This window comes from Paenibacillus sp. FSL R10-2782 (assembly GCF_038592985.1).
GTDB lineage: Bacteria > Bacillota > Bacilli > Paenibacillales > Paenibacillaceae > Paenibacillus > Paenibacillus terrae_C.
On sequence record NZ_CP151951.1, the window covers coordinates 3,171,092 to 3,228,762 of the forward strand.

Sequence of the window (57,671 nt, forward strand, 5' to 3'; positions counted from 1 at the left end):
TTGCCGGGAAAGTAGCATTCAGATCATGGGTCACCGTAATCCATACGTTGCTAATATCCTCCGGCTGAATTCCATTGTAGGACACAATTTCCTCTAATAGCAGGCATGTGGCTTCCAAAATTTCGTTTTCTTCATTGTTCGCTACGGTTGTCGCCCCACGAATTCCACGATTGTACATCGTTACGCCTCCTCTTTTAGCTGTTCAATTACTTGTCGGATGTAAGAGACGGAAATATCCTTCACTACCTCCACACGCCCGATGCTGCGTGGGACGACAAAAGTAATACTGCCTTCCTTAAACTTTTTGTCATGCATCATCGCATCCAGCAGACGATCTGTTTCAAGATGAGCGGGAAGAGAAGTCGGTAAACGAAGCGAAGCCAGCATATCCCTCGTTTCTGTAACCAAAGAAGGATCTGCCCCCAGCTTCACACCCAGAAGTGCAGAGCCGACCATACCAATAGAAATCGCTTCCCCGTGTAAAAACTCGCCATACCCCGCAATCGCCTCTATCGCATGACCAATGGTGTGACCGAGGTTTAGAATAGCGCGTAAATCGTTTTCACGTTCATCGCGCGACACCACTTCGGCTTTCACAGAACAGCCCTTCTCCAGCCCATACTCCAGGGCTACCGCGTCCAAAGCCAGCAAATCAGCCGCATGATCGCGGCACCACTGGGCAAAATCAGCATCCCAGATCAAACCATGCTTGATCATTTCAGCCAGCCCGGCAGATACCTCACGCGGAGGCAATGTAGACAACGTATCCACGTCATACAATACCAATTCCGGCTGATGGAAGGCCCCAATCATATTTTTTGCCAAAGGATGATTGATGCCGACCTTGCCTCCCACGCTACTGTCATGCGCAAGGATTGTAGTTGGAATCTGTACGAACTTGACACCTCTCATAAAAGAAGCTGCTACAAATCCTGCCAAATCGCCCACTACACCACCACCAAGTGCGATAACGGCTGAATTGCGGTCCAAACCGCCCTCGATAGCTGCTGTAATCACCTGCTCATACACAGCAAGCGATTTGGACTTTTCACCCGGCTTGACGACAAAGGATACCGTCTTGTAGCCCGATTCCTGAAGATTACTCTCCAGTGTCGCCAAGTAAAATGTCGCTGTATGTTCGTCAGAAACAATCAACAATGGACTTTTTTGCGCAATTTCTCGTTCCTTCAAAAGCTCTCCGGCCCGATGCAGCAGTCCACGCCCGATATGAATGGGATAGGAACGTTCTCCAAGTTGTACCGTCAGCGTACTCATCTTAGTACCGTTCCAGTTGCTCTTCGTAGGATTCAATGTTCGCACGGATCTCTTCAATCGAATCCCCGCCGAATTTTTCAAGCAAAGCCTTGGCAATCTCCCAAGCTACGACATGCTCCATAACTACGCTTGCCGCTGGTACCGCACACGCATCCGAACGCTCAACCTGAGCGGTGAACGCTTCCTTCGTATCAATATCCACGCTTTGCAGCGGCTTGTACAGTGTCGGGATCGGCTTCATCACGCCACGAACCACGACAGGCATTCCATTTGTCATACCACCCTCGAAACCGCCCAAACGATTGGTACGGCGGTGATATCCACGTTCGTCATCATGCAGGATCTCATCATGCACCTGCGAACCGCGCAGCTCTCCAGCTTCAAAGCCGATACCGATTTCCACGCCTTTGAACGCATTAATGGACATGACTCCTTGGGCAATGCGTGCATCCAGCTTCCGATCATACTGAACATGACTGCCCAGACCGATTGGAACACCTTCCACGATACATTCCACTACGCCACCAACCGAATCGCCTTCTTGCTTGATTTGATCAATGTAGGCTTCCATTTTCTTTTCGGTTTCCGAATCGGTTACTCTCACTGAAGAAGCTTCTGTCACGGCAATCAGCTCGTCAATCGGCAACTCACGGTAAGGTGCCTCGATTTCTCCAATGCGGATAACCTGCCCAGCCACCTTGATTCCGAACTCTGCCAGCAATTGACGGGCCAAACCGCCGCATGCGACACGAATCGCCGTTTCACGGGCACTGGAACGTTCCAGCACATTGCGTAGATCCTTTAGATTGTATTTCAGTCCGCCGTTCAGATCTGCATGACCCGGACGCGGACGGTGAACCCGGCGCTTTTCCTCGTCACTGCCTTCGATGGGCTCAATATTCATAATGTTCTGCCAATGCTTCCAATCGTTGTTTTCCACAATCAGGGCAATCGGCGCACCTGTAGTATACCCGTGACGAACGCCTCCGGCAATGTTAGCCGTATCCTTTTCAATCTGCATACGCCGCCCCCGTCCATACCCTTTCTGACGACGGTGTAGCTGAAAATTCAATTCTTCAAAATCCAATTTTAAATTGCTCGGCATGCCCTCTACAATCGCAGTAAGCTGGGGACCATGCGTTTCCCCCGCGGTTAAGTAACGTAAACTCATGACGCGTTCCCCCTTTAAACTGTTAAACTGTGCATCGCTAAAATCTCTAACTGTGCTTCATTATAGTATACGCACCTTTCTTTGACAAGAAAAGCCACGGTGTTCAGATAAAGAAAAAACACGTCCTTTGGTCAAAGCCAAGGGACGTGTTTTTCTGATAAGCCAACAGCCAACGTACTCGTTGTTAGGCACAACTGGCTACAAAACAATGGACTATATGTCCAGGCTTATGCTTTTTTACGATAAAAAAAGGTTTCCGTTGATTCCAGACCATATTGGTTTGGAGAAAAAATTTGCTCTGTACTGCCAACAAACAGCACACCGCCAGCACGAAGGCTGGCTGCAAACTTCTGGTACAGCTTATGCTTGGCCTCTTCCGTAAAATAAATCATGACATTACGGCAAATAATGAGATCATAGCCGTCCTCAAACCGATCCAGAAGCAAATTTTGCTTTTGAAATTTCACAGCCTGCTTCAAACGGTCATCAATTCGATACATCGCACCATCCGGCTTGAAATACTTACTGGCTACCTGTTCAGGCACATCCTTGAGCGAGCGCTCCAAATATCTGCCTTCCTTGGCTTTAGCCAGTGCGCCGTCATCAATGTCAGAAGCTGTAATGGAGCAATTACCCAAAATCCCCTTGCCATCCAGCACCATAGCCAAGCTGTACGGCTCCTCGCCAGTCGAGCAAGCCGCACTCCACAGCTTGAGCTTCTGCTTACCTGCAAGTAGCTGTGGCAAAATCGTATCCCGCAACACTTCCCACCGATTGGGATTACGCCAAAACTCTGAAACATTGATCGTCATCCGATCCAGAAATTCATAGAACAAAGGCTTTTCTTTCATCATGGCATCATAAAAAGAAACAAAACTGGGAAACCCGTTTTTGTTGCGAAGCGTTGTTAACCGCCTTTTCATCTGTGCTTCCTTGTATTGTGCAAGATCAATACCTGTGCTGTCCTTGATTTTGCGGATAAACGCTGTGTAATCGGGGTCCGTCTGACCCAGTTCCATATCCGTCATGCTACCATCCTTCTTCATTCGAAATTAAACTTACACCCAGGTCGCCACACTTTTTTCATACCGAACGCTTTCCTCCGGCGTGAAAAAATTCGCAATCTCGCGCTCCGCGCTCTCCGGTGAATCTGAACCGTGAATGAGGTTAAACGGTGTATGTGCAGCAAAGTCCCCCCGAATCGTGCCAGGAAGAGCCTCTGTCACTTGTGTTTTACCAATTAGCAGGCGGGACAGGGTAACGATGTTATCCCCTTCCCACACCATGGCGAATACAGGTCCAGAAGTGATAAAGCCTACAAGCTCTTCAAAAAAGGGCTTGCCCACATGCTCCGCATAATGCCGTTCCGCCTGTTCTCTAGATACCTGCACAAGCTTACCAGCCGTCATTTTGAAGCCCTTGTCTTCCAGACGACTAATAATACGTCCAATTAGTCCACGTTGTACTCCATCCGGTTTAACCATCAAAAACGTACGATCCATCGGCTCACTCCCAATCCAATCTAATGTATTTATACAGTACTAAACTGTATTGTAACAGAAAGCTTGGAAACGGTTAAAGTATTTTGTCACAACAAACCCAAAACACAACTTTAGTAGGAGCGACGGGTCACAAAATGAGCAATATCGAGCAGCGTCTTTTTCGTTTTGACATCTGGCAGTAAGTCCAGCGCGTGTAGCGCTTTTTTAATATATCGGTCGGCGAGAATTTCCGCTTTAGCGATTCCTTCACTTTTTTTAATCATATCCACCGCTTTGCGAGCATCTCCCTGCCCGTCCCCAGCCTGAATACGACCGATTTCAGCCAATAGATCGTCACGCAGCTCAGGCTGTCCAAGCGCATAAATAACCGGAAGCGTAATATTCCCCTGCCTCATATCACTGCCCGGCGGCTTGCCAATCTTTTTTTCCGTGCCACACAGATCTAGCAAATCATCCTGAATTTGAAAAGCCATACCCACATTGTAGCCGTAGGAATACAAGAGAGAATTTACTCTTTCCCCCGCATCCGCAGCCATAGCTCCCAATTGGCAGCTGACCGCAATCAACAATGCCGTTTTACGTCGTATGCGAAGCAAATAATTACGCACACTCTGATCCACATTAAAAAAGTCTCGGATTTGTTCCATTTCACCGATGGACATTTGCACCAGCGCCTTGGACAGCACCCGATGAATGTCCGGATTCGGCAGTCCTGCGACTATCGAAAGTGCACGCGCATATATGTAATCTCCGGTGTACATGGCCACCCGATTGTCCCATTTGGACTTCACGGTTGGCTGACCGCGCCTCATCTCCGCATCGTCAATCACATCATCATGAACGAGGGAAGCAGAATGAATCAGTTCCAGCGGTACCGCTATGCGTTTGAGCTTGTCCAGATCGTATTCCCCAAATTTGCCTCCCAGCAGTACAAATACCGGCCGCAAACGCTTGCCTCCCGCTTTGAGCAGATGAAGCGACGTATCATTAATCAACGGCTCCGTGCTGTCTATGCTTCGGTACAGCTCTTCTTCTATAAAGTTCATATCCTTTTTCAACAAACCGAACAAATCCAATCGTTTCATTCTTTCACCCGTGTCAGCGTATTGTCACTCCAGAGAAGCGGCTTCACTCGTCGGTCAAGCAGCCCCAGTTCATGCGCATACTGAAAATATAGCTCTAAACCCTTTTGTTCCTTCTCTCCAAAATCATAACACAGATTAGTAAAGTAGCGCTCCCAATAATCCCGCAGGCCTCCAATTTCCTTGCAGGCTTCAGAAATAACAGACGTCAGATCAGACAGGCTGCACTGCTTGCTTGCACGAAATGCATTCGCTACTTCAGTTACCGCATCAGGATTCTGTGCAGCAAAAGCACGGCGTACTGCCCATACGGCAAAAGTCATACTGTAACCCGTCCAACATTTCCACTCTTCTCCGAGGTCCGTAACGTACAGACCATCACGCCGCCAGGATGCCTTGATCGCATGATCTCCAATCAACAGCCCCGCATCCGCCTGCTCTAGCATCAGGTCCAAATCCGGCTCGCAGTCGAAATAGGAAGGTTGTCCTTCCCACGCCTTCTGCATCAAAATTTTCAACAAATTCACGGATGTTGCAGACGTATTCGTCAACGCAATCGTTCCGTTTTTAATTTCATCCAACGGCTTGCGTGAGAACAGCAAAATGGATTGCACTGGACCGTCTGCGCTGACAGACAGATCCGGCAACAGCAGCATATCCTCGGCACCGGATGCATAAGCAAAGGAGGACATCGCGCTGATGTCCAAATCTCCTTTCAGCATGCTTCGGTTCAATTCAGCCGGGACTCTAGAAACCAGCTCCGCCGGATGGAGAAGCTGTGAAGGATTAAAATAATGAAAAATGGGCCAAGCATTTGTATATTTAATTTTTCCGATTGTGATTGTCTTGGTGTCCGGTGTCGGCATCGGAGTCCCCCCATCTCGTAAACAGTTGATGTTCAATACGCAAGCTGTCCAATACTTTGCCTACGAGGAACAACACCATATCATCCAGCGTCTTCGGATGAAAGTAAAAAGCCGGCATAGCAGGAATCATTTTGACCCCAAGCCTTGCAAGCTTAAGCATATTTTCCAAATGAATGGCATGCAGCGGCGTCTCACGAGGCACCAGAATGAGCGGTCGGCCTTCCTTCATCATCACGTCTGCTGCACGCGCCATGAGATTATCGGACGAGCCGTGCGCCACTGCGGACAACGTACCCATTGAGCAAGGCATGATAACCATCGCATCCACCAGATAGGAGCCGCTCGCAATTGAGGCGCCAATATCCGTGAATGGATGGTATACAAGAGAACCGGGACGGCTTCCGAATTTGTCATTCAGCGCCCTCTCCCGGTCAGTCACGTTCCAGCCTAATTCCTCTTTCAGTACCCGCCAGCCGGCGTTGGAAACAATCAGGTGAACTGTATATTGCAAATCAAGTAGTGTCTCTACCAGTCGTACCCCATAAATGCTTCCGCTCGCGCCTGTAATGCCAATAACGATTCGTTTGCCTTGATGGTTGCTCACCTGATTATGATTCATAAGTATTGACGCACCACCAAATCAACCAGTGTAAAAGCAAATACGACCATGCTTAGTACACCGTTCATCGTAAAGAACGCCGTCTGCACACGACTCAGGTCCTTCGGAGATACGATATAGTGCTCATAGAATAAGATAATGTACGAAATAATCATGCCCGCCAGATACCACCAGCTTAAATCTGTAATAAAGAATAGAACAATAAATCCAATCGCCGTAATGACATGGAATGCTCGGGCGATGTTGAGCGCACCTGCTACACCAAAACGGGCAGGAATGGAATAAACGCCCTCATTCTGGTCAAAATCAATATCCTGACAAGCATAAATAATATCAAATCCAGCCGTCCAAAATGCAATCGTGAGATATAACACGATTGCAGTTAAATCTATTTGCCCCGTCACTGCAACCCACGCGCCCAGCGGCGCCAATCCAATGGTCAGACCCAGTACGAAGTGGCAAAGCCAGGTAAAACGCTTGGTGTAAGAGTAAAAAACGAGCATAAAAAAGGCCAGCGGGAACAGCTTGAACGCCAGCGGACTTAGCTTGAATGATGCCCAGAACAACAGCACCAGACTGACGATGATGAAAATGACCACTTCGCTCGACTTGAGCAGCCCCGCCGGGATGGCACGTCCTGCCGTACGTGGATTTTTCGCATCTATAACACGGTCGATCATGCGATTGAAGCCGAAAGCCGCGCTACGTGCGCCAACCATAGCCAGCAAGATCCATCCGATCTGCGACCACGAAGGAAGCGTGTCCATCACAACAACTGACCCCAATACAGCCCCCATAAATGCAAATGGGAGCGCAAATAACGTATGTTCAATTTTAATCATTTCCAAAAAAATAGCAATTTTCTTAAACATGCTGACTCTCCTTGATTCCAATATGCAATGCCGCAATGCCTCCAGTAAGTGAATGAGCCTGTACATCCTTTAATCCGACTTCGCGGAAGATGCCTGACAGCTCATCCCTTCCCGGAAAAAGCGCCAACGAATCAGGGAGCCATTTGTATTGCTCATAACGTTTGGCGAACAATTTGCCGAGCATGGGCAAGATGTGTTGAAAATATGCGTAGTAAATTCCCTTGAACGGCTGCCATGTAGGCTTGGACAGCTCCAGACATACAACCTGCCCGCCCGGTTTGACGACCCGCTGCATTTCCTGCAACACGCGGCGCAGATCAGGCACATTGCGCAGACCAAAGCCAATTGTTGCGTAGTCAAAAGAATTGGCTTCAAAAGGCAGCTCCATCGCGTTGCCCCGAACAAGCTTGATCTGGTTTTCACGAGCTTCCGACGCAATCTTGCGCTCGCCTACATTTAGCATGTTCTGGCTAAAATCCAGCCCTACGATGTGACCACTTTCACTTGCACGCGCCATCGCGAGCGTCCAGTCACACGTACCACAGCAAAGGTCGATTGCCGTATCCCCGTGGTCCATGTTCATTTTTTTCATCGTAAATTTACGCCAAGCCTTATGTCTGCGAAAGCTCAGTATATCGTTCATCAAGTCGTATTTACCTGCAATGCTTTCAAACACGCCATGAACGAATTGCTCTTTCGGCTTGGTGTCACTTGATCCCATGACGTTCACCTAACCTTCCCTCACAACCGGGTGTGGACTATTCAGCAGCTTCAGGAAAGGCTCCAGCATGCGTTCGAATCCCTCAATCCCCGTATTTCGATCATCTGACAGGATCTGCCGGATGTGTGTAACAGCTATGCGGAGCTTGTCCAGTATTGTGGCCTCGGCTTTGTACTTCAGAATAAGCTCTCGCCATGCATCAGCGTCTGGACTGTTCTCTGACAATAGTTCCCGTTCATTTGGGTCACCATTACCATAAACATGCCAGAACATATATCCGAATCGGGACTTATCCGGTACTGCACGCTTGTCCCATTCCTCTGCCAGTGTATCACAGAGCGCAAATTCGTTGAGAAGCTGTTCCCAAACTTCCCGATCCTGTTCTGCCACAAGTGAAGTAAAGGATAAAAAAAGCTCCTTTTTAAAACGAACCATCTGAGTTAAATACTGTGCCGCGTTCAGACGAAAATGCTTCATTTCCCAGTACAGACTCATTTTCCCCGCATTTACTTCACATACAGCATCACTCAGCTTCGAAATGGCCGTAATGCTGCCTGCCAATGCAAGCAACTGATAAAAGCGGCTGCTAAAATAGTCCCCGGCTAACACTTTCAGCTGTCTGGAACGCATTTCCTCCGAGCTCCGTGTTCCCGACAGAGTATCAATCATATCATGCGTATCCAGCCCCATCTGCACGAGTGAGGTAACCAGTGCGTACAGTTCATCCTCGCTTGCATGCAGCTCCTGCGCATTCCGGTTCAAAAACATAAACAACAGACGGGTACGGCTGTCAGGAAAAGCTGGCATTTCCGTATGTTGTTGAATCATGTCATATTCCACATATTTCCTTGCTAATTGGGGTACGCGATACAGTTTCATCCTAAGCCTCCGAGCCATGACTTTCTGGTGTACTCAAATAATTGCAATGCCTTATATTATATCACAATTTAAAATGATTAGCGACTAAAGTACTGTAGGTCCAACAACAGAAATACCTAATCTGTGTATACACCGTTAAACCTGCTTTGCCACATTGGAGTTACCGTAATACGGAAGCGGGTTTTCAGTTCCTCCGGCAAGTCCGCGCCTTCCCTGCTTCTCAGCTGATCCAGCGTTTCACTCGTCCACTCGTTCCGGCGTATATCGGATGCCAGCAACAAGTGACGTTCTCCTGACCATTCATCCTGGGTCACTACCCGAAGCAGTAATTGCCGTACATTCGTCGTTCCATAAAAACTAAAGGCGGCAATCTCCGCCATATTTTGATAGATTTCAAGCGGAGCGGTTTCTTCCTTGGACAGCTTTACATCCAGGGTCAGGACTGAATTTTCCCAGCTTACGCGGGCAATCGGTGTCGTCAAAGGAAGCTCATTCAGCGTATCCACCAGATTGTCATCGGTCAGCAGCACCCGCTGCTGCGAAGACACCGTCGCCTGTGTCTCACGAACAGCAGCGGTTCCAGAATCCAGCGCCTGTAAGGATGGCAGCAGTATAGCAGCCGCAGTGGTTATGAGAATCGAGCCGCTTAGCACAATCCAAGGTTTCATTCAGAGCCTCCCCTGACCCCTACCCTGTTATGGGTTTGCTACGGTAAAGGTCCTCACTCTCATTGTACAACAAAAAAAAGCAGGCTATGCCTGCATTTTAGTCCTCCGTATCCATGACTCCGTGTTTGGTCATCACAACAGCCTTGCCACGAATTTTAATCGCAGAGGTATGATCGGTAAATTGGACGATCAGCACCTCACCCTTGTCCAATTTTTCTGAATGATGCAGGCGTGTATCCTGACCTCTTGTCAAACCAAAAACCTGACATCCGTTGCTTTTTGCTTTAATCACAACGTACTCACTACTACCCGTCACGTTATCTTCCATATCCATTTCCCTCCTGAGAGCCGAAGCTATACTTTTTATGATGGAGATTCAAGCTTGTTTTGTCAACCACATGCTTTCGGTGCTAACTGCAACAGTTACCGCGTTCCGAGCCATACTATCCGTGCAGCCCATCTGCTAACGAAAGGAGCGAATCGGATGAAAAACTATCGTCCCGCTAATCTGAGTCCTGCCCAAGTAGAGCGGCTTCAACAGCTTGAGCATGAATTTACCGAGCTGGCGGGTGAACCGCTGGTGCTGATCGCCTATGCTTCATGCAACGACAGAATCGCTTCCTCTGCTTCATCCCGCATTACATCTGCTACGGAATAACATAACAAAAAGAAAAGGCCGTGAATCAAATTCACGGTCTTTTCAGCGCAATGGGAATATGTAAGAAATCTTATTTAATTCCGTCCTTGAGCGCTTTCCCCGGTTTAAATGCCGGAATTTTGCTCGCAGGGATTTCGATTTCTTCTCCTGTTTGCGGGTTACGTCCTTTACGTGCAGAACGTTCACGAACCTCAAAGTTCCCGAAGCCTACCAGTTGCACCTTGTCTCCGCTTTGCAGCGCTCCGGAGATCGCTTCGAATACAGCGTCAACGGCTTTAGTCACGTCTTTTTTGGACAATTCAGTGCTTTCGGAAACCTGATTGATCAAATCGGTTTTATTCATAATATTCACCTCCCAGTTCAAGTGTAGTCCAGCATTAAGGTTATCGGTGTTGTACAACCGATATGAAGTCGCCTGTATAAAATAACCCGGGCGGCATATGCCTTCCATAATGTTATCATCTGTTTCCGTTTCGCCGTTAAATATACATAGAATATACCTAACCTCCGCAATATAGAGACAATATCGCCGAAACTGGCGTTTTATGGCACCCTTCTTGCGTGGAACAAGGTTTATAGTAATACAGTCCACAGACAATTTCAAGTACGGCGACGGTTTAGCACATAAAAAGTGACAGCCAGCGCGAGCACCAGTACAATTCCTTTGACAATATCATGAGCAAAATACTGCACATTCATCATCGTCAGACCGTTCACTAATACCCCGATCAAAACGGCACCAATAAACGTACCAATGACATTCGGCTTACCCGCTCCAAAGACCGAAAATCCTACAAAAACGGCGGCTACCGCCTCCATTAGCAAGGGAGATCCTGCATCAATTTGGCCTGATCCTACTCGCGAGGCATACAAAATACCAGCAATGGCCGCAAATACGCCTGAAGCGACGTAAGCCAGTGTGCGAACTTTTTTTATCCGTATGCCTGACAGACGAGCTGCTTCCTCATTTCCTCCGGTCACATACATTTGACGCCCATGCTTTGTGTAGGTTAAGAAAATATGCACTGCCGCTACCGCTAGCAGCAGCAAAATAACCGAAATCGGGATGCCTAGCCATTTGCCTTGTCCCAAAATAAGAAAAGCAGGAGATATTTCCCCTGGCGCCTTGCTGCCATCAGGAAACTGCATATGATTATAGATGGTGTAGCCTTGAGCGTACGTTTTATGAATCCCGCTTACAATATACATCATCGCAAGGGTTGCCAGCAAATCGGGAATACGAAGCTTAACGATCAACAATGAGTTGAATAGTCCCACCACCGCACCAACAACCAAAGATACAATAATGACCACCGCAACAGGCTGTTCATACCAGACCATCAACGAAGCTGAAACAATAGTGGTCAGAGACACCGTAGCTCCCACCGAAAGATCAAAACCGTCCACGATGAGAGACAACGTCACACCAATTGCGACGAAAGTCACAATCGCAATTGAGCCAAGAATGTCCATCAAATTATCATACGTCCAGAAATAGGGCAATGTGGCTGAAAAAAACGCCAGCACTCCCATAATTACGACTACAGCCCCATAACGAAAGGAGATGTTTAACCATTTTTCCTTCATGAATGCACCTCTTCACCGCCGCTGGCATACAACAGAAGCTGTTCCTGCTCCACTTCGCCCCGCGTAAATTCCTTTATTATTTTTCCGTCATACATCACCGCAATCCGATCACCAATACCGATGCCCTCAGCAAATTCACAAGTTAGATAGATGACCGCTTTTCCCTGGGCCGCCAGTTCACCAATGATACGGAAAATATCACTTTTCGCCCCGATATCCACACCCTTGGTCGGCTCGTCAAAAACAAACACATCTGCCCCGGAATGCAGCCATTTTCCTATCGCAACCTTTTGCTGATTCCCGCCACTCAAATATTTAACATTCTGGCGCAGAGATGGCGTCTTAATGCCAAGGGAAGCAACGACTTCGTTACCGTTCGTACGTTCTTTGCGCCGACTGATAAAACCAAGAACACTTAACTTGCCCAACAGCGGAAGACTAAGGTTTCGTTCTACCGTCTCTTCGATCAATACACCCTGCTTACGCCGTTCCTCAGGTATGGACACAATCCCCTGAGCTATCGCATCCGCAGGCTCTCTCAGACGAATGGAGCGGCCTTTGAAGACCAGTTCCCCCTTATCGGGCTTATCCGCGCCTGTAAGAAGCCGGGACAGCTCCGTTTTGCCCGCACCGACCAAACCTACGATCGACAAGATTTCCCCGCGTCTGACCTGCAAATCGACACCGTGAACCCGTAATCCCTTGTGAAGCCCTTTGGCTACGAGCACCGTTTCACCGATAGGAGCATCCGTTTTTGGGAATTCCTCCTCAAATGTTTTACCAAGCATATGCGTAACGATGTCGCCCACACTCAGATCAACAGATGGACCTGTGAACACTCGCTCCCCATCACGCATCACTGTAACACGGTCGCTGTGTGCGATGACCTCCGGCAATCGGTGGGTAATAAGAATACATGCAACGCCCTCTGACTTAAGCGTATGGATCGTGCGGAACAAGCGCCGCGTTTCTTCTTCACTGAGTGGCGCTGTAGGCTCATCGAAGATGATCGTATTCGCTTGCTGTGTCAAAATACGTGCAATAAGCACAAGCTGCTTTTCTGCCAACGTCAACTCAGATACGTATTGTCTTACGTCAATATCGGCCTCCAGCCGTTCCAACGCCTCGCGCGCACGTTTGCGCATGGAACCCGGCGCAGCCCACCAGCGTCCTTCAGGTGCAGACAAATCATCCAGGACAATGTTCTCCGCAACGCTGAGCTGCGGCACAAGCGCTGAATCGACCTCCTGATAGACACAGTGAATCCCGGCTCTCTTCGCCTCCCATGGCGAACCAATGCTCAGTTCCTTGCCTCCTGCAACAATGCTCCCCTGATCGGAACGATACGCGCCGGATAAAATTTTCATCAGTGTACTTTTACCTGCTCCGTTTGCGCCCAGCAGAGCGTGAATTTCGCCGCCATGCACCGTAAAATCCACGGACCGTAGCGCATCCACACCAGCAAACTGTTTGCTGATTTTCTTCATTTCCAGTGTATACACTTGTGAACTCATGGTACCTCCCTCACGCCTGCTTATGATAAAGGCGCGCCGAAGCGCGCCTTGTGCTTTATCTTAAAGTTTATTTGGCCGTTTCATATTCTTTCATCCAATCCTTGTAGCCTTGCTCGCTTTGGCCCCATCCCTTTACATATTGAGACAGCTCGGAGGTGGAGATTTGCTTATCTGGCAATGCTTCACGCTGCACGTATACCGCCTTCAGTACCACTTGCTCCTCCGGTTTATCTCCGTGCAGCTTCTGGTATGCATAGCGCACTTGTACGCGTCCGATATCTGTCGGATCTACAGCCGCTGAAGCCACCCAAGAATTTTTCGGGTCCTGAATCATTTGCAAATCCTCGTCGCTCATATCAATGCCGTAGACTTTAATTTCCGTGCGTCCAGCCTGTTGGATGGCGCGTGCTGCACCTTTGGCAAATTCATCCCAGGCAGCCCAGACCGCTGTAATTTGACCCTTAGGATATTGTTTCAACACAGCTTCCATTTTGGCTTGTGTGTCCAAAGCCGGATTCTGAGCTGAGCCAAAAGTTGCAATTTCTTTAATATCCGGATTGGCTTTTAAGAACTTATCGTAAGCAACCTGACGACGCTCCATCGGTGCAAACCCAGCAACCCACACTTTTACAATGTTACCTTTGCCGCCGATATCCTTTTTCATTTGCTCCAGCGTCAGCTCGGCCATGCTTTGGTCATCCTGTGAAAGCACGACAGCCCCTGGAACGTTGACCGCAGCATCGAAGACGATAACCGGGATATTGCGGGAAACCGCTTTTTTCAATCCTGTTTCCAGTAACGCATCACCATGGTCTGTCAAAATGACATCAAACTGCTGGTTAATCGCGCTATCAAGCAAGGAGGCCATTTTTGCCTTGTCGTTGTCTGCTACAAACTTGGTCAGCGTGCCTCCAAATTTCTTAACTTCCTCTTCCACGCCCTGAACATACTGCTGAGAGAACGTGCCTGTGTTAAACTCCATAATTAACGCAACTCGTTTGCCTTTTAAATTTAAGCTGTCTGTTTTGGTATCCGTCGTGTTCGATCCCGTACTGCTTGTCCCTTGACCGCCGCTCTCTGTTTTCGGCGCACCACATGCAGTGACCAGCAAAACCAGCACCAGCAGCATCATAGCTCCTAGTCCTAGCTTCTTGTTTTTTTGGATATTCATGTTTCGTTTCCCCCTCGTTCATTCAACAAAATGATTCAAATTTGATACTTAATATATCGCGTTAAACCAAGTATGTAAATAGGTTTTATAAATATAAAAATATTTTCTGAGCTTTTATGACAAATTGCGACAAGTCCACATTAAAAAAATAACACAAAGAGCGGATAGCTCTCTGCGTTATTTTTCTTACACGATTTTCATTTACTTTCACTTAAAGAATGATGGCAATCAGACCGCCTGAGCCTTCGTTAATAATGCGGCCCAGCGTTTCCTGAAGCTTGTAGCGTGCATTGTCTGGCATCATGGCGATCTTGCCCTGAATGCCTTCACGCACAATGGAATGCAACGAGCGTCCGAAAATGTCCGATTCCCAAATTTTGATCGGGTCATTTTCAAAATCCTGCATCAGATAGCGCACAAGCTCCTCGCTTTGCTTCTCTGTTCCGATAATCGGAGCAAATTCCGATTCCACATCGACACGAATCATGTGAATGGAAGGCGCTGTGGCCTTGAGCCGCACACCAAATCTCGTGCCCTGACGAATTAGCTGCGGTTCATCCAGCGCCATCTCAGCCAGCGACGGAGCAGCAATACCGTATCCGGTCGTCTTGACCATTTCCAATGCCTCGGCGAAGCGGTCATATTCCCGTTTGGCATGGGCAAAATCCTGCATCATTTGCAGCAGATGATCCTTGCCACGAATCTCTACCCCGACCACCTCGACCAAAATCTGATCGTACAGCTCATCCGGTGCGAACAGATCAATCTCCGCCACACCCTGCCCCATATTCATCCCGCTTAGACCGGCCCTGTCAATGAATTCATACTCCATAAACTGGCCGACCACTCGGTCTACATCACGCAGGCGTCGAATGTCTTTTACCGTATCGCGGACGGAATTCTCATAATTGCTGCGCAGCCAGTGATCTTCATTCAGTACCATAACCCAGCTCGGCAGGTTCACATTCACCTCATGCACTGGGAATTCATATAATACTTCACGAAGCACGCCTGTAACATCATCTTCTGTCATCGTTGCTGCACTGAGTGTCATGACAGGAATATCATACTTGGCTGCCAACTCACTGCGAAGTTGAAGTGTTTCATCGCTGCGCGGATGCGTGGAATTGATGACCAGCACAAACGGCTTGCCTACCTCTTTCAACTCCTCAATGACTCGCTCCTCCGACTCTACATAAGAGCTACGCGGAATTTCCGCAATCGTGCCGTCTGTCGTGACGACAACACCGAGCGTCGAATGCTCCTGAATGACCTTGCGCGTGCCAATCTCCGCCGCTTCCTGAAACGGAATCGGTTCTTCAAACCATGGCGTGGAGATCATCCGTGGACCATTTTCATCCTCGTAGCCCTTCGCACCCTCTACTGCGTATCCTACACAGTCGACCAGACGGACATTCACATCCAGTCCTTCCGTTACTTTGATCTGGACAGCATTATTCGGTACGAATTTAGGCTCCGTCGTCATGATCGTTTTCCCAGCCGCACTTTGTGGCAGCTCATCTACGGCGCGGGCACGGTCCGCCTCACTTGTAATGTTCGGCAGAACAATCGTCTCCATAAACCGCTTGATAAAAGTTGATTTACCTGTTCGGACTGCGCCGACGACCCCAAGATAAATATCTCCTCCGGTGCGTTCGGCAATGTCTTTAAAAATGTCCACTTTCTCCAATGAAATCCCCTCCTCAAAAGTCTCCGAAGGAAAAATGCTTAATGAGCATCCGCTTCGTGTTCAACCAACTGCTTGATCCCAGATGCGGCAGAACAGCCTTTAAAATGCCCGGAAGTCGTCCGCCGCCGAGGTTCAGGAGACTGATGGAATCGGCGAAACGGCGTAAACTCGTACATGCATTTGGACTGATACCATCATATGTATCCCCTCCGTAAAATATGTTCAGTTTTTTAAAAAAATAGAGTACGTCACAGAGATCACTGCAAAACGATATTTTACGTTTGGGTCCACTCACCTAATATATGCGTGGTGGGGTTCCCCCATGACTTCGATGCTAGATTTATAATAAAAAAAGGATGTCTCTCTGACTTTCTAAGCCAACTCGCCCCCATATTAAGAACACTTTTTTGAGCGTTCACTTTAGGGGTATAAGTTTCATAGTCGTCGGATAACATCCTTTGTTTCTTATTCATTTGAGCTTAAGTTTTACCACAGTTCGTCTTCCTGTGCCTGACGCTCAAGCTGTCGCCGCACAGCCGCCTTAAGCTTATCCTCAGGTATCATCACCTCAACATTACTCTGGGCGCGAGCCTGACATGACAAGCGGATGCCTTCATCCAGCAGAGGTCCCAGCTTGCGGCGCTCTGCATCACTTGGCTGGCCTGCGTGTACAGCCCATTCCTGTGAAATATGCACCTTGCACATGAGACAGGCCGCTTTTCCATCACAACGGGTTGGAATATACACGTTCGCTTTACGTGCAGCCTGGAGCAATGTCGTGCCTTGACCGACCTGTACGCGCCTGCCTGACGGCTTAAACGTAATATGCACATCCATGAACGGCCCTCCATTCTTTTAGCGACTACGAACCTGCCAATTACAGCCTCATTCAGCTTCTGGAATGCAACCCGGGCCAAGGCAAAAGCTCTTGCAGCTTAGCCAGTTGGTCATCTGTCCAAATGTTGCTGATCAGCAGTTGATTCAGTACCGCGATATGTCGCTGCGGATCACGCTTCATGGCGTCTGCTATCGCCTCATATCGGTCAGGTCGATTTCGTAATAGATTAAATAGCAACTCATGACTGAGTGGCATCAGACGCAGTGAAGAACGCCCCAGGTCAAGCCGGATTCCAGCCACCCATAGCAGCCGCTCGACCTCCAAACGATATAAAGCTCCATCGCACAGCACCTCGAAACCACCCACAAGCTCAACTGGAAATCCCTCCAGCTCATAGTGGCTCAGTAATGAAACGTACGAACCACTACGATCCACCTGCTGTTGGTCGATCATTATACCCGGTGCATTCGCATGAAGCTGCTTCGCCGCGTGAATATCTGCATAAATATCAATATCTCGGGGCAGTCGTTCCAGCTCAACCTCCTGCACAAGCAACGAACAGCTTCCTCCCAGCATCCACGGAACAGCATTAGATGCCCAGCCGTCCGCCAAGCTGCTCAGCGCAGCCGTTAGCTCCTGAGGCAGCTTGTTCAATCGCACCGAAGGTATAGCCTCCATCACATGGTTTCCTCCCTTTCCATCCATCATCCCGTTTCCAGTTGGGCACCATTATAACATGTTATGGTTGGTAGTTCGACATTTTATGCATAAGAGAGCAGATGAAAATCTGCTGGAATATATAAAAAAACCGTGAACCTGTCCGGTTCACGGAGAATAGAACCAGCCGGTAAACGGCCGGAATTTTTATTTTTTCATCATCATTTTCATCAACGATTCCATATTGGAAGGACTCATTCCGCTCTTTTTGACGGCACCGACAATATCCCTTACTGTATCTTCCGACACCGGAATGTTGGCCATCGCAGATACCTGCTTTATCAACTGACGCAACTGTGCTTCACTTTGAAGCGTGTCCGCTTTAACGGTGCTTGCCAGCTTTTTCACCGCATTTTCAGATATGTTTTTTCCGCCTTTTTTGTTAATGGCCTTCAACGCATCTTTCGGAAAGTTTCTACTCACATTCTCCCCTCCTCCGCCATTGCTCAACTCAGTGTATGAACGGTGAAAGCCAAAGGTGATTAAGCTTACAAAAGACATGCCATACGCCTAACTGAAAAAGGCTGTCTCAACCTGTAGATAAAATCTACTTGCGAGACAGCCTTTTGTATGTTTTTATGTGTAGCTAAACCTTTATGAATGCCATTGTTCCCATGTTTGCAGAGGCATGACTTCCATTTCGGTTTTCGGGTCGCGCCCCATGAGCGCCTCGACGGCCTTGCGGACGTCACGTCCTTCAAATAGTACCCCGTACAGCACTTCCGTAATAGGCATCTGAACACCCAGCTTTTGCGAGATCGCATAGGCTGCTTTTGTCGTCCGAATGCCTTCTACCACCATACCCATGGATTCTAGCACATCATCAAGCTTTTGCCCCTGCCCAAGCATTGAGCCTGCACGCCAATTACGGCTGTGACGGCTCGTTGCGGTAACGACCAGATCGCCAATGCCTGCAAGCCCGGCAAAGGTCAACGGATTGGCTCCCATTTCTACTCCGGCACGAGTAATCTCTGCCAACCCACGGGTTAGCAAAGCCGCTTTTGCATTATCCCCGAAGCCTAATCCGTCCGACATACCCGCACCCAGAGCGATAATGTTCTTCAATGCTCCCGACAACTCCACACCTAACAAATCCCGGTTCGTATACACACGGAAATAGGAGTTCATAAACAGCTCCTGTGCAGCCTGTGCTGCCTTCTCATTAGACGAGGCTACGACAACCGTCGTAGGACATTTTCGCACCACTTCTTCCGCATGGCTCGGACCGGACAGCACGGCAATATCACCCTCCGCAACTTCCAGCTCTTCTGAAATCACCGTGGACATACGTTTGAGTGTTTCCGTTTCAAAGCCTTTAATGGCATGGACAATCAGCATATCCTTGCTAAAGAATGCTTTCAAACTACGCGCCACCTGACGCGCAGCAGCGGAAGGAGCTACGATTACGACTGCTTTAGAACCGGACACCGCAACTTCCATATCGGTTGTAGCCATAATCCGTTCAGACAGGATGGAGCCAGGTAAATAGCGTTCATTCGTATGCTTCTTATTGATTTCAGCAGCTTGCTGTTCGTTTCTCGTCCAGACAGAGACATTGTTGTTATTGGCCGCAAGGACGGAAGCCAGAGCCGTTCCCCAACTGCCCGCGACCAGCACAGCTATTTTCTCAGACAAGACGATCTCCTCCTTTGGAGCCAAGCTTGTTTTCTTTCCCCCGTACCAGTTTGGCAATGTTGGTACGATGTCTCCACACAGCAAACACACAAATAACCAGAGCCGTCCAGAAGAACTGCCATTCATAACCAAGTACCAGCAATATCCAAGGGGTCAAAATGACAAAAATCAGCGATCCAAGGGATACATAGCGCGTAATTACGATTGCGAGAATCGCAATAATTCCAGCATACAATGCCGGAAGTAAGGCAATCGAGACCAATACACCAATGGCGGTAGCAATACCTTTTCCACCGCGAAAGTGAAAATATACCGGCCAGTTATGGCCTGCAATGGCCGCAATGCCACACAAACCCGGTAACCAGAGTGAATTTCCGCCAAGCCAGTGCCCAATCAGCACCGCAATAATCCCTTTAAGTACGTCCAGCAGCAGTACCAGTATGGCAGGGCCTTTACCAAGCACACGCAGCGTATTCGTCGCGCCGGCATTGCCGCTTCCATGCTGGCGAATGTCGATTCCTTTTAATTTTCCATACAGCAGACTGAAGCTGACAGAGCCAAGCAAGTAACTGAGTACGATGGCAACGATCTGTAAAATCAACCTATTCGCTCCTAACCTTCGTCAGACTTGCGCCGTGTAAAGATACGAATTGGAGTTCCCTCAAAGTTGAAGGCGGCGCGAATTTTGTTCTCCAGATAACGCTCGTAAGAGAAGTGCATCATTTCCGGATCATTTACAAATACAACCATCGTAGGCGGCTTAACAGCAACCTGAGTTACGTAGTTAATACGCATACGGCGTCCTTTGTCAGTTGGCGGAGGATTAATCGCAACCGCATCGGAAATAACATCGTTCAGCAAATGCGTCTGAATACGCAAGACATGCTGCTGCGCCACATGCTGAACAACAGGGAGCAGCTTTTGCAAGCGCTGCTTTGTTTTAGCAGACAAGAACACAATCGGAGCATAGGTCATGAACAGAAAGTGATCGCGAATTTTAGTTTCAAACTGGCGCATCGTTTTATCGTCCTTATCCACGACATCCCATTTGTTCACAACAAACAGCGAGGCTTTACCCGCTTCATATGCGTATCCAGCAATGTGCTTATCCTGCTCAATAATACCTTCCTCGCCGTTAATAACGACCAGTACGACATCTGCACGCTCAATAGCACGCATTGCACGCATCACACTATATTTTTCTGTCGTCTCATATACTTTACCACGTTTACGCATACCCGCCGTATCAATCAGTACATACTTCTGACCGTCTTTTTCAAAAGGCGTATCAATTGCATCACGCGTTGTACCTGCAATGTCACTAACAATAACCCGTTCCTCTCCCAGAATGGCGTTAACGAGCGAGGATTTACCTACGTTCGGGCGGCCGATCAAGGCAACACGGATCACATCTTCATCATAAATGTCCTCTTCCAGCTCAGGCAAATTGGACGTAATCGCATCCAATAGGTCACCAAGACCTATACCGTGGCTACCGGAAATGGCAATAGGGTCGCCGAATCCATAGGAATAAAACTCATAAATCAGATCCGCACGTTCCAGATTGTCCACCTTGTTTACAGCCACAATAACAGGCTTGCCTGAACGATACAGCATTTGGGCTACCTCTTCATCAGATTGCGTAATCCCAGCCTTCGCATCACTCATGAATACAATAACATCTGCTTCTTCTATAGCTAGTTCGGCTTGCATTCGGATGGATTTCAAGATTTCATCTTCTCCATCTATCTCAATGCCGCCAGTATCAATAATACTGAAGGATTTACCGTTCCACTCCGATATACCGTAAATCCGGTCACGGGTGATTCCAGGCTTATCTTCCACTATGGATAAACGATCCCCGATAATCCGATTAAAAATAGTGGATTTACCCACATTCGGACGACCGACAATAGCCACAACGGGTCTTGCCATAAATTCACTCCTCCTGTCAATTCTTCCGCTATCATCATAGCAAAAAACATGCCTGTTAGCGATATTGTCACGTAACAACAATCGGCGAACCCTCTGGGTCCGCCGATGGTGTACGTTATGCTTATAAAGTGTATTGATTCAAACTCATTTAAATTTGTTCAGTTTATCGCCAAAACGTTCGCCAAGCGTAATGCTCAGACCGGAATTATTCAAAGAAACGTTCGGATTGTTCAGTTCCTCACGAGGTGCGCGGGATGCACGTGGCGCTCTTTCTGCTCTTGGAGCAGCTTCTGGAGCTTCCTCAGTTTCTTTAATGCTCAGGCTAACACGTTTTTCAGTAGGACTCATTTCAAGAATTTTAACCTTTACTTCTTGTCCTTCTTCCAAAACTTCTTGTGGAGTTCCGATGTGTTTGTGGGAAATTTGGGAGATATGAACCAAACCTTCCACGCCAGGAGCGATTTCAACGAATGCACCGAAGTTAACCAGACGTTTAACAACGCCTGTTACAACGTCACCGTTGTTAAATTGTCCAGCAGCAGATTCCCAAGGTCCAGGCTGTGCAGCTTTCATGCTCAAGCTGATTTTTCCTTTTTCAGGGTCCACTTTCAGGACTTTCACTTTTACTTGTTCGCCTTCAGAAACCGCATCGGAAGGCTTGTCAACATGAGTCCAGGCAATTTCAGATACATGAACCAAACCATCCACGCCGCCTACGTCAACGAAAGCACCGAATTGAGTGAGACGTTGAACCGTACCCACGATTTCTTGTCCTTCTTTCAGCTCAGCCATTACTTTAAGCTTGTTGGCTTCGAATTCTGCTTCCAGAACGTCTTTTTGAGAAAGGATTACTTTGTTGTTTTCATGATCCAGCTCTTTCACGACAACACGCAATGTGCGGCCTTTGTAATCGCTGAAATCTTCAACGAAATGGCGTTCTACCATGGATGCAGGGATAAATCCGCGCAGACCCACGTCTACAACGATGCCGCCTTTAACGACATCATTAACAACCACTTCAAATACTTCTTTGCTTTCAAACAGCTGCTCCAGCTTTTCCCAAGCATTTTCGCTGTCGATTGCACGTTTGGACAGAACAAGTTTTTCTTTGCCGTCGTCGATGCTGATAATTCTAGCTTCAACCTCTTGACCTACTTGTACTGCTTCTTCTGCGTTGTCCAAACCAGAAGACAACTCGCGAATTGGAATAATTCCATCGTATTTATATCCAATGCTCACTACCGCTTGGTTATCTTCCAATTTCACGATTGTACCTTTAACGGTGTCACCTTTTTTCAGGGAGACGATTTGATCGAGCTCGTCTTGGTTTGCCGCTTCAGCAGCTTCTTGATTTTTAATTTCTTCCGACATGTCAATACCCTCCTCAATTCAAAAAAACCATTTATTTAAACCTGCGCATGGCAGAGTTCAAAACACTGTTAAACTTCTGTTCTAGTTTTCCGAGATTAGACACAATTCATGCAGGCCTTTCAATTAATCGTAGGCTCGCCGGTTTCTCGCATTGTACGAATACGAGTCATAATCTCTTCTGTTGCCAGTTCAAGCGGATCTCCTTCGATAACGGCGCCTTTTTGGTAAGCATCCAAATTAACAGGTTTACCGTATATCACTTTCGTTTTACGGAAAAGCTTGTAATCACCAACAATGGCGACCGGAACGGCAGCCGCTCCACTACGCAGCGCAAAGCTGGCAGCACCCTTTTTACCGATTCCCCCGGCTCCCCTGGAACCTTCGGGAAAGATCCCCATAACCTTACCTTCACGCAAAATGGTCAAGGCCAGCTTAATGGATTCCTTGCTCACACCACCGCGTTTGACTGGAAAAGCTCCCAGCTTGTCAATTAACGGACCAAGTACAGGCGTATTAAATAGCTCGGCTTTCGCCATAAAGTGAACCTTTCGATCCAGCAAAATGCCAACTGTCGGAGGGTCCAGATTACTAATATGGTTAGAACACAACAGTACTCCGCCCACAGCAGGAACATTTTCCCTGCCTACTGCCTCAAGTCTGAACAGAAAGCGGTATATGAGACGCAAAATACGGACGCATACAGCATATATCATTGGCTGATCTCTCCATCCTTCGCCGTGTTGCAGTAAGATACAATGGTACCGACGACATCCTGAATGCCCATATGGGTTGTATCCAACATGATAGCGTCGTCACTGCAACGAAGCGGGGATACCTCCCTCTCCTCATCAAGCTTGTCACGTGCCGCAATGTCACGTTCGAGCTGCTCCAGAGTAATATCATCAGTTCCGCTTAGTTCTTTAAACCGGCGAGAGGCACGTTCCTGAACACTTGCGGTCATAAACACCTTGACTTCCGCATCAGGAAGCACAGTGGTTCCAATATCACGACCATCCATAACGACACCTTTACGAGCTGCCATTTCACGCTGGTTTTCAGTCAAACGCGAACGTAACCCCGCAATACTCGAATACTGTGACACCTTGCCTGTCACTTCCATCGAACGAATCACTGTCGTTACATCTTCCCCGTTACAATAAACCTTTTGGCCTGTAGGGTCCGGTACTAATTCAATCACCAGCTCGGGCACATGTTGAAGCACTTTTTGTACATTTTCCGCCGGAATTTCCTTGCGAATCATATACCACGTTGCTGCCCGGTACATCGCTCCGGTATCTACATAAACATAAGAAAGTGCTTTCGCTACCAAGCGGGCCACCGTACTTTTCCCTGCACCAGCAGGTCCATCAATGGCTACATTTATTTTATTACTTGAAGATACATGTTGCCTTGCCAACGGGTAATTCCTCCTAACCTAACCTCAAGAAAAAAGCAGGCATTGCCTGCGACGTGAAAATTATACCACACATTCAGAGTTGATGCAAAATGAACGGCAGGTTAACAATAAAAGAATAAACCGAGATGATGGCTATCTCCCCCGGAATTCCAACTGACGCTCAAAGCAATATTTGATAAGCTTTTGACGCTCCTGATCAGCAATTTTCTCATATTTTAGCATGATCAGACTGCGACCGTTTTCCATTTGCTGAATACGTACAATTTCGGATTGGAACGGGACATGCTCCTGAGTTCCATTTTTATAAGGGATCAGAATCCAGCAGGACAATGATTCACCTTCTTCCAGGTGATGTGATCCTTGAGTCTGAAAAGAAACCCCTCCACCTCCCACATCATGTGTCTCAGCTACAAACCTTGATTCGTTTGATCCATACTTTACGGCAATTTCCAGGTTGGCCTGAACCCTTAGAAAATTTCGACGCTGAATTTTGCTGATGCTGTCTGGGATAGGCTTGTGAATGCGGACCATCCGAAGCACATCCTCTTTAAAGCCGGTAACGTGGGTATTGAAGTAGTTTTTTATTCCACCCTCGCTCATAAAAAATATCGACAGTTCTTCTCCTAAAAACAGTTTTTTCAGTTGCCCGCTCGTTTGAGACATGGGTATTTCTATTAGAAAGTTCTGGGACTCCTCTTCCGCAATACGCGACTTAAATTCAAAATGTTCGTCCGCATGATCGGTACCAGCCACTTGTATGTATAGCACATCATTAATTTTAGGAAACAAACCGCCCACCATCCTTATCTATTTAAAAGCTTTAATAAGGTATATAATACCACGACTTTATGCCTATTTTAAGCATTATATTTGCTATAACCATGTCAAAAGCACAAAAAACCTCCTTATTGAAGGAGGTCTAGCGTGACTAATGGTTCATTTTTACGTATTTACCCTATTTACACTTAAACATGACTTCCAGAAGTCGGTTCGTCCGAGTCTTTAACTTGCTCAATCGTTTCTTCCATCCCCGTATCAGCGTTAATGTAGATCCGGTAAATGGAGCCGTTGATTTTCCCGCCAAATTCATAACACAGTACCTCTTTGGACAGTTCATTTTCAATCAGTGCTTTCCGGTGATACGTTTCACGAAACTCAGGGTTCAGCTTTGCACGTGCTGCCTTCACATCCAGCTTAGCCTTCGGAATACGGCGGAGATGGCTGTGCTCGTACACGTAGTCACTCGACTGAAAACCGATCACTTGCCCGTTATCGAGGCCCGATCTAACTGTGATTTTTTCTGGATATATGATCACATCCCCTTTTTGGGTGGCGAATGTGATGCTGGCTAAATTTCCATTTTCATCATAAGAAACAGGCTTCATCCCCGGATATCCCTTACGTTGGAGGTATTCACTCGCATAGCGGATCGCCTCATTGCGAGTTGATTTTTTCGGGCCAACCGTTCTCATATCATGGTAAGAAATAAGCTTGCCGCCTTTTTTGGTATAATCCATGGTGGCTACAGGCTTCTGTTTGTTATACAAAGTAGCTGTATAGGATGCCCATTCCGTTCCTTTACCATTTTCATGGACACGGATTTGGCTTTCCGGTTTCCCTGTAAATTCTGCCGCATTCCGCTTAATTTGCTCCGCGCTCACAGCAGGAAGACTCAGCTTCTTCACAGAGCGCTTATCATAGATGCTAGCCACGGATGGTCCCCAATCCAGCTCCTTGTAGCTCTCCACCTTTTTGTCCACAGTTTGGAAGCCATCAATAATGGTGTTATCCTTTGGACCCGTTTGTGAGCCTGGCGCCATGTCTACATCCGTCCAGCGCAAGTTTTTGCTAATAACTTTTTGACGAACTTCGTGCATATTTTTCGAAATTTCTTTGGAATTGTTATATAACGCTTTTAGATTTGATATTTCTTTCTCATTCAAAGGCTCGTGGTCCAGATCACGTACGGCAGTCTGGTACGAAAATGCAGATACATGCGACAGCAAATCCTTCGCATGATTAAACGGCATTACATTGAGAGGCAACTGATTAACATCATTTTGGGCCTCACTTGTAATCCTCCACACGTTCATCAAACATTTGCGATGCATCGCGTGTGAAGTATTATGGACAGCAACCGCGTTACCAAGTTGGGAGTGCAGCTGGTCCATACGAAACGACAAATCATGAAACGCACGCTGATATTGATTTTCCGCTTTAATCGACATGCTTTTTGCCTGAAGAGATACCTCTTTTCTCATCTGGCTTTCCCGATAACCCCACACAAATGCTCCTATCAGAATCAGGGTAACAATCGGAAACATTACGGCACTAAGTCGTCTATACATATTGGGAGTCTCCTTTCTTCAAGTACACTACCGATAGTGTGACAAGAAGAATGCTCTCTTATGCATGGTTTTCCATAAGTTCGATAATAAACTCACAGTTATCGCAGATACAGCGCTTAAATCCGGTCTGAACACTCCCTTGCTCCATCCGTCCTCTCAGTACGAAACGTTCACCACACCTTTTACAATATATCCTCACTTTAATACGCAAAAAAAGACACCTCTTTCTCTGACAGGTTTGTCAGATTAGTGTGCCCTAATTTGTTACATATTAACCTTTTCTTCCCGTTTGAACAGTCGAAATGGAGATCGGTTGTTGGCCCTATTGATTTTTGCCATCCCTCCATACCAGAGGAATGCCATCAGAGGGATGATAAACCAGATCCAGTCATGTGAAATTGTCGTCAGAATCAGGTCATATATGCCATGCCAGAACCACGGAAGTACCAGTGACAGAAGCAACATATATTTGCTTTTCCAGTCCTCTGAAAACCTGGCCTTCCCCATGTAATAGCCCATCATGACTCCAAACATCGCATGACCGGAGACCGGAAGCAATGATCTCATCAGCATCATACTAACAGAAGCGTGGCCTGCCCATGCGTACAACAGATTTTCAACGGTTGCAAATCCAAGGGAGATTGCGGTGGCATACAAAATACCGTCATAAGGTTCATCGAACTCGGTGTGACTATATATAAAGTGGTACAGCAAAAACCATTTAAAAAACTCTTCCACTCCGGCCGAAATGCCGAACACCTGAAATAACGTATTATCCCCCAGCCAAAGCAGCAACCCGCGTTGAAAAATCATGACAGGCAGTACCACCAAAAAACCGAGCAAAAACACTTTGATAACCATGTGCAGCGGCTCGGATTCATATCTGTCCTTCAAGTAAAAATACATTAATAAGGCGAGACCCGGCGCAGTTGCTGCCGCTAAAACAGAAAACAGAAGCACCGATCATCCCTCCGTAAAAATGAGTCGGCCCTGCATTCAGCGCAGAGCCGACAAAGTCACTTCGATATTACTTTTCCTTTGTCTCATTAAGAGCGGCTGTCAAAATGAGTGCAGATGACATCAATCGCCTGTTCAGGAATGACCAGCTTGCCATACTCCTCCAGCATTGCCGGTGTTACGGATGAGCCTTCCCCAAATTCAGCAAGAACCGCGATCAAGGCCGCAAGCTTGGGCTCTTCCACTTCTTCAGGTTCCAAATGCAGAATCCATTTTCCTCTATAATGATACAGCTTGCCTGCATCCGTGGTGTTACTACGGAGCATGTGAGCCGCTTCTATGAGTACTTCGAAATCGCTAAACGCGTAGACGATGGAATCGCTGTGCTCCAGCGTAACTTCCATTTCATATACTTCCTCCGGAAGATCATCATCGGGACCCGAGCCATATTGCTGGTGGTCGTATTTCCCCCGAGTGACGATAACTACCATGCCCTGAGCAGGAAGCGCAAATACTTCGACAGCTAACGGTCCCGTGGCGTCGAAGCCCAGCTCACTATATGCCTGATCCATCATTTCGGTGAACAGCTCATGGACTCTTGGAATCTCTTGCCACATATCGTCTTTTTGAATACCGCGTTCGCTCAAATCGTCAAAGGTAAGGAAAATCCGTATCTTGTCTTGGCTTAATCTTTCTATTTTCATACTGGACCCTCCTCCTGGCAGCCGAGTGTTATTAACAGATTATGATGCATTTATGGTGCTTGTGAAGAAAATGGTTCTATGTAATCATGTTATCATTTTATAATCGTAAATGCACGCAATAAAAATGATAAAAAAAAGAATCATTTGAACGGCTTTTACAAAAAAGCCGCAAAATGATTCGGGATAGAGGTTCCGGGTTACAAACCCGGTACGGCTGTATGAGTTTCTTTCAGGATTTGCTCGACCTCACGCTTAACATCGGGACTGGTGCTGATAAAATCTTTAATCAGCTTCATATTTTCTTCTTTTGTTTGGGCTGTATGGGCGCTATGAGCTGTTTTATCTGTTGTGGAACGGTGATCGTGATCCTTATGGGTGTCTTGCTTGTTAAGCGTAATATCACCCATCCCGGGGAACGCCGCATCCATCATTTTGGTACGGGCTTTTTGAACCAGATTACCGCCCTTTTTTCCATCCATGTTCATAGATAAGCCTAACATACTGCGGTTACGGGAGATCATAGTGCTCGCCACTGCACCCAAAACGATTCCCAGGAAAAATGAAGATGTTTTCACATTTAGAACCTCCCTTTGTGGTAGAATCAAGCATAGTGTTCGTCAGCAGAGACAAACTCATACGGTATAAATACAGGAAGGTGAGATGAATTAATGGGTACAAAAACAGCAGCCGCCTTGTTGACCGCATGTCTGCTGCTAAGTGCTTGTACTGCGGCCAAGCCGGAATCGGCAGCCACAAGCAATAACCAGACCCCGGCAACGTCTGAAACCAGTGACAACACAGACAAAGGACAGGGCACAGCTTCTTCCCCAACCAACAGCAGTGAGCATGCAGGCAGTAATCATGTTAACAACTCAGCAGTCCAAATAACACCGCAAACTGGCAACACCGTGGCCGACAGCAACGAGGCTATAAATTCAACGGCTAATGCTAACAAAACGTATCATTTGGACAAGGCTTACAACGTGGTCCCTAACCAGCAAGGAGCGGAGAAAAAGGTTGTTTTGCTGACCTTTGACGACGGACCCAAGGAAGCGGTCATGATCAACAAAATCATTGACATACTGGACAAGCACAAGGCTAAAGCCATTTTCTTCGTAAACGGTTACCGCGTAAAGGAGCACCCTGAGCTGCTCAAGCTCATACATGACCGTGGGCAGCCCATTGGCAACCATAGCTGGGATCACATCGTACTAAAGAACAAATCCGAGGCCGAAGTGGAGAAGCAAATTGAATCGGTGCAAAAAATTGTTAAGGACACAACGGGTCAAACGCCGCTGTTCTTCCGCCCTCCTCATGGTGCAGGTGGGGATGTCGGCCGCAAGGTCGCCAAGGAAAACGGGCTGTTATATATGACATGGTCCGTTGGTTCGCTCGATTGGACAATGAAAAAGAGCCAGCCGAATAAAACCGATTCAATTCTCAAAAATGTGACGGAGCAATTGCATCCAGGCAGTAATATTTTAATGCATGAGCTGCCATGGACCGTAGAAGCATTGGATAACCTGTTGACCCGTCTGGAGCAAAAGGGTTACCAATTTGTCGATCCACAAAGTATTGAGGTGCCTGTCAGTTAACAGCCCTTATACTTCTATATACCGTTCCTAAATAATGGCAAAAGAGCCTCTTTACCCGCAAGTCTTATAAGCGGGTAAAGAGGCTCTTTTAGTATACCATTCGCAATGCTTGATCCTATAAATAACTCTACACACAAGCGATCACACAGGTTTGTAATTACCAAAGCATTTTACTAATGGGCGGTGCCCCTTTGATGCCCCACCACAGCAATGCTGCTGTAATCAGCACAAAAAGTGTGCTCAAAAAATTTAAAAACCACTTGCTCACCCGGATACGGCGGGACGGAAACATTTCTGCCCGTGTCCGGTACTCACTGACAGGAGCATCATCTTCCATCGTCACAGCAACTTCCGGTGCAGCAGCAACGTGAGCCAATTCCGGTGCGGGCCGTGAAGCACGGGAGCGAACCGGTTTTGGACTGTTATCTTCCTTGCCTTTGCGTCCATTTCGGCGGGTGCCGTAAGTCTGCACTCTGCTAAGTTCCTGATTCATGCTTCATACCTCCGAAAACGTAGCGCCAAACCGGATATGAGGTCAATCACAAAATGACAAATAATCGGCGCCCACAGGCTACCAGTCTGCACGTATATGTAGCCCAAACCGTAACTACTCAGAAAAACCCAGCCTGTTGGAATCCAATGCCGCAAATAACGGATGTGGATGACCGCAAACAAGATACTTGTCCAGTAAGGCCCAAAGCTGTACTGAATCGCTCCTCTGAACAATAGTTCCTCACAGATCGAAACGATGGCTGCTATACATACAATATGCCAGATGGGGCGGTTTTGAAACAGCATCTGGTTAATGCCCCCGTCATCCATAGCATCCTCGGGCATAATCCGAGACAGGAGCAGATCCACCAGCAGCATAGCCGCAGCCAGTCCCAAACCCCACCACAAAACATGCAAACTGCTCGGCCAGGCAAACAGCTCCAGCACATTTCTTTTCTGAAAAATAATCCAGATTGCGCCGACCAACAGGGTCAGTCCCTGGGTTAGATACAAATTGTAAAGCAGCAAGCGGTCATTCAATTCATGAATTTGCGCTCTTTTCCATTTCATTTTAAGCTTTTTCATAGTTAGTTAGTCCTCTGCATAGTCTTCTTAAGCATCATAGCCAAAAAGTCGAACGGATTCAAGAAGTCTTAAAACTTATTATTCTGCATTCTATCGCTATTTATCTAACCCGGTGTCTACGCACATCACATGTCCTATTGACATGTCCATGTAAGCCATGATACATTATGAAAAAATTATTATCGACAACAACATTGATGGAGAAAAAGTATTGATTTCGTTTTCAGAGAGCCGGTGCTTGGGTGAAAGCCGGTGACGGAGTAATTACTTTCAGCGCTCCTGAGTTATTGCACCGAAGCCTTGGGGTAATTTCCCGGCATTAGATGCAATCGGCAGAAAACCGTTATCCTTTCGGTCATATTTATGACCGCTGAAGGCAGTCCGTTGCGAAACGGCTGCGAATTAGGGTGGTACCACGATAAACTCTCGTCCCTTACTATGGAGATAGTATGTGATTCGGGAGTTTTTTTGATGCCTGCAAACCGCAAAGCGGTTCTGCATACGACCTTTTTAACCGTCAACTTGGTGCCTAATGCTATTTTATTCCTTTTCTGCGTCAATGCGTTATCACGTTAGTGCTGTCCGCGATCTTCTGCTTTTCAGAAGCAATTCAAGTTTATCTACGTTCTTTATGGAATGTATTTCAGTTGAAGTACATCCTGTCCATAAAAGAAGTTAACTTTGAGGAGGAAACCAAATGTTTAAAGTGTTAGTATCCGATCCGATCAGTGACCTGGGCATCCAGCAACTGATGGATGCAGACGATGTCACAGTGGACAAGAACACAGGTCTCAGCGAAGACGAGTTGGTTCAAATTATTGGTGACTATGATGCACTGCTCGTTCGTAGCCAAACCAAGGTAACAGAACGCATCATGACAGCAGGTAAGAACCTCAAGGTTGTCGGACGCGCCGGTGTTGGAGTGGACAATATCGATCTAGAAGCGGCAACACAACGAGGAATCATCGTCATTAACGCCCCTGACGGCAACACGATTACGACATGTGAGCATACTTTTGCCATGATGATGGCTCTGGCACGTCATATTCCACAGGCGTATGCCAAAACCATCGGCGGTACATGGGATCGTAAAACATTTCTCGGAGTTGAGCTGCGTAACAAAACGCTTGGCGTACTCGGTATGGGACGCATCGGCAGCGAGGTGGCCAAACGTGCCAAAGCCTTCGGCATGAGCATTCTCGGCTATGATCCGTTTCTGACGGAAGAACGCGCTGAGAAGCTGGGCATCAAGCTGGCAAGTGTGGACGAAATTATCCGCAACGCGGATTTCATGACGGTACACACCCCGTTAACACCGGAAACGAAGCATATGATTGCCCGTCCTCAGTTTGAAGTGATGAAAAAAGGGATGCGTATCATCAACTGTGCCCGCGGCGGAGTTATCGATGAATTGGCTCTCGTTGAAGCCATTGATGAAGGCATCGTTGCCGGCGCAGCCTTTGACGTATTCGAATCGGAGCCGCCAGCCCAGGATCACCCTTTCCTGAGCCATCCGAAAATTATCGTTACTCCGCATCTGGGTGCATCCACGGTAGAAGCCCAGGAGAATGTAGCAATCGACGTATCCGAGCAGGTGCTGCACATTTTGCGTGATGAGCCGTTCAAAAATGCCGTCAATATGCCTCCGGTACCATCTAACGTGATGACGCAATTGCAGCCTTATTTCTCGCTTGGCGAGAAGCTAGGCAGCTTTGCCGCTCAAGTGACGAATCAGGCTGTACGTGAAATCCAGGTGGATTACGCAGGTGATCTGTCTTCTGTAGATACACAGCCGCTGACACGTTATATCTTGAAAGGTGTGCTTAGTCGCCATCTGGGCAGCGATGTTAACATTGTGAACTCTGTCCACCTTGCCAAAACACGTGACATCCATCTTGTCGTCTCTCAGGCTCCGGCTACCAAGGGCTTTACCAACCTGATCACCGTCACGCTCAAAACTCAAAGCGGAGAGGAGCAACGTGTAGCAGGTACCCTGCTCGCAGGTTATGGCGAACGTATCGTCCGGTTGAACCAGTTCCCGGTAGACGTGGCACCAGAAGCGCATTTCCTGCTCATCTCCCACAATGACAAACCCGGCATTATCGGCCGTGTCGGCACTCTGCTTGGGGAGAACGGCGTGAATATCGCCTCCATGCAGGTAGGACGTAAAATTGTCGGTGGTGAAGCCATCATGATTCTGACCGTTGATAAAGCCGTTCCTAAAGACGTGCTGGTCCAATTGGTTGGCTTGCCGGAACTGAATACCGCTCAAGAAGTGGTACTCGATTAATGATCAGCAGCAGAACATATGAACATGCTTTGCTTTTATAAGAGAGGCGCCCGGCTAACCGGGCGTCTTTTGTTATATATCCGTAACCAGCATTAGATGTACCTGTTCTGGAAGCTGAATGTTCCACGTTGAACAAGATAAATGTTGATTTTTCAACAAAAAGCACCCTCTTCCGAGGATGCCTGCGAACCGGGGTACATTCTACTGTTGGCTTACAAGCCTGTTACAAAGCCCGACTTTGTTTTTTTGAGATCGGCAGCAAAATAGTGAACTCCGTTCCTTCCCCCAATACGCTGGCAGCGGAGACAGATCCTCCGTGAGCCTCCACAATATTTTTAACAATAGCAAGCCCCAGACCGGTTCCTTTGTCCACGGCTCTTACTCTAGCCTTGTCTGCCTTGTAAAAGCGGTCAAAAATATAAGGCAGGTCCTCACTGGCAATACCCACACCCTCATCCTTAATCCGAATGCGGATCAGCTCATGCCGTTCTCCCAGAATCCGATCGGCACTAATGGTAACACTATTTCCGCCGGGCGTATGCCTGAACGCATTATCTAACAAGTTGGTCAGCACCTGCTCCAATCGGTCTTCATCTGCTTCAGGCAGCAGTAGATGCTGACCTTGCTCATGATAATCGAGCGTCAGCCCCTGTTCCTTAGAGCGCACCGTAAATTTACGGTGAACACGCTCGATCAATTCATTCACATCCACTTCCTGACGGTGCATGTCTGTATGACCTGCCTCCATTCTGGCTAGATCAAGCAGATCCTTGACCAATCTTCCCATACGCAACGATTCATCATGAATGACCCGTACCAATTCCTCGGATTCTTCTGGTGAGCCAGCCATTCCATCAAGCAAGGCCTCGCTATAGCCCTGCATCATGGAAAGCGGTGTACGGATTTCATGGGACACATTAGCGACAAAGTCACTCCGCATCTTCTCCAGCTTGACTTCCTCCGTGATGTCTCTGAGAACAGCGACAGCGCCACGAATTACATTATCCGTGTACAACGGCGCCATCTGTACCGACCAGGAACCCTGTTTTACATGAATATAGTCCCCACCGTCATCTCCTCTATCCATAACAGTGTGGAACAACGGCAGCAATGGACCAGGTACAGACACTCCGAATTCCTCCTGATCATGCTCTTGCCACTCCAGTTTTTTCCAGCTATCCAACAAACTTTGCGCAGGCGGATTCGTCAAAATGACTTGTCCGCTTCTGTCAAAGGTCATTACAGCATCAGACATACTTCTCAACACGCTGGACAGATGATTCTTCTCCTCATTCAGACTGCGGATCGTTGCTTCCAGCTCGGTAGACATATGATTAAATGTTTTCGCCAGTTCGCCAATCTCGTCACTCGTTACCAGCGTAAGCCGCGTATCATACCTTCCCTCACGGATCGCATTCGCCGCCTGAATCAACAGCTGCATAGGCTGCGTGATTTTAGTAAAAAGAAACAAAGCAAAAAAAGTCGTCAGTAAAAAGCCGACAATGCATGCATAGATGAACAAGTGCTTTATTTCCGTCGATTCATGCGCCGCGAAATTCCTGTTGATGTACGGCAACAAAAAAAGACCCAGAAAAATAAGCACACAGCCTACCAGACAAATGATGGTGATCCACAGCTTTCCTACCAGCGATTTCCAGAAGCTCACGTTATTTTGGTACCTCCAGCTTGTAGCCGACACCCCAAACCGTTGTAATCATAGCCGCTGCCTCCGGTGATACTTTGTTCAGCTTTTCACGAAGCCGTTTGACGTGTGTATCCACCGTGCGCAGATCACCAAAAAATTCATAATTCCACACATCTTTTAACAGTTCTTCGCGCGAAAATACCTTGTCCGGCGATACAGCCAAATAGTGCAGCAGCTCATACTCTTTAGGAGTGAGACTGATTTCAATCCCACCTGCGCTTACGCGATGCGCATCATGCTCAATAATAAGATTCGGAAAAACAATGCTGTTGCTTGGCACCGTCTCCTTGGTCAAAAAGGCAGTTTCTGACGAACGGCGCAAAATTGCCTTTACCCGATAAATAACCTCTCGCGGGCTAAAGGGCTTGACCACATAGTCATCTGCCCCGACCTCAAAGCCCTGTACGCGGTTCACTTCCTCGCCTTTGGCAGTCAGCATGATCACAGGTGTAGCTTTGGTTTGACGCAGACGTGTGCAAACTTCAATTCCATCCATGCCCGGTAACATCACATCGAGCAGAATAATGCTGTAATCGTTTGCAGTGGCTTTATGGAGTGCAATTTCGCCATCCTCAGCTTCATCAATTTCATATCCTTCTTTTTCCAGGTACATCCGCAGAAGCCGGCGAATGCGTTCTTCATCATCTACAATTAATATACGGTTGCTTTGTTCTGACATATTCCCAGCCCCTTCGCTAAAAAAAGCATTCTCTCTATTTTACTATTTTCCCGTGCCCGGTCAAACCTTGCTCTGTTCATTCAGCTCTCTTTACACCAAAAAGGCCGGGGTTATGACCCCCGTCCTGTCCGTTTCTTTTTCGTGTTGTCTGACTTGGCAAGTTGAATGAGACGGTTAATTTCGTCCTTGGTGAGAGATCTTGTCAGCCCGCGCTTCAGATTTTGCAGCAAAAGATCGCCGAAGGCAATCCGCTTAAGCTTGATGACCGGATGGGAAATGGCCTCAAACATCCGTCTGACCTGACGGTTTCTGCCTTCATAAATGGTAATCTGGATTACAGACTCCTTGCCGTTTGGGTCCACATCCTTGTATTCTACCTCAGCGGGTGCGGTAATACCATCCTCCAGCACGATCCCTTTTTTCAGCTTGTCCAGCTCGGTTCCGTGCGGAACGCCTTTGACTGTCGCTACATACGTCTTGGGCACATGATGCTTCGGATGGGTAAGCAAATTGGCGAACTCGCCGTCATTGGTGAGCAACAACAGCCCCTCCGTATCGTAATCAAGACGACCTACCGGATATACGCGTTCTTTAACGCCTTTCAGATAGTCGGACACGACTTTACGGCCTTCCGGATCGGAAGCACTCGTAATCACGCCTTTAGGCTTGTTCATCATTAAATAGATTTTTTTCTCGGTTTTGATCGGTCTACCCTTTACCGTAATTATATCCTGATCAGGGTCTGCCTTCGTTCCCAGCTCTGTTACGGTAACCCCGTTCACTTCCACGCTGCCCGCCTGAATAAGCTCCTCACATTTACGTCGGGAAGCTACACCAGCCTGGGCCAGTATTTTCTGCAATCTTTCCATGTTCGCTAATTCACCTCATGCTAATGATACCCATCCATGAACAAAATCACAAGCCCCGTTCACAAATCTATGCAGGAATCAAAAGACAAGCAGGCAAATCGCAATCGCCGCCACAAAACCAACTACGTCTGAAAACAGTCCCACTTTCAAGGCATAACGTCCATTCCGGATACCTACCGCGCCAAAGTATACAGTCAGCACATAGAGTGTCGTGTCTGTGCTGCCCTGAATCGTGGAGGCAATACGACCGATCATGGAATCCGGGCCATACGTGCGGATCAGATCCGTCGTAAAGGCAAGCGAGCCGGTGCCCGTCAACGGGCGTAGCAGTCCTAATGGCAGTACCTCGCCGGGTACGCCCCAGCTTTTGATCCATGGCGTTACCCAGGATATCAAGTAATCCAGAGCGCCGGACGCTCGAAAAATGCTGATAGCCACCATCATGCCCACGAGATGAGGAATAATGCTGATGGCCGTGGAGAAGCCATCTTTGGCTCCATCGACAAAGGAATCGTAGACGGGTACCTTTTTGGCATAGGCATATAAAGGAATAAAGGCAAGAATAGCAGGAATGGCCCAAGTCGATACGAGGTTAATGAAATAGAGCATGCCGCCCTCATCCTTTCCAGGTGATGTTCCTTCCCTTGGCAGCCGTCATTCCTGATCGTGAAACGGGCGGCGTAGCGGGAGAGGACGCAGATACTGGCGTAGTCTGTGGTCCCTGTGTCTTTTGTGGCGGAAATGTTGATGTCGATGGCGGACTGGCTGGAGGCCGACGCAGCTCCCGACTACGGTACCAGCGATCCGCAGCAATTGCGGCAAAGGTGGCTATCGCAGTCGCCACCAGCGTCGTCCCGACAATTTCCGTCGGATTGGCGGAATGATAATTGAGCCGGATCGCGATCAGCGTGGTAGGAATAAGCGTAATGCTGGCCGTGTTCAAAGCGAGCAGCGTACACATAGCGGGTGTAGCGGTCTGCTTGTCGGGATTCAGAGATTGCAGCTCTTGCATCGCCTTAATGCCCATCGGAGTTGCTGCATTGCCCAAGCCGAGCAGATTAGCGCTCATATTAGACAAGATATACCCCATAGCCGGATGATTACGCGGAACATCAGGAAACAGAAAAGCTACTAGCGGGGCGAGCAGTTTGGATATTTTCTGTAAAAGCCCGCCATCTTCCGCCAGCTTCATCATACCCATCCAGAACACAAGCACACTAATTAGTCCAAAGCATACCGTGACGCCCGTAGCCGCCCCATCAAATGCCGCCTTGGTCACCACTTCAATATTCCCTTGCGCGGCGGCAAACACAAATCCAATACAAATCAGGGCTACCCATATGAGATGAATCAAGGCCGGTCCCTCCCTTTCACCAATGAATGTAAACTAACCCCTATGCTCCAAACAGATTTCTTAAAACTGCGCTCCATCCGCTCGCCCAGGTGCGCTCTTGATTGCCGCCGCTTGCGGAAGCTTGTGGAGTCGGCATTTCCTGTTGTGGTTGTACTGTGTTTGGATTGGGTAGCTTGCTACCTTTATCATACACAGGTACGGAGCCAATAAGCTTGCCGTACAGCAGAAACTCAACACGTCCGCGTAAGCCGAAGGATACGTCAGTTCTGTTAGAGTGGGACTTTTTATACAGGACTAGTCTTTTGCGCAGTTGCGCCTTCTCCCCATCATGCAAAGGATAAGCGAAGCTTGTGCCAGTCAAGAGCGGATAACCGTCAATCGGTTGTTGCTTGTCCGTAATCGGAATAAGTGGATAATATTGGAATCCGTAGTCGAGCATGCGGGCATGGTCGTTCCAATCGTCTCCATCATTTAAGGTAACAGCGGCAAGCTGGCGACCGCCCCGTGTAGCTGAGCTGACCAGACAGCGAAACGCTTTTTTCGTAAAACCCGTTTTTACACCATCAGCTCCCTCATAGAGCCTCAGCATCTTGTTCTTGTTATGCCATGAATAATCCCATGATTCATTCGGATTAGGCGCTTTTTTTAACTCCGTCTTCACAATGCGGGCAAAGGTCGGATTATGCAGCGCATAAGCGGTAAGCCGGGCCATATCATTGGCAGAGGAATAGTGACCCTCGGCATCCAGTCCATGCGGATTAGCAAAGTGGGAATGGCTTAGTCCAAGCTCAACCGCCTTCTCATTCATCAAATGAACAAATCCCTCCTCCGTCCCTCCCACATGCTCAGCAATGGCGGAAGCCGCATCGTTACCGGAACGGAGCATCAAGCCGTACAGCATATTTTCCAGTGTCATTTGTTCACCCTTTTGTAGAAAAAGCGAGGAACCCTCTTTGGCAAAAGCCGTCGGACTCACCTTTACCGGATCCTGCAAGCGTCCATGTTCGATGGCTACGATCGCGGTCATGATTTTGGTCAAACTGGCAATTCGCAGCTCTCGGTCACCCTCGGCGGAATATATGATTCTTCCTGAAGTGACATCTATAAGAGAGGCAGCCTGCGCATGTGTTGTAAAAACAGGTGGAACTTCCTCCTTCTTTACTGCCCCCCGAACAGGCTGCGGATCCAGTAATGTGAGCGGGAATGTCAGGACGAGCAGCACTGCCAGCGGCAACACAAATGCACGTGTCTTGGGCAAAAGCTGACTGTGGCCCGTTTGGATTGTTGGCTTTCTTTTAAACATTTGGATTCCTCCGGTTTTGAACAAGTCTTGTACCATTCTATGTCCAAGCTGTTCAAAGTATGTCCACCTTTATAGCAGAAAATCCCTCCAGAGATAATGGTGTACCGTCCCTTTCTTCCGCTTACTTTTTGAAGGAAACCAGGCAACTTGCACTCTAGATGACATATATATAATAGTTACTAAACTTGATGAATGAATGGAGGTACCCACATGCAGCGGCAACAGTTTGAAACGACCTTAAGAAGCCGAATTGTCGAGGCAGCGGAAGCCTTGAATCAAAGCGGTGTATCCTTTGCCACCTTTGATACCGCACGCTGTAACGAGCAATTTTGGAATTTTACAGAAAAAGGCGGATTTCAGATTAAAGCAGGTGTCACTCCGGCGCAGGGGATCAGGGATATTTTTGAGAATGGACATAAATATGCCTTTGAGTGTGCGACAGCTATGGTCATTGTGCTCTACAAAGGAGTGCTGGATTCCATTCTGGAAAGTGAATTTAATCGGATTTTTGCCGATATGCTGCTGTATGATTGGCACTATGACAGTGATCTCAGACTCATACAGGAGCAAGGGAGTCACAAGGCTGTTCCTGGCGATATTCTGTATTTCAATAATCCTGATGTATCACCCGAAACGCCGGAGTGGAAAGGAGAAAATGTTGTCAAGCTAAGGGAAGACTCGTTTTATGGTCACGGCATCGGCATTCGCACAGCCGAAGGCATCATTGACTCCCTCAATCGTCATCGACGACCGGGGGCCACCACTTCTGCTTATTTGACAAATGAAGTGATCTACCCCGATTTTGCCTATCTGTCGCAGTTTGCCCCTGAAGGAAACCGGGAAGAAGAACTTGCGCTGAGCCCTTCACAAGAGCACCCTCCCCGTATACATGCGAGCATTGGTGGAAGACAGTATATCCGTGCATAAAAGTACTTTGGTTAGGTGTATGTAAAAAAAGAGGGTGTTCCTTAGCCAATAGCTGACTTTGGAACACCCTCCTGTGCTAAAAATCCTACTCCATGCCGTTACAAAGAAGCTGGGCCAGTGTGATTGTGATCTGTGTTAACATCTACCGGGACCTGTGGAGGCGGAGTATGCATATCCACGTCGGCATTCCGGAAGATAGATTGGACTTTATCAATCAGGTATGGTGTAGAGTCGATCAATTTTTCAATCAGATGAGTCTGATTATCCAGCGGAACGATTTGTGCACCTTGTTTGCCAACAACCAAAAAAGCGATTGGATGAATGGATACCCCGCCACCGCTACCGCCACCAAAAGGATGTCCTTCCTTGCCGCTGTGAGCACCTGACGACGAGGATGTATGAAGCGCCTCTTCATCTACATTAAAATCGCTGCCCCCGGCTGCGAAGCCAAATCCCACCTTACTAATCGGCAAAATAACGGAACCATCGGGTGTTTCCACCGCGTCCCCCACAATCGTATTCACGTCCACCATGGCTTTGATGTTCTCCATGGCGGTTTGCATGAGCCCTTGAATCGGGTGATCTGACATGATTATTCCTCCTCTGCTTTGTTCAAGCGTAGACTGCCTTTTCTTACGCTATTGTGCGCAGGGTTCAAGGAAATATGTATGGCTCATTATTCCTCATGCTTTATTGGTTGCTTGGAGAATACCCGTTTCCACGCCTCTGCACCACCTGGTACGCGCCATATGCGGTAAGCCAGCATGAGCATCGAATAAACGACATAACCCAGTGAAATACTTGCCTCACAGGTCAAAGTGGTAGTAAAACGTAGGCGATCCACCCAATAAGGCACGACAAACAGCTTAGGTGTGCAGTTCATGCGCACAAAGCTGGAGGCAAAACCGATCAGTGACGTTTTCAGCCCCCACAGTATCCCGGTAGAGGTAGCTGTATAAGCAGCGTCAGCAAGACTGATATTGGTGGACCATTCCATTTTCGACATTGTCACATGGGCTAGTGTATGACGTATCCATCGTTGGAAGGACCTCGTTCCTTTCAGCAGTATCCGAACGTCGTGTATAAATCGCTTAATTTTCTCTTTATCGATGGTGCCGCTGTCAATGGTGGCGTCGGTTTTATGTATGTTTTTGTTGCGATCGAGTCGATAGAGAAGCCCTTTTTGCAAACCAGCCAGCAGAATAGCCGGAATGTCATAATTTATTTTAATCCACCCGTACAGAAATCTGATCTCCAGATGCGCCCGGTCATCAGTATCATGCTTGGCAATATCCAGCTTCAATCGGATACGGGAGAGCAGAACAGCCAGCACAAGTAACAAAACGACGATGATGGCGATACCGATCCATTTCCACACTGGCGAGTCCTCCCTGCCTTTTTTCTCCATGGATATACCATGGCAAAAATAGTATGGCCCTTCGCCCGGAAAACATGCATCCTGAAATGCTAAACAGCCAGCTCCCATTACGCGGGGACTGGCTGTTTACTAAATTTCGAACCTGTAACAATGAAGAGGAACCCGTATAAAAGGCTTCTGTCAGGCATCAAGATTCCGTATTATTCATATCCGGCTGACTGCTCTCCAAACGTTCGAACAACAATTGTGTCTCTTCCTCCAAATGTTCCGAGTCCTCAAACAACTCAGGCTGCGGCAAATCCGCCAAAGAACCCAAACCAAAATAATCCAGAAATGACTTCGTCGTACCATACAAAATCGGCCGTCCTATAGCCTCAGCCCGACCTTTTTCCTCAATAAGCTCCTTGTTGACCAGAGTATGTATGGCCCGCTCAGATTTGACACCGCGAATATCTTCGATTTCAATTCTTGTAATGGGCTGGCGATAGGCCACAATGGCAAGTGTCTCCAAAGCTGCTTGCGACAGCGAGGCACGTGCCGGAGAGTAGGCGAGATTTTCAAAATAAGGTGCATGTTCGGATAAGGTTGCCAACTGATAGTGACCGGCGATACGGACAATTTGCAGACCTCTTCCTCCCTGCTCCATGTCCTGCTTCATATCCTCCAGACCCTTTTCAACCAGCTCTTGCTGCTGCTCTACAATGTCGGCGATCTGCTTGGCGGACAACCCTTCCTCTCCCGCGAGAAACAGCAGTCCCTCAATAATTGATTTCAGCTTCAGATAATCCATTAACCCGTAAATCCCCTCTCCACTCCATTACAATATCATCGAAAAGTTTCTCCTGATAGCAGAAAATCTGTTTCATTTTCATCAGTTCGAGGATAGCCAAAAAGGTGACTACCACTTCATGCCTATACATATCCTCATGCATCAGCTTGGAGAATAAAAGCCGTCCCCCCGTTCCCACCAGCTCCAACGCCCCGATAACCTGCCGAATACGGTCCTTGACCGAAATCTCATCTCGGTGAATACGGGTTACCGTCGTACGTCGTTCAGCTTTTCTCAGTGCACGCTGAAAAGCCGCGACCAAATCGCTTGCATGCAGCCCGTGCACGGGATTGGCAGGTTCGGTGGGCAGGAATGCGCTCAGATCCTCCGGTTCCTTGCCATAGATCAGACTTCGTTCCCATTCACGTTCGCTCAGATGGCGGGCAATCCCTTTATATTTACGATACTCCACCAGCTTGCGAACCAGTTCATCCCGTGGATCATAATCCTCTTCTTCATAAAAATCCAAATCGTCATATTCCATTACAGGTGGCTTGGGAAGCAGCAATTTACTCTTAATGGATAAGAGCGTCGCCGCCATTACCAGAAACTCGCTCGTAATGTCCAGTTCCAGCTCCTGCATACTGTGCAAAAAAGCCATATACTGATCGGTAATATCACTAATAGGGATATCCTGAATATCGATCTCGGCCTTATCAATCAGATGCAACAGCAGATCCAGCGGACCCTCGAATGTTTCTAGCTTGTAATTTACGACTGTCAATATGCTTCCCCCTGCCTTACTCCAATCATCATTCAACAATACCTTTCCCCGTTAGCACTTATGCTCGACTTTATCAATCCCTCTTTCTGTAGTATATACGTCATCGCCTTGCTTAACAATCCAATCCCATTTTCCGGCTATAGTTATGCCGTTCCATTCAGATGTTCACAAAATTAAAACTGCTTGCCCAGATTCGCCATCTCAATCGCAGCCAGCGCTGAATCCCAGCCTTTATTACCAGCCTTCGTACCTGCACGCTCAATAGCCTGCTCTATGTTTTCCGTCGTCACTACACCGAAAATAACAGGCACACCTGTTTTCAGACTGCTTGCCGCCACACCCTTGGCCACTTCATTGCAGACGATATCATAATGCGAGGTAGAACCACGAATCACCGTACCCAGCGTAATAACAGCATCGTATTTACCGCTTGCAGCCATTTTTTGAGCAATTAGTGAAATTTCAAAAGCGCCTGGCACCCAGGCCACATCAATCTCATCTTCCCCCGCTCCATGCCGCTGAAGTGCGTCGATTGCACCACTTAACAGCTTACTCGTAATAAACTCATTAAACCGGCCCACTACAATACCATACTTCAAACCATCCGATACGAGATTACCTTCCAGAAAACGTGCCATATGAATCAACCTCTCTTTTTTAAAATAATGAGTTGCAAAACTGTACTTACAATGACATACGACGACGATAATCAATCAAATCCTGAATACTGATCAGCTTCAAATGATGACGCTTGGCGATCACTGCCAAATCAGGTACCCGAGCCATGGACCCATCTTCCTTTATAATTTCGCAAATGACCCCGGCGGGTTTGGAGCCGCAGAGCCGGGCCAGATCAACAGCCGCCTCGGTATGACCCGCACGCTGCAAAACACCCCCATCGTGGGCGATCAGCGGAAACATGTGACCTGGCTTGCGGAAATCACTTCCTGTGGCTGTTTCGTCGGTCAGCGCACGCACGGTCAATGAACGCTCGGCTGCTGAAATCCCCGTTGTCGTTTCTCTGTGATCCACCGACACGGTAAAGGCTGTGCCGTGGAAATCTGTATTTTGCTCCACCATCGGCTGCAATTCCAGTGCCTCGGCTCTTTGCCCTGTAATCGGCACACAGACCAACCCGCGGCCTTCGGTAATCATGAAATTAATGACCTCGGGGGACGCCTTTTCAGCCAGAGCGATAAAATCGCCTTCGTTTTCCCGTTGCTCATCATCCACCACGATCACGACTTTACCGTTCTTTAGTTCCTCCAGCGCTTCTTCAATGGAATCCAGACGAATTTCCATTTCCTGCTCCAACACACCATACTCCACGACGTCAGCCACTATGTTTGAATGGCTCTCTCTACTCCCGCTTTCCATTACGCTTTCCTCCTTATTTCTTATGGCATCAGGCAAAGCCGTGCTTCGCCAAATAATCCAGACTCATAGGAGCTTTCTCTGTTCCCTCCGTCACTGCTAATTTTCCGTAGTTCAAAAGCTGCTCCACATATTTGCCTAAGATGTCGCATTCAATATTGACGGAGTCTCCCTCACGTTTGGCCTGCAAGGCCGTCTCGGATAAAGTATGGGGGATGATAGATACGGCAAAGGTATCTCCCGTGCGCTGGGCAACCGTAAGGCTGATACCGTCGAGAGTAATCGAGCCTTTGAGAAGAATATATTTGAATATTGCCTGATCAGTAGGAGCGACTTCATACACAACCGCATTCTGGTCTGAGGTCACCCGACGAATCGTGCCCGTTCCATCCACATGTCCTTGTACGATATGCCCTCCGAACCTGCCGTTCGCCACCATAGCCCGTTCCAAATTGACCTGGCTACCGGATTTCAGCTCCTTCAAATTACTGCTGCGAAAGGTTTGCGGCATCACGTCTACCTTAAAATTCTTAGTACCCACCTGTGTTGCGGTCAGACAAACACCATTCACGGAAACACTGTCTCCTATTTTCAAATCGCCCAATACCACAGCACCTGTAATGCCCAGCACCATCGCTTCTCCGCTTCTGGAAATCTGCTGAATCCGTCCCACCTCCTCGACCAATCCGGTAAACATGCCTTCACTCCTTTCCATCTAAAGTTCAGTTTATTCCTGATTCATCAGGGTAAGCGCAAAAAACCCCCAGTCCGGATCATATCCGTCATGGGGGTGATGAGAGTCGAATTTGCAGTATGCAAGCGCAGTCCATATACATCCTGAGACCACATGAATAACAAGCTTGCCAATAGAAAGCATGAATGTGCATACGACCAAATACGCTCAGAAGCATCTCCGAAAAAAGCTTGAAGAACAAGCAATCTTCCGTATGCTATCTGCAACGAAATAAGCCGTACGTACCATTACGTATGCTAAAAATCGGCACATGTCACGTCATGCACATGCGCTTCGTATCCTTCTCCCATCCAGACTATACTGTCGGTCCCGGAATTGCACCAGGTCCACCGTCTGCTGATCGTTCAGCATCCGGGTCACGGACTAAGCCGCGCTGTTCATCGCAGAAGCTATGTACAGACACGTCATCACCGCCGGTGGGGAATTGCGCCCCGCCCCGAAGGATCTTGCTCTTATTTAATTGAATTAGCATTAAACTTGTTACGTATATTAGCACCGACTTCTAAAAAAAGCAAGTTATCGGATAGAAGCTCCTGCTTTTGTTTTAACATATTGGCTGGAAAGCTCCTCAAACCAGGTTTTATCATTCATATGAAGCGCCAGATCAATCAGATCAGCCAGTTCTTCCAGGCCGAGCTGTGTAGCATGGTCAAAGGTAATAACCGCTGAAGCCGTGGGTCCGTGACCTCCTTCAGAGCATGCGTCATAATCCAACCGTACCTCAACATGCCCGTCAATAAACTCACATTTTAGAAAATAAATAATTTCACACATTAATATCGGACGCACCTGCGTCTCCAGCACACAATCCATCACCTTGGCGGAATAATGCTGGTTCGTCAGCGTGAATTTGTGATCCGTCGCTGCCAGCGATGTCCGTCCAAAGTCATACGTAAATTTCAGTTCCACTGGCGTGATATTCATGACCTTGGGTATTTGCTTCTTTATAATTTCGATTATTTCAACTGTATTCAGCTTAATCATACCTGCACCTCATTGCATCTTAAAATTCAGAGAAAGCTCTAATTCAATATGTTTCACGTAGGCCTTCACTCCTATATCGGAAATCATTACCTGATTTTTTATGCTTCATCCCATAAACGACAAAAAAGATTCTTCGCGCAACAAGCGCAAAGAATCTTGATCGTACCGGTGCCGCAATATCTTATAACAATGTTCAAATTTTATTATGCAAAAAAATTGGATTATAGCTCCGAAATTTCATGTTTCTTTTTCAGGATACTCCAGCGGCGTTCAATCTCCTGCTCAAAGGTAGCCAGCGTGGCTTCCTCCTTGAGAAGATGTTTTGTTTTGCCCATTAATTTGAGCCATTCTGCGGCTGGAATCCGTTTTCCCTTGTCCTCCGGATTGTACGTAATCGTCGTACTGCCTTGCTCAATCTCGTACAGCGGGAAAAAGCAAGACTCCACAGCTGCACCCACAATGCTGGTACCCAGTCTATCCTCGGATTTCCAGTTCAGTGGACAGGCGCACAGGATTTTACCATAGGCCGTTCCCACGTTATTGGCATACCATTGTGCCTTGGCCGCTTTACGCAGCATATCCTGCGGATGGCTTTCCGCTGCCGTGAAGGCATATGGAATATTGCAGGCAGCCATAATTTGCACCGTATCCTTGTGGTGACCCTGCTTGCCTTTTTGCATTTTCCCTACGCCTGATGTGCTTGTCATGTGACCTACCGGAGTCGAGTACGATTGCTGCGAGCCTGTATTCATGTAGCCCTCATTATCATATTCCAGCATGATCAGCTTATGATTACGCAGTGCAGCCCCGATAGCCGACCCCATGCCAATATCCATCCCGCCGTCACCACTGATCATTATAAAGGTCGGGTCATCTGCCATCTCAATCTCATTGCGGCGCTTCATCTCCATATAAGCCTCCAGCGCTCCAGAGAGTGTAGCAGCCCCATTTTGAAAAAGATTATGAATCATAGGCTGCTTGTGTGATGTATACGGATAACCTGTCGTCACCACGTATACGCAGCCTGTTTGGAACAGCACGACGATATCGCCTTCGATGCCTTTGAAAAACAGCTCCAGCGCAGACAACGCTCCACAGCCCGGACACGCCCCATGACCCGGTGTGAGACGGCGTGGTTTGGTCGTCAGCGAGCGCAGCGGCGGTACCTTGACCTTGAGCTTGCCGGTCGCCTCATCCGGCGTCACCTGAATCAGACCGGTACGGTATGCATCCCCCCGTGGCGGCTGCATAACCTGCGGCATGACCTTGTCCGGGGACCCTGGATTAAGCCCGTAATAATCAAATGGCTTCACGATCCGTCCGGCTTCCGCCGCCTCAATCGCAAGCTGGAAGAACGCCTCAGCGTCTTCCGCATAAAAATCCTTGCCGCCCAAGCCAAAGATGCGGCACAATACAAGCGTCCGGTTCAGCGGGTCCTCCTGCAAGGCCGCCTTGATTTCGTGCGTCAAATTACCGCCATCGGCGCCGTACGAATCCGCACGTTCACCCACCAGCAGCGCCTTGACATGGCGCAATGTCTCACGCAGCTGCGCGGCCGGAAGCGGTCGAATGATATTCGGACGAATCACACCAGCCTTAATGCCACGCGCGCGGAGCTGATCGGCTACATCCTTGGCCGATTCAGCCGCTGAATTCAACAGGAATATTGCAACCTCGGCATCCTCCATATGATAGAGATCCAAAATCGGATATTCCCGCCCGGATAATGCGGCATATTCTGCGGCTACCTGCTCATATACTCCTTCTGACCGCTTTAACGCCTCGGATAACTGAGCATGATTATTCGTCAGGTCATCGCCATTCATATGCGCCCCGACAGTAACCGGATGGTCAAAATCGGAAATATTCGGATAATTCAGATTCGGATTTGGCCCCACAAAACCACGCACAGTTTCGGCATCAGCAAAATATTGCACCTTACGCTTCTGATGGGACGTGTAAAAACCGTCATAAGCGACCATCACAGGCAGTCTAACATCGCTGTGCTCTGCGATTTTCAGCGCCATGATGTTCATATCATACACAGCCTGCGGCGTACTTGCGGTCAAAATCACCCAGCCTGTATTCAAACCATAATACAAGTCTGAGTGATCCCCACGGATATCCAGCGGGCCACTGATAGCCCGGGTCACCAGATTCATAACCATAGGAAAACGAGTGCCTGACTGCACAGGCAACTGCTCCAGCATATACAGGAAGCCTTGCGAACTTGTTGCATTCACAACCCTCGCTCCCGCTGCGGCAGCACCATAGCATATCCCTGCCGATCCATGCTCACCGTCTGCTGCAACCAGCTTAATGTCATGCTGACCTCTCGTTCTCATCTGATCCAGATATTGCGCCACCTCGGTCGAGGGTGTGATCGGAAAATATCCCATCATATGATAATTGATCTGCGCAGCCGCCGTAGCCGCCATTTCATTGCCGGATTCGAACGTTGTCACCTGTGCGGCGCCTGTCTGCTTGAGCTCCTCCTCCAGTTTCGCCATTACACACGGCCTCCTTCATATACCGGAAATTGATGGGCAACCCGATGCTGCTCCGCCCATCCCCATTGCTCACGACGCGAGCTTAATGCCCCCGACGGGCAAATATCTACGCATTTCAAGCATCCTTTGCAATACTGGTAATCAATCCCTTGCAAAAATGGCAGCATTCTTCCCCGTTTGTCCGCCTGCTCTTCCCATACAAAACAGTAATCCGGGCAAATCGAATCACACTTGGCACAATGTGTACATTTATCAGCTTCATATTCAGGCACAAAGCCCTGACGTGAACCGCTGACATCTCTCGTCATGCTGTTTCCCTGCGTGGCTATAATACCTCCCGAGGGTTGTGTTTCATAGCCCAGCAAAGGCTGCGGCCGTTCAAAAATGTGATCCTGGGCAGCGTTTGTAACTGGATATACGTGCAGTTCCATTTCCTCAAAGCCCCGGTTAAACGTACGCAAATTAGGCTCCACCAGTTGTGGATTTTTCTTCTCAAACGTACTGCGAATGACCGATCTCATCGCCTCCGGATCTAAAAAATCACAGACACGGAACAGCGCACCCAACATGGACGTGTTCAGCTTGGTCCGCTCCTCCAGTGCGATTCCCATCGCATCCACTACCGCCAGCGTACCGGATACTAGCCCCAAATCAGCCCGTATTTCCTCTGCCGGACGCGTGGAATTGACCACAACGATCCCATCCGCTGGAAGCCCACTGATGACATTGACCGTTTTGTACAATGTTTCATGAAAAATACCTACCACATGCGGTTGCTCGATCGGACTGTGATCACGGATATCGACCCCGGGATCACAAAAGCGTACAAAGCTTTTGACCGGGGTTCCCTTTTTTTCCGAACCGTAGGACGCGAAATTGGAAGCATTTAGCCCCAGACCAAGCACGCCCGTTTCGGCCAGCATTTTTCCAGCCAGATTAGCGCCGAGTCCACCAATGGATTCCAGCCGGATTTCAAAAAATCCAAGTCGATTTGTGCGTGTTAATATAGACAAAGTGATAAGCCCCCTTCTTTTGCAACCATTACTGTGCTGTAAAACTCATAACTAAAAATGGAAAATGCATTCTAATGAAAAGGCTATCACAACACTTACTTTTCGAATGTGATTTTATTCACTTCAAGACCCGCATGTACGCGAAAATCAGCAAACCGTCAAACAAAAGACAACAAAAAGCCGCTCTGTCCAAAGACAGAACGGCTTAGGTGTAACGTTATACAAAAAGATCATGCATTTAACGGTATATTACGCGTCAAATACTTTAACCTCTTTCATTTTGTCGCCTTGTTTTACAGCATCAATGAATTCCATACCTTTGGTCACTTGACCAAATACAGTATGTACTCCATCCAAATGCGGCTGTGGAGCGTAACAGATAAAGAACTGGCTTCCGCCTGTGTTACGGCCTGCATGCGCCATGGACAGAACGCCCTTGGCATGCTTCGTTGTGTTCGTAGCTGTTTCGCAGTCGATTGTGTAGCCAGGGCCGCCTGTGCCTGTTCCATTAGGACAACCACCTTGGGCAACAAAGCCTGGAATTACACGGTGAAAGCTCAAGCCGTTGTAGTAGCCGCTGTTTGCCAGCTTTTCAAAGTTAGCAACCGTGTTTGGCGCTTCTTCTGGAAAAAAATCAATTTCGACGATACCGCCATTTTCAAGATCTATTCTACCTTTTTTCATTGTTTGTAGCTCCTTTTCAACCTGTTTTGAAAGCTAAATAGCATCAAGTTCCAGTTTACTATGAATTGCCGCTCTTAGCAAAGCCTTGTCCAAAAAAGAGACCATTATCCCCGGTATATCACTTCCGGCTAAATGGTCTACTTCGTCACGCTTATCAAAATCAGGAAGAAACCGTTATCTTGGCATTGGGATGAACCGATGAACCGGCTTGGTCACGAACCAGGCGCTGTGGCACGACATCATTCCGAACGATATCCTCATAGCTTTCCCGGCGCACCACCAGCTCGGCCTCACCATTGTTTACAAATACAACCGCTGGTCGGCGTATCCGGTTATAATTACTCGCCATAGAATAATTGTAGGCTCCGGTTGAAGCAACAGCGAGCAAATCCCCGTTGGTCGGACGCGGCAGCTCCACATCCCAAATGAGCATATCGCCGCTTTCACAGCATTTGCCCGCAATGGATACCGTCTCCTCGTTCGCATCGTACGCTCGGTTAGCCAGCATGGCTTCATACCTCGCCTGATATAGCGCTGGACGCGGATTATCCGTCATTCCACCGTCCACCGAGACGTATTTCCGTACCTGCGGAATATCCTTGATACTTCCTACCGTGTATAAGGTTGTGCCTGAATCGCCCACAATACTGCGTCCCGGCTCAATCCAGATTTCTGGAAGCTCATCATAAAGCCCGGAAAAATGAGTTTTTACCGCTTCGCCGATAGCCTGCACATAAGTGGAAATTTTCAGTGGTGTATCCTCTTCTGTGTAACGAATGCCAAATCCCCCACCTAGATTAATAACCTTGAAAGAAAACTGAAGCTGTTCCTTGATTTCTCTGCAAAAAGCGGCAACCCGTTCGGCAGCCATTTGGAAGCCGTTCACTTCAAAAATTTGCGATCCGATATGGGAATGTACCCCCAGTAAGTTCAGATGATCCAGCCTGATAACCTGCTCCACCGCATGGCGTGCTGTACCGTTCGCAATGTCAAAACCGAACTTTGAATCCTCTTGCCCTGTGGCCATATATTCGTGCGTATGCGCTTCAACCCCCGGTGTAACCCGCAATAAAATATTTACCTGCTGTTTCCGCTCGGAGGCAAGGGCCTGAAGCAAATGCAGTTCCATCTCGCTGTCGACCACGAAGCAACCAATTTGCGCATCTAGCGCCATTTCAATTTCTTCCGGTGTTTTGTTGTTGCCGTGAAAATGGATTCGCTCTGCCGGAAATCCAGCTTGCATCGCGGTGAACAGTTCTCCACTGGAAACGACGTCGAGCGACATCCCTTCTTCTGCAGCCAAAGCACACATCGCCATTACGCAAAATGCTTTGCTTGCATAAGCGACTTGAAACTTCAAGCCGGTTTCACGAAAAGCTTCTATAAACTCCCGGCAACGCTGGCGTACTAACTGTTCATCTACAATATATAGCGGTGTTCCAAAACGCTCCTTCAAAAACGTTGTATCACATCCGCCAATCTCCAAATGTCCATTGCTGTTAATTTTACTGCTTCCATGCAAATACATGTTCTGGCGCCTCTCTTTCTGGAACAAACAAGTCATATTCCATCGAATGTTAACACCAGTATAGCAAAAAAAGCATCAAGAAGAATGGATTTTTATGCAGATCATTTATATTAATGTTCTTGCCTGTTGCCAGAGTTCGAATCCGTGCTTGCATCCGTGTTCGGCATACGCGTATTGTCCCGCGTTTTGTTAGATGATGGACGGTTAGGCGCATTCAGCACAGGCATACGGAACAAGATGGAAGCCATCGCCTTGGCATTAAAAGGAATGAACGGCCACAGGTAGGAAGAGTTATATGACCGATGCAGCGTCAGCATCAAAATGATCAGTGTCGTGCCTACAATAAAACCCGGAACGTGGAAAATAGCCACAGCGATCAGCAAAAACAGCCGGATGAGCCGATTCGCCAATCCCAATTCATAGCTCGGCGTTGCAAACATCCCGATAGCAGCCACAGCCATATACAGCACAACTTCGTTGACGAAAAGTCCCGTTTTGACCGCAATATCCCCGACCAAAATGGCGGCGATCAAGCCCATCGCGGAAGCCAGTGGTGTCGGTGTATGGACAGCCGCCATGCGCATTAGATCGACCCCTAGCTCCACAATGATGAACTGGGCAATTAACGGTAGATGGGCTTCCTTTTGAGGACCGATAAAATCGAGAAACGCCGGTTTTAGCTCGGGATTGATGACCATAAGCAGCCACATCGGAAGCAAAAACATCGAGGCAAAAATTCCTATAAAGCGAACCCAGCGCAAATAGCTCCCCATAAAAGCCGTTTGCCGATTCTCTTCTGCATGCTGACAAAGGTCAAAAAAGGTGGTAGGCAAGATCATCACGCTGGGTGAGGTATCGACGAAAATAACGACTCGCCCTTCCATAATATGCGAAGCCACGACATCTGGTCGCTCCGAATACCGTACTAATGGATATGGATTCCAACCTTTATTAATTATCGTCTCCTCTAATTGCTTATCCGCCAGCGGGATGCCGTCCAGATCGACGTTTTTAATTTTGTCGCGTACGGTATCCACCATCACTTTATCCACGATATCATCAATGTAGCCCAAGCATACGTCTGTCCGGGTGCGACGCCCAACCTGCATCGCCTCAAATTTAAGGCCGGGGTCCCGCAAACGGCGGCGAACCAGACCCACATTTGTCAGCATCGTCTCTGTAAAGCCGTCACGGGCACCGCGTACGACGCGCTCCAGTGACGGCTCTTCGGGATTGCGTACCGGGTAATTACGGGTGTCCAAAATGATCGAAAAGCGCTCACCTTCCATAAAAAAGGCGCTATAGCCTGTCAGCACCTTATTGATGACAACTGACATTTTGTCCGTCTTTTCCACCTGAATATGCGGAATATAATTTTCAAAATACGATTGCAGTCCGTCCGTAGACAAATCATCCGGTGTCAGATAGGTGAGCCGCTTTAGCACTTCAACCATGACCAGGTCCTTGGCAAAGGTATTCAGAAACAGATAGCCGATATGACGCCCGCCTAGTGTCATCTCCCTGAATACGACATCAAAGGTCTCTCCCAGACCGATTACTGTTTTGAGTGTTTCCTGATTTTCCTTCATTCTTGGCGATATATCATCCTTAGCCTGCCAATAAAGAACGGATTCCTCTACGTTATCAGAACGCTCACTCTCTTTTTTATGCTTAAAATCTGCTGACTCCTGTGCCTGCCTTTTTTTCCACGGGCTCATCTCTTCCTTGCCAGCAGTATGACCTTCATTCCCGATGACTCCGTCCTCCTGATGTTCTTGATCCGGTGTATGCTCCATATCTCTTGCCCCCTTCACTTTCCTTGTTAACGGTTGTATACGAACCAGTCAAAAAACGAACCCGTCACCTTACCCAGCACCATCGCCATCAGCAGACCAAACATATACACGGTCATATGGAGACGTTTGGCGAGTATAGGCAAGAGATTCAGTACCTCCGTCAATGCTGCGGCAAGTAAACCGATAAACACTCCGCAAAACAACCCGGGTATCCATGTAAGTACGCCCGGCAACGGCAAGCATATATTCCAAAAATCGGCCACCGTTCCCACCACTGAACCCAAAATCATAGACTTTTCGTACGCTCGTGATTGGTTATAGGTACGGGTAAGCTGTGCAAGCCTGGGAATCATATCCAGCACAATAAAAAGTGCGATCACGCCACCACCCACCGCAACGCCTCCGGCGATACCTAAAATGATCTGAAGTGCACCCTGTACATACATCATCATCGACGCTTATCCTTCGTAGGCATGCGGGCCATCTTTTCATATTCCTCCGCCACTACGTACTGATCCACATTTTCCTGATACAGATACATTTCCACTTCCAGCGGCGTTGGCTCCTCGTTCCATTTTTTTTTAAACAAATGATTAAAGAACACGATCATACCGAAGCCGATGCCGATCGAATACGCAATCTGGAAGAGATATGGATGCTCATCCTTGTGTCCGGTAATCATTTCAACAATCCGCACCTGCACCTCCATCATGCTGACGTCAGCGTGGAAATTCATAATCGTAAGCGCAGATCCAAAGAACAGAAGCAACCATACCAGAACAAACAATATTCTGGATGGCTTACGCGGTTTCTCCACGATTTCCACAAGCACATGCGGCTTGCCGAGAGATTCCACGACGACACCCGGAATGCGTTCTCTAATTTTCGAAATGATTTGCAACATGTCCACCAGTATCAGATTACCGTCCTGCTGCTGCGGTCGCTTAAGAACAAGCTCCAGCAGATCGTTTTCCCATTCGGGATCTGCCAGCAGATGGGCTACATCTCCCAAACGCAAGTCATGCCCCTGTGACATGCGTACACGACTGCGGAGACGTAAATAGACTATGGGAGCCACTGTAGGAGCCGGATTATGAGTCATCCGATCCCCTCCTTATCCTCGTAATTACCGTTTAGTATGAGGCGAAGCCATGAAACATATTCTGTGCCCTTTCTTTTTCTCAACGCAAAAAGGGTATCCCCGACCGCTAACATGGCTTGGGAGTACCCTTTGGAATTACGTTTCATGAGAATTCAGCAAAAATTCTCACAGATATTATTGAGCAATCTGATCACGAATCGACTGTAAAATCTTTTTTTCCAGCCGCGATACCTGCACCTGGGAAATACCAAGACGGCTTGCGACCTCTGATTGGGTCTGATCGCGATAATAACGCAAATATACAATGAGCCGTTCCCGCTCAGTCAGCCCACCGATAGCCTCATTCAGCGCCAGCTTGTCGAACCATCGCTCCTGCGATTCATCAGCAATCTGATCCATCAGCGTAATCGGATCACCGTCATTTTCGAACACGGTTTCGTGAATCGAGGTTGGCGGCTTGTTAGCCTCCTGGGCAAAAACAACATCCTCTGGTGTAACTCCCAGTTCATCTGCGACTTCCTTGATCGTAGGTAAACGGTTCAGCCGTTTGGATAGCTCGTCCTTCATTTTGCGGACCTTATTGGCCGTCTCCTTTAAGGAGCGGCTAACCTTGAGCGTGCCGTCATCGCGCAGAAAACGTTGAATTTCCCCAATAATCATCGGGACCGCATATGTTGAAAATTTGACTTCATAGCTTAGATCGAATTTGTCCACCGATTTTAACAAACCGATGCAGCCGATCTGAAAAAGATCGTCAGGTTCATATCCCCGGTTCATAAAGCGCTGCACGACAGACCAGACGAGCCGGATATTACTATTGACCAGTGTCTCACGGGCATCATTATCACCGGATTGACTCAGTGCAATGAGCCGTTTGACTTCCGCATCCTCCAAATAGCTGTTCGAAGTTTTTTTTCCTCCCGCTTCCATAGGATCAACCCCTAATTATACAAAGCTTTCTTGGATTCAATCCTTTTCTTCATCCGGACCGACGTGCCTCCGCCCGGCTCACTGACTGCTTCAAACTCATCCATGAAGTTTTCCATTATGGTAAAACCCATACCGGACCGTTCCAATTCAGGCTTCGACGTATACAGTGGCTGCTTCGCCAGCTCCAAATCCTCAATCCCTCTTCCTGCATCTTCAATCACCAATGTAACCATGTCCGTTTCAATCCCGACCTTGATCGTCACGACTCCGGACGGATCGCTGTCATAGCCGTGAATAATACTGTTTGTCACCGCCTCGGACACCACGGTTTTCAGATCACTTAGCTCGTCCATCGTAGGATCAAGCCGGGAAATAAAGGCAGCGACAGCGACGCGGGCAAACGCTTCATTCTCGGATTTGGCGGCAAACTGCAAGCTCATGAAATTGTTTCCCGTACTTTCTCTCATGACACCACCTCCAGTTCCGTGAGCGCATTTCCCTCATCTTCATATACAGGCATGATTTTAAACAGGCCTGACATATCCAGTAGTCGGTGTACCGGCGGATTGACATCACAGACAGCCATCTTCCCGCCCTTCTGTTTAATCAGCTTGTAACGTCCCAAGATAACGCCAAGGCCGGAGCTGTCCATAAACTGGAGATTTTTCAGGCTGAGCACAATATGCTCGCATTGGCGGCGCTGAATCGCCTCATCCATTTGCATACGGACCATGTCCGACGTATGGTGATCAAGCTCACCGGACAGCCTTACAATCAGTACCCCCCGGTGATGCTCCATTTCAATTTGCAGGTTCATGCTTACTCACTCTCCTCCCGGTCTTGGACAAGGATTTCTACGCAGCCGCAGACGATTCCTGCCCTCCGACAAAACTAGAAGAAAACCCCTTAAAATCTACAAAGAAAACAGGTTCGACATGGTACGTTTAAACAATTTCCACCATCCAGCCTTCTCCACCGCTACGGGTGCGGTTATGTTAAACTCCTTGAGCCGTTTACCATCCTGATAGACAACCAGCTTGCCGACCGGATCTCCTGCACGGACAGGAGCTTTCAGACTTGGAGCGAGTTGCAGTTCATGACGCAGCGTTTCCTTCGTTCCTCCTTTTTTCACCAGTACACTGTAGGAACGATCTGCCTGAATTTTCAGCTCCGGCAGTACACCCTTCTCGACTTTTACGCTTCCCAGCAGGTCACCCGGCTTGTACACTGATTTCATTGTGTATTGGGAAAAAGCATAATCGAACATGGAAGATACTTCATTGTTACGTGTTTTAGTATTCGGTTCGCCAAGTACAACAGCGACTACACGCATACCATCACGTTTGGCCGTAGCGGAAAGGCAAAATTTCGCTTCCCCTGTATAGCCTGTTTTCAGCCCGTCCGCTCCTGTATAGAAACGAACCAGCTTATTCGTATTCACCAACCAAAACGGCTTGGCCGAGGATTTGCGTAAATAGTCCTGATACGCTCCTGTATATTTTGTAATTTGAGGATATTTCAACAGTTCACGGCTCATGACCGCAATATCATGCGCAGAAGAATAGTGATTTTTTACCGGCAAACCATTGCAATTGGCAAAATGGGTATCCTTTAAACCAAGCTGCTGCGCCTTCGCATTCATCAATTCGACAAAAGCCTGCTCAGAACCCGCAATTTTCTCAGCCATCGCCACGGAAGCATCGTTGCCGGAAGCCATCGCCACTCCCTTAAGCATCTCATCGACCGTCATTTCTTCTCCCGGCTCCAGAAAAATTTGCGATCCGCCCATCGAAGCCGCATATTCGCTGGCCCGTACTTTATCGGTCAGCTTGAGTTTGCCGTCATGAACAGCCTCCATCGTTAGCAGCATAGTCATAATTTTGGTAATGCTCGCCGGAGGAAGCTTTTCACGGCTATTTTTTTCATAGATGACTGTACCCGTATCCGCATCCATCAGAATTGCCGAGAGAGCCTCAGGAGCCAGCTCGGCCGCAGAACCCTCCCTGGGCTTGCTTTCAGGTTTGCTTTCCTCGGCCCAACTACCGACGGGGACAGCAGTCAAGGCTACC

Annotated in this window: 63 protein-coding genes, 1 riboswitch and 1 other annotated feature (2 of these 65 running past the window's edge); of the genes, 4 read left to right on the forward strand and 59 right to left on the reverse strand. The window is 48.0% G+C overall.

Features of this window, described 5'->3' with window-relative positions; translation table 11 throughout:
* The 13 genes from aroH to mtrB all read right to left on the reverse strand — a co-directional run.
* On the reverse strand, window positions 1–178 hold the start of the coding sequence (aroH, locus tag NST83_RS14225) for a chorismate mutase (RefSeq protein WP_044646769.1). 197 nt of this gene lie to the left of the window's left edge; 178 of the gene's 375 nt are visible here — the first part of the coding sequence; the start codon lies at window positions 176–178; the stop codon falls past the left edge of the window.
* 2 nt (window positions 179–180) lie between these two features.
* The gene (aroB, locus tag NST83_RS14230) at window positions 181–1,275 is read right to left on the reverse strand and encodes a 3-dehydroquinate synthase (RefSeq protein ID WP_137063874.1); all 1,095 of its coding nucleotides are present in this window, start codon (window positions 1,273–1,275) and stop codon (window positions 181–183) included.
* Window position 1,276: 1 nt separating this feature from the next.
* Window positions 1,277–2,446, reverse strand: coding sequence for a chorismate synthase (gene aroC, locus NST83_RS14235; protein WP_342414684.1), 1,170 nt, complete (start codon window positions 2,444–2,446; stop codon window positions 1,277–1,279).
* A gap of 227 nt (window positions 2,447–2,673) precedes the next feature.
* Window positions 2,674–3,474, reverse strand: a complete 801-nt coding sequence (locus NST83_RS14240; RefSeq protein WP_342414685.1) for a protein-glutamate O-methyltransferase CheR — start codon at window positions 3,472–3,474, stop codon at window positions 2,674–2,676.
* A gap of 30 nt (window positions 3,475–3,504) precedes the next feature.
* On the reverse strand, window positions 3,505–3,948 hold the full coding sequence (gene ndk / locus NST83_RS14245) for a nucleoside-diphosphate kinase (protein WP_025682239.1): 444 nt from the start codon (window positions 3,946–3,948) through the stop codon (window positions 3,505–3,507).
* A gap of 110 nt (window positions 3,949–4,058) precedes the next feature.
* Window positions 4,059–5,033, reverse strand: coding sequence for a polyprenyl synthetase family protein (locus NST83_RS14250; protein WP_137063461.1), 975 nt, complete (start codon window positions 5,031–5,033; stop codon window positions 4,059–4,061).
* Window positions 5,030–5,896, reverse strand: coding sequence for a menaquinone biosynthesis protein (locus NST83_RS14255; RefSeq protein WP_342414686.1), 867 nt, complete (start codon window positions 5,894–5,896; stop codon window positions 5,030–5,032). The genes NST83_RS14250 and NST83_RS14255 overlap by 4 nt, the downstream gene beginning before the upstream one ends.
* A complete protein-coding gene (locus tag NST83_RS14260; protein WP_342414687.1) occupies window positions 5,853–6,515 on the reverse strand; it encodes a flavin prenyltransferase UbiX in 663 nt (220 codons plus the stop codon). Before NST83_RS14260 ends, NST83_RS14255 begins: the two co-directional genes overlap by 44 nt.
* Window positions 6,512–7,387, reverse strand: coding sequence for a UbiA-like polyprenyltransferase (locus NST83_RS14265; protein WP_137063464.1), 876 nt, complete (start codon window positions 7,385–7,387; stop codon window positions 6,512–6,514). Before NST83_RS14265 ends, NST83_RS14260 begins: the two co-directional genes overlap by 4 nt.
* Window positions 7,380–8,108: a demethylmenaquinone methyltransferase gene (locus NST83_RS14270; protein ID WP_342414688.1), complete on the reverse strand. Its 729-nt coding sequence runs from the start codon at window positions 8,106–8,108 to the stop codon at window positions 7,380–7,382. Before NST83_RS14270 ends, NST83_RS14265 begins: the two co-directional genes overlap by 8 nt.
* A 9-nt stretch (window positions 8,109–8,117) precedes the next feature.
* Window positions 8,118–8,987 (reverse strand): heptaprenyl diphosphate synthase component 1, encoded by an 870-nt coding sequence (locus tag NST83_RS14275; RefSeq protein ID WP_137063466.1) that lies wholly within the window; start codon window positions 8,985–8,987, stop codon window positions 8,118–8,120.
* A gap of 116 nt (window positions 8,988–9,103) precedes the next feature.
* Window positions 9,104–9,655, reverse strand: coding sequence for a hypothetical protein (locus NST83_RS14280; protein WP_137063467.1), 552 nt, complete (start codon window positions 9,653–9,655; stop codon window positions 9,104–9,106).
* 97 nt (window positions 9,656–9,752) lie between these two features.
* Window positions 9,753–9,983: a trp RNA-binding attenuation protein MtrB gene (mtrB, locus tag NST83_RS14285; RefSeq protein WP_342414689.1), complete on the reverse strand. Its 231-nt coding sequence runs from the start codon at window positions 9,981–9,983 to the stop codon at window positions 9,753–9,755.
* A gap of 156 nt (window positions 9,984–10,139) precedes the next feature.
* Here mtrB and NST83_RS14290 point away from each other — a divergent pair, with 156 nt between their 5' ends.
* The gene (locus tag NST83_RS14290; RefSeq protein ID WP_342414690.1) at window positions 10,140–10,313 is read left to right on the forward strand and encodes a hypothetical protein; all 174 of its coding nucleotides are present in this window, start codon (window positions 10,140–10,142) and stop codon (window positions 10,311–10,313) included.
* A gap of 70 nt (window positions 10,314–10,383) precedes the next feature.
* Here NST83_RS14290 and NST83_RS14295 read toward each other — a convergent pair whose 3' ends face one another.
* From NST83_RS14295 to NST83_RS14385, 19 genes are all read right to left on the reverse strand, one after another.
* The gene (locus NST83_RS14295; RefSeq protein ID WP_137063469.1) at window positions 10,384–10,656 is read right to left on the reverse strand and encodes an HU family DNA-binding protein; all 273 of its coding nucleotides are present in this window, start codon (window positions 10,654–10,656) and stop codon (window positions 10,384–10,386) included.
* 257 nt (window positions 10,657–10,913) lie between these two features.
* Entirely contained in the window at window positions 10,914–11,900 is a 987-nt protein-coding gene (locus NST83_RS14300) for an ABC transporter permease (protein ID WP_342414691.1), read from the reverse strand.
* A complete protein-coding gene (locus tag NST83_RS14305; protein ID WP_342414692.1) occupies window positions 11,897–13,414 on the reverse strand; it encodes a sugar ABC transporter ATP-binding protein in 1,518 nt (505 codons plus the stop codon). Before NST83_RS14305 ends, NST83_RS14300 begins: the two co-directional genes overlap by 4 nt.
* 67 nt (window positions 13,415–13,481) lie before the next feature.
* On the reverse strand, window positions 13,482–14,585 hold the full coding sequence (locus NST83_RS14310) for a sugar ABC transporter substrate-binding protein (RefSeq protein WP_342414693.1): 1,104 nt from the start codon (window positions 14,583–14,585) through the stop codon (window positions 13,482–13,484).
* A gap of 211 nt (window positions 14,586–14,796) precedes the next feature.
* The gene (gene spoIVA / locus NST83_RS14315) at window positions 14,797–16,275 is read right to left on the reverse strand and encodes a stage IV sporulation protein A (protein ID WP_137063472.1); all 1,479 of its coding nucleotides are present in this window, start codon (window positions 16,273–16,275) and stop codon (window positions 14,797–14,799) included.
* 486 nt (window positions 16,276–16,761) lie between these two features.
* Complete coding sequence (locus NST83_RS14320; protein WP_044646787.1) at window positions 16,762–17,112, reverse strand: 2Fe-2S iron-sulfur cluster-binding protein; 351 nt, start codon at window positions 17,110–17,112, stop codon at window positions 16,762–16,764.
* A 52-nt stretch (window positions 17,113–17,164) separates the two neighbouring features.
* On the reverse strand, window positions 17,165–17,791 hold the full coding sequence (locus tag NST83_RS14325; protein ID WP_342417961.1) for a hypothetical protein: 627 nt from the start codon (window positions 17,789–17,791) through the stop codon (window positions 17,165–17,167).
* Between the two features lie 186 nt (window positions 17,792–17,977).
* Window positions 17,978–18,253 carry a stage VI sporulation protein F gene (locus NST83_RS14330; RefSeq protein ID WP_342414694.1) on the reverse strand — a complete coding sequence of 92 codons (276 nt, stop codon included), beginning with the start codon at window positions 18,251–18,253 and terminating at the stop codon, window positions 17,978–17,980.
* A gap of 171 nt (window positions 18,254–18,424) precedes the next feature.
* On the reverse strand, window positions 18,425–19,465 hold the full coding sequence (locus NST83_RS14335) for an NAD(P)H-dependent glycerol-3-phosphate dehydrogenase (RefSeq protein ID WP_342414695.1): 1,041 nt from the start codon (window positions 19,463–19,465) through the stop codon (window positions 18,425–18,427).
* Window positions 19,458–20,066 (reverse strand): glycerol-3-phosphate 1-O-acyltransferase PlsY, encoded by a 609-nt coding sequence (gene plsY / locus NST83_RS14340; RefSeq protein ID WP_342414696.1) that lies wholly within the window; start codon window positions 20,064–20,066, stop codon window positions 19,458–19,460. Before plsY ends, NST83_RS14335 begins: the two co-directional genes overlap by 8 nt.
* An 11-nt stretch (window positions 20,067–20,077) precedes the next feature.
* Complete coding sequence (gene der, locus NST83_RS14345; RefSeq protein ID WP_342414697.1) at window positions 20,078–21,400, reverse strand: ribosome biogenesis GTPase Der; 1,323 nt, start codon at window positions 21,398–21,400, stop codon at window positions 20,078–20,080.
* Between the two features lie 144 nt (window positions 21,401–21,544).
* Window positions 21,545–22,771, reverse strand: a complete 1,227-nt coding sequence (rpsA, locus tag NST83_RS14350) for a 30S ribosomal protein S1 (RefSeq protein ID WP_137063478.1) — start codon at window positions 22,769–22,771, stop codon at window positions 21,545–21,547.
* A gap of 119 nt (window positions 22,772–22,890) precedes the next feature.
* Entirely contained in the window at window positions 22,891–23,484 is a 594-nt protein-coding gene (locus NST83_RS14355) for a lysophospholipid acyltransferase family protein (protein ID WP_137063479.1), read from the reverse strand.
* Complete coding sequence (gene cmk, locus NST83_RS14360; RefSeq protein WP_342414698.1) at window positions 23,481–24,188, reverse strand: (d)CMP kinase; 708 nt, start codon at window positions 24,186–24,188, stop codon at window positions 23,481–23,483. Before cmk ends, NST83_RS14355 begins: the two co-directional genes overlap by 4 nt.
* 132 nt (window positions 24,189–24,320) lie before the next feature.
* Window positions 24,321–24,977, reverse strand: a complete 657-nt coding sequence (locus NST83_RS14365) for a flagellar brake domain-containing protein (RefSeq protein WP_342414699.1) — start codon at window positions 24,975–24,977, stop codon at window positions 24,321–24,323.
* Between the two features lie 176 nt (window positions 24,978–25,153).
* Window positions 25,154–26,536, reverse strand: coding sequence for a germination protein YpeB (gene ypeB, locus NST83_RS14370; RefSeq protein ID WP_342414700.1), 1,383 nt, complete (start codon window positions 26,534–26,536; stop codon window positions 25,154–25,156).
* Window positions 26,537–26,800: 264 nt separating this feature from the next.
* Window positions 26,801–27,496: a glutamic-type intramembrane protease PrsW gene (gene prsW / locus NST83_RS14375; RefSeq protein ID WP_342414701.1), complete on the reverse strand. Its 696-nt coding sequence runs from the start codon at window positions 27,494–27,496 to the stop codon at window positions 26,801–26,803.
* An 86-nt stretch (window positions 27,497–27,582) separates the two neighbouring features.
* Window positions 27,583–28,197 carry a genetic competence negative regulator gene (locus NST83_RS14380; protein WP_137063484.1) on the reverse strand — a complete coding sequence of 205 codons (615 nt, stop codon included), beginning with the start codon at window positions 28,195–28,197 and terminating at the stop codon, window positions 27,583–27,585.
* A 197-nt stretch (window positions 28,198–28,394) separates the two neighbouring features.
* Window positions 28,395–28,772, reverse strand: a complete 378-nt coding sequence (locus tag NST83_RS14385; protein ID WP_137063485.1) for a hypothetical protein — start codon at window positions 28,770–28,772, stop codon at window positions 28,395–28,397.
* Window positions 28,773–28,865: 93 nt separating this feature from the next.
* On the opposite strand from NST83_RS14385, the gene NST83_RS14390 reads away from it, so the two are divergent.
* Window positions 28,866–29,792, forward strand: a complete 927-nt coding sequence (locus tag NST83_RS14390; RefSeq protein ID WP_342414702.1) for a polysaccharide deacetylase family protein — start codon at window positions 28,866–28,868, stop codon at window positions 29,790–29,792.
* A gap of 157 nt (window positions 29,793–29,949) precedes the next feature.
* On the opposite strand, the gene NST83_RS14395 is transcribed toward NST83_RS14390, so the two are convergent.
* Together NST83_RS14395 and NST83_RS14400 are read right to left on the reverse strand one after the other, a co-directional pair.
* On the reverse strand, window positions 29,950–30,285 hold the full coding sequence (locus NST83_RS14395; protein WP_342414703.1) for a hypothetical protein: 336 nt from the start codon (window positions 30,283–30,285) through the stop codon (window positions 29,950–29,952).
* Entirely contained in the window at window positions 30,282–30,869 is a 588-nt protein-coding gene (locus NST83_RS14400) for a type II CAAX endopeptidase family protein (RefSeq protein WP_137063488.1), read from the reverse strand. The genes NST83_RS14395 and NST83_RS14400 overlap by 4 nt, the downstream gene beginning before the upstream one ends.
* 185 nt (window positions 30,870–31,054) lie before the next feature.
* Window positions 31,055–31,306: a binding site (T-box leader), on the forward strand.
* A gap of 260 nt (window positions 31,307–31,566) precedes the next feature.
* On the opposite strand from NST83_RS14400, the gene serA reads away from it, so the two are divergent.
* Complete coding sequence (serA, locus tag NST83_RS14405; RefSeq protein ID WP_342414704.1) at window positions 31,567–33,159, forward strand: phosphoglycerate dehydrogenase; 1,593 nt, start codon at window positions 31,567–31,569, stop codon at window positions 33,157–33,159.
* Window positions 33,160–33,382: 223 nt separating this feature from the next.
* Here the strand turns inward: serA and NST83_RS14410 are convergent, their stop codons facing one another.
* From NST83_RS14410 to NST83_RS14435, 6 genes are all read right to left on the reverse strand, one after another.
* Window positions 33,383–34,825, reverse strand: a complete 1,443-nt coding sequence (locus NST83_RS14410) for an ATP-binding protein (RefSeq protein ID WP_137063490.1) — start codon at window positions 34,823–34,825, stop codon at window positions 33,383–33,385.
* 1 nt (window position 34,826) lies between these two features.
* Window positions 34,827–35,543 (reverse strand): response regulator transcription factor, encoded by a 717-nt coding sequence (locus NST83_RS14415; RefSeq protein WP_137063491.1) that lies wholly within the window; start codon window positions 35,541–35,543, stop codon window positions 34,827–34,829.
* Window positions 35,544–35,653: 110 nt separating this feature from the next.
* Window positions 35,654–36,412: a pseudouridine synthase gene (locus NST83_RS14420; RefSeq protein WP_137063492.1), complete on the reverse strand. Its 759-nt coding sequence runs from the start codon at window positions 36,410–36,412 to the stop codon at window positions 35,654–35,656.
* 78 nt (window positions 36,413–36,490) lie between these two features.
* Complete coding sequence (locus tag NST83_RS14425) at window positions 36,491–37,021, reverse strand: spore maturation protein (RefSeq protein WP_342414705.1); 531 nt, start codon at window positions 37,019–37,021, stop codon at window positions 36,491–36,493.
* 7 nt (window positions 37,022–37,028) lie between these two features.
* Window positions 37,029–37,766 (reverse strand): nucleoside recognition domain-containing protein, encoded by a 738-nt coding sequence (locus tag NST83_RS14430; RefSeq protein ID WP_342414706.1) that lies wholly within the window; start codon window positions 37,764–37,766, stop codon window positions 37,029–37,031.
* Between the two features lie 40 nt (window positions 37,767–37,806).
* Window positions 37,807–39,069 carry a D-alanyl-D-alanine carboxypeptidase family protein gene (locus NST83_RS14435; RefSeq protein WP_342414707.1) on the reverse strand — a complete coding sequence of 421 codons (1,263 nt, stop codon included), beginning with the start codon at window positions 39,067–39,069 and terminating at the stop codon, window positions 37,807–37,809.
* Window positions 39,070–39,279: 210 nt separating this feature from the next.
* On the opposite strand from NST83_RS14435, the gene NST83_RS14440 reads away from it, so the two are divergent.
* A complete protein-coding gene (locus NST83_RS14440; protein WP_342414708.1) occupies window positions 39,280–39,996 on the forward strand; it encodes a protein-glutamine gamma-glutamyltransferase in 717 nt (238 codons plus the stop codon).
* Between the two features lie 98 nt (window positions 39,997–40,094).
* Here the strand turns inward: NST83_RS14440 and ytfJ are convergent, their stop codons facing one another.
* The 19 genes from ytfJ to NST83_RS14535 form a co-directional block, all read right to left on the reverse strand.
* On the reverse strand, window positions 40,095–40,586 hold the full coding sequence (ytfJ, locus tag NST83_RS14445) for a GerW family sporulation protein (protein WP_137063497.1): 492 nt from the start codon (window positions 40,584–40,586) through the stop codon (window positions 40,095–40,097).
* A gap of 86 nt (window positions 40,587–40,672) precedes the next feature.
* The gene (locus NST83_RS14450; RefSeq protein ID WP_137063498.1) at window positions 40,673–41,374 is read right to left on the reverse strand and encodes a DUF2953 domain-containing protein; all 702 of its coding nucleotides are present in this window, start codon (window positions 41,372–41,374) and stop codon (window positions 40,673–40,675) included.
* A 187-nt stretch (window positions 41,375–41,561) separates the two neighbouring features.
* The gene (scpB, locus tag NST83_RS14455; protein WP_342414709.1) at window positions 41,562–42,164 is read right to left on the reverse strand and encodes an SMC-Scp complex subunit ScpB; all 603 of its coding nucleotides are present in this window, start codon (window positions 42,162–42,164) and stop codon (window positions 41,562–41,564) included.
* Window positions 42,133–42,927, reverse strand: a complete 795-nt coding sequence (locus NST83_RS14460; protein WP_137063500.1) for a segregation/condensation protein A — start codon at window positions 42,925–42,927, stop codon at window positions 42,133–42,135. Before NST83_RS14460 ends, scpB begins: the two co-directional genes overlap by 32 nt.
* Window positions 42,928–43,100: 173 nt before the next feature.
* Window positions 43,101–43,565, reverse strand: a complete 465-nt coding sequence (gene ribE / locus NST83_RS14465) for a 6,7-dimethyl-8-ribityllumazine synthase (RefSeq protein ID WP_342414710.1) — start codon at window positions 43,563–43,565, stop codon at window positions 43,101–43,103.
* Window positions 43,566–43,611: 46 nt separating this feature from the next.
* Window positions 43,612–44,304, reverse strand: coding sequence for a 3,4-dihydroxy-2-butanone-4-phosphate synthase (gene ribB, locus NST83_RS14470; protein WP_342414711.1), 693 nt, complete (start codon window positions 44,302–44,304; stop codon window positions 43,612–43,614).
* 28 nt (window positions 44,305–44,332) lie between these two features.
* A complete protein-coding gene (ribE, locus tag NST83_RS14475; RefSeq protein ID WP_342414712.1) occupies window positions 44,333–44,998 on the reverse strand; it encodes a riboflavin synthase in 666 nt (221 codons plus the stop codon).
* A 331-nt stretch (window positions 44,999–45,329) separates the two neighbouring features.
* A riboswitch (FMN riboswitch) is annotated at window positions 45,330–45,503 on the reverse strand.
* Between the two features lie 68 nt (window positions 45,504–45,571).
* Complete coding sequence (locus NST83_RS14480; protein ID WP_137063504.1) at window positions 45,572–46,039, reverse strand: IDEAL domain-containing protein; 468 nt, start codon at window positions 46,037–46,039, stop codon at window positions 45,572–45,574.
* A gap of 221 nt (window positions 46,040–46,260) precedes the next feature.
* A complete protein-coding gene (locus NST83_RS14485; RefSeq protein WP_342414713.1) occupies window positions 46,261–48,549 on the reverse strand; it encodes a thiamine pyrophosphate-dependent enzyme in 2,289 nt (762 codons plus the stop codon).
* Window positions 48,549–49,562 carry a 2-oxoacid:acceptor oxidoreductase family protein gene (locus NST83_RS14490; RefSeq protein WP_342414714.1) on the reverse strand — a complete coding sequence of 338 codons (1,014 nt, stop codon included), beginning with the start codon at window positions 49,560–49,562 and terminating at the stop codon, window positions 48,549–48,551. Before NST83_RS14490 ends, NST83_RS14485 begins: the two co-directional genes overlap by 1 nt.
* A 249-nt stretch (window positions 49,563–49,811) precedes the next feature.
* Window positions 49,812–50,246 carry a peptidylprolyl isomerase gene (locus NST83_RS14495; protein WP_014282150.1) on the reverse strand — a complete coding sequence of 145 codons (435 nt, stop codon included), beginning with the start codon at window positions 50,244–50,246 and terminating at the stop codon, window positions 49,812–49,814.
* A 160-nt stretch (window positions 50,247–50,406) separates the two neighbouring features.
* Window positions 50,407–51,774: a diaminopimelate decarboxylase gene (gene lysA, locus NST83_RS14500; RefSeq protein WP_342414715.1), complete on the reverse strand. Its 1,368-nt coding sequence runs from the start codon at window positions 51,772–51,774 to the stop codon at window positions 50,407–50,409.
* Between the two features lie 110 nt (window positions 51,775–51,884).
* Window positions 51,885–53,570 carry a spore germination protein gene (locus NST83_RS14505; protein ID WP_342414716.1) on the reverse strand — a complete coding sequence of 562 codons (1,686 nt, stop codon included), beginning with the start codon at window positions 53,568–53,570 and terminating at the stop codon, window positions 51,885–51,887.
* Between the two features lie 26 nt (window positions 53,571–53,596).
* On the reverse strand, window positions 53,597–54,019 hold the full coding sequence (locus NST83_RS14510; RefSeq protein ID WP_137063878.1) for a stage V sporulation protein AB: 423 nt from the start codon (window positions 54,017–54,019) through the stop codon (window positions 53,597–53,599).
* Complete coding sequence (locus tag NST83_RS14515) at window positions 54,019–54,672, reverse strand: stage V sporulation protein AA (RefSeq protein WP_342414717.1); 654 nt, start codon at window positions 54,670–54,672, stop codon at window positions 54,019–54,021. The genes NST83_RS14510 and NST83_RS14515 overlap by 1 nt, the downstream gene beginning before the upstream one ends.
* A gap of 174 nt (window positions 54,673–54,846) precedes the next feature.
* Complete coding sequence (sigF, locus tag NST83_RS14520) at window positions 54,847–55,602, reverse strand: RNA polymerase sporulation sigma factor SigF (RefSeq protein ID WP_014282155.1); 756 nt, start codon at window positions 55,600–55,602, stop codon at window positions 54,847–54,849.
* A gap of 11 nt (window positions 55,603–55,613) precedes the next feature.
* Window positions 55,614–56,069 (reverse strand): anti-sigma F factor, encoded by a 456-nt coding sequence (gene spoIIAB / locus NST83_RS14525; RefSeq protein WP_137063509.1) that lies wholly within the window; start codon window positions 56,067–56,069, stop codon window positions 55,614–55,616.
* A complete protein-coding gene (spoIIAA, locus tag NST83_RS14530) occupies window positions 56,066–56,419 on the reverse strand; it encodes an anti-sigma F factor antagonist (protein ID WP_137063510.1) in 354 nt (117 codons plus the stop codon). The genes spoIIAB and spoIIAA overlap by 4 nt, the downstream gene beginning before the upstream one ends.
* A gap of 96 nt (window positions 56,420–56,515) precedes the next feature.
* A protein-coding gene (locus NST83_RS14535) for a D-alanyl-D-alanine carboxypeptidase family protein (RefSeq protein ID WP_137063511.1) crosses the window boundary here: on the reverse strand, window positions 56,516–57,671 show its 3' portion. The gene runs 38 nt beyond the window's last position; the window shows 1,156 of its 1,194 coding nt (coding positions 39–1,194); the start codon falls outside the window, past its right edge; it ends in the stop codon at window positions 56,516–56,518.

Coding starts and splice junctions, on each gene's coding strand:
- NST83_RS14275 (WP_137063466.1), bottom strand. CDS start 8,987: ATGAAACTGTATCGCGTACCCCAATTAGCAAGGAAATATGTGGAATAT.
- NST83_RS14510 (WP_137063878.1), bottom strand. CDS start 54,019: ATGATGTATGTACAGGGTGCACTTCAGATCATTTTAGGTATCGCCGGA.
- NST83_RS14310 (WP_342414693.1), bottom strand. CDS start 14,585: ATGAATATCCAAAAAAACAAGAAGCTAGGACTAGGAGCTATGATGCTG.
- NST83_RS14320 (WP_044646787.1), bottom strand. CDS start 17,112: ATGGATGTGCATATTACGTTTAAGCCGTCAGGCAGGCGCGTACAGGTC.
- ytfJ (WP_137063497.1), bottom strand. CDS start 40,586: ATGTCAGATCACCCGATTCAAGGGCTCATGCAAACCGCCATGGAGAAC.
- NST83_RS14240 (WP_342414685.1), bottom strand. CDS start 3,474: ATGACGGATATGGAACTGGGTCAGACGGACCCCGATTACACAGCGTTT.
- NST83_RS14380 (WP_137063484.1), bottom strand. CDS start 28,197: ATGAAAATAGAAAGATTAAGCCAAGACAAGATACGGATTTTCCTTACC.
- NST83_RS14425 (WP_342414705.1), bottom strand. CDS start 37,021: ATGCTCTATTTCATTAACCTCGTATCGACTTGGGCCATTCCTGCTATT.
- ribB (WP_342414711.1), bottom strand. CDS start 44,304: ATGGAAAGCGGGAGTAGAGAGAGCCATTCAAACATAGTGGCTGACGTC.
- mtrB (WP_342414689.1), bottom strand. CDS start 9,983: ATGGAAGATAACGTGACGGGTAGTAGTGAGTACGTTGTGATTAAAGCA.
- NST83_RS14495 (WP_014282150.1), bottom strand. CDS start 50,246: ATGAAAAAAGGTAGAATAGATCTTGAAAATGGCGGTATCGTCGAAATT.
- aroC (WP_342414684.1), bottom strand. CDS start 2,446: ATGAGTTTACGTTACTTAACCGCGGGGGAAACGCATGGTCCCCAGCTT.
- ribE (WP_342414710.1), bottom strand. CDS start 43,565: ATGGCACGTTTTCTGGAAGGTAATCTCGTATCGGATGGTTTGAAGTAT.
- scpB (WP_342414709.1), bottom strand. CDS start 42,164: ATGGATTATCTGAAGCTGAAATCAATTATTGAGGGACTGCTGTTTCTC.
- rpsA (WP_137063478.1), bottom strand. CDS start 22,771: ATGTCGGAAGAAATTAAAAATCAAGAAGCTGCTGAAGCGGCAAACCAA.
- NST83_RS14400 (WP_137063488.1), bottom strand. CDS start 30,869: ATGAAAAAGCTTAAAATGAAATGGAAAAGAGCGCAAATTCATGAATTG.
- spoIIAB (WP_137063509.1), bottom strand. CDS start 56,069: ATGAGAGAAAGTACGGGAAACAATTTCATGAGCTTGCAGTTTGCCGCC.
- NST83_RS14420 (WP_137063492.1), bottom strand. CDS start 36,412: ATGGAAAGATTGCAGAAAATACTGGCCCAGGCTGGTGTAGCTTCCCGA.
- NST83_RS14260 (WP_342414687.1), bottom strand. CDS start 6,515: ATGAATCATAATCAGGTGAGCAACCATCAAGGCAAACGAATCGTTATT.
- der (WP_342414697.1), bottom strand. CDS start 21,400: ATGGCAAGACCCGTTGTGGCTATTGTCGGTCGTCCGAATGTGGGTAAA.
- NST83_RS14395 (WP_342414703.1), bottom strand. CDS start 30,285: ATGAATCAGGAACTTAGCAGAGTGCAGACTTACGGCACCCGCCGAAAT.
- NST83_RS14415 (WP_137063491.1), bottom strand. CDS start 35,543: ATGTCAGAACAAAGCAACCGTATATTAATTGTAGATGATGAAGAACGC.
- NST83_RS14255 (WP_342414686.1), bottom strand. CDS start 5,896: ATGCCGACACCGGACACCAAGACAATCACAATCGGAAAAATTAAATAT.
- NST83_RS14265 (WP_137063464.1), bottom strand. CDS start 7,387: ATGTTTAAGAAAATTGCTATTTTTTTGGAAATGATTAAAATTGAACAT.
- NST83_RS14295 (WP_137063469.1), bottom strand. CDS start 10,656: ATGAATAAAACCGATTTGATCAATCAGGTTTCCGAAAGCACTGAATTG.
- NST83_RS14435 (WP_342414707.1), bottom strand. CDS start 39,069: ATGTTTAAAAGAAAGCCAACAATCCAAACGGGCCACAGTCAGCTTTTG.
- NST83_RS14440 (WP_342414708.1), top strand. CDS start 39,280: ATGCAGCGGCAACAGTTTGAAACGACCTTAAGAAGCCGAATTGTCGAG.
- NST83_RS14270 (WP_342414688.1), bottom strand. CDS start 8,108: ATGGGATCAAGTGACACCAAGCCGAAAGAGCAATTCGTTCATGGCGTG.
- aroB (WP_137063874.1), bottom strand. CDS start 1,275: ATGAGTACGCTGACGGTACAACTTGGAGAACGTTCCTATCCCATTCAT.
- NST83_RS14305 (WP_342414692.1), bottom strand. CDS start 13,414: ATGAGTTCACAAGTGTATACACTGGAAATGAAGAAAATCAGCAAACAG.
- NST83_RS14325 (WP_342417961.1), bottom strand. CDS start 17,791: ATGGAGGCTATACCTTCGGTGCGATTGAACAAGCTGCCTCAGGAGCTA.
- NST83_RS14300 (WP_342414691.1), bottom strand. CDS start 11,900: ATGAAGGAAAAATGGTTAAACATCTCCTTTCGTTATGGGGCTGTAGTC.
- NST83_RS14505 (WP_342414716.1), bottom strand. CDS start 53,570: ATGGAGCATACACCGGATCAAGAACATCAGGAGGACGGAGTCATCGGG.
- NST83_RS14355 (WP_137063479.1), bottom strand. CDS start 23,484: ATGATATATGCTGTATGCGTCCGTATTTTGCGTCTCATATACCGCTTT.
- spoIIAA (WP_137063510.1), bottom strand. CDS start 56,419: ATGAACCTGCAAATTGAAATGGAGCATCACCGGGGGGTACTGATTGTA.
- lysA (WP_342414715.1), bottom strand. CDS start 51,774: ATGTATTTGCATGGAAGCAGTAAAATTAACAGCAATGGACATTTGGAG.
- ndk (WP_025682239.1), bottom strand. CDS start 3,948: ATGGATCGTACGTTTTTGATGGTTAAACCGGATGGAGTACAACGTGGA.
- sigF (WP_014282155.1), bottom strand. CDS start 55,602: ATGGAAGCGGGAGGAAAAAAAACTTCGAACAGCTATTTGGAGGATGCG.
- NST83_RS14515 (WP_342414717.1), bottom strand. CDS start 54,672: ATGACTCATAATCCGGCTCCTACAGTGGCTCCCATAGTCTATTTACGT.
- NST83_RS14485 (WP_342414713.1), bottom strand. CDS start 48,549: ATGGCGAAACTGGAGGAGGAGCTCAAGCAGACAGGCGCCGCACAGGTG.
- ypeB (WP_342414700.1), bottom strand. CDS start 26,536: ATGTATAGACGACTTAGTGCCGTAATGTTTCCGATTGTTACCCTGATT.
- NST83_RS14390 (WP_342414702.1), top strand. CDS start 28,866: ATGGGTACAAAAACAGCAGCCGCCTTGTTGACCGCATGTCTGCTGCTA.
- serA (WP_342414704.1), top strand. CDS start 31,567: ATGTTTAAAGTGTTAGTATCCGATCCGATCAGTGACCTGGGCATCCAG.
- NST83_RS14290 (WP_342414690.1), top strand. CDS start 10,140: ATGAAAAACTATCGTCCCGCTAATCTGAGTCCTGCCCAAGTAGAGCGG.
- ribE (WP_342414712.1), bottom strand. CDS start 44,998: ATGTTTACCGGATTGGTCGAGGAGGTGGGACGGATTCAGCAGATTTCC.
- NST83_RS14480 (WP_137063504.1), bottom strand. CDS start 46,039: ATGATTAAGCTGAATACAGTTGAAATAATCGAAATTATAAAGAAGCAA.
- NST83_RS14250 (WP_137063461.1), bottom strand. CDS start 5,033: ATGAAACGATTGGATTTGTTCGGTTTGTTGAAAAAGGATATGAACTTT.
- NST83_RS14280 (WP_137063467.1), bottom strand. CDS start 9,655: ATGAAACCTTGGATTGTGCTAAGCGGCTCGATTCTCATAACCACTGCG.